Origin of the sequence: Coleofasciculaceae cyanobacterium (assembly GCA_036703275.1) — a bacterium.
Lineage (GTDB): Bacteria > Cyanobacteriota > Cyanobacteriia > Cyanobacteriales > Xenococcaceae > Waterburya.
Genome location: DATNPK010000082.1, coordinates 1 through 57,671 on the forward strand (window position 1 = coordinate 1; position 57,671 = coordinate 57,671).

The 57,671-nt window shown below is 39.6% G+C and carries 48 protein-coding genes and 1 pseudogene (1 of these 49 running past the window's edge); 18 read left to right on the forward strand and 31 right to left on the reverse strand.

The features are described 5' to 3' along the window. The 3 genes from V6C71_15320 to V6C71_15330 all read right to left on the reverse strand — a co-directional run. Positions 1-128 (reverse strand): helix-turn-helix domain-containing protein (locus V6C71_15320; GenBank protein ID HEY9769839.1); only part of this gene is annotated, 128 nt, incomplete at its 3' end. Between the two features lie 523 nt (positions 129-651). Next, on the reverse strand, positions 652-1,953 hold the full coding sequence (locus V6C71_15325) for an AAA-like domain-containing protein (protein ID HEY9769840.1): 1,302 nt from the start codon (positions 1,951-1,953) through the stop codon (positions 652-654). A 185-nt stretch (positions 1,954-2,138) separates the two neighbouring features. After that, positions 2,139-3,197, reverse strand: a complete 1,059-nt coding sequence (locus tag V6C71_15330) for a metallophosphoesterase (protein ID HEY9769841.1) — start codon at positions 3,195-3,197, stop codon at positions 2,139-2,141. Positions 3,198-3,472: 275 nt separating this feature from the next. Here V6C71_15330 and argC point away from each other — a divergent pair, with 275 nt between their 5' ends. The 3 genes from argC (at position 3,473) to V6C71_15345 (ending at position 6,675) form a co-directional block, all read left to right on the forward strand. Then, positions 3,473-4,531 carry an N-acetyl-gamma-glutamyl-phosphate reductase gene (argC, locus tag V6C71_15335; GenBank protein HEY9769842.1) on the forward strand — a complete coding sequence of 353 codons (1,059 nt, stop codon included), beginning with the start codon at positions 3,473-3,475 and terminating at the stop codon, positions 4,529-4,531. A 38-nt stretch (positions 4,532-4,569) separates the two neighbouring features. Further along, the gene (locus tag V6C71_15340; GenBank protein ID HEY9769843.1) at positions 4,570-5,406 is read left to right on the forward strand and encodes an amino acid ABC transporter substrate-binding protein; all 837 of its coding nucleotides are present in this window, start codon (positions 4,570-4,572) and stop codon (positions 5,404-5,406) included. A gap of 75 nt (positions 5,407-5,481) precedes the next feature. After that, positions 5,482-6,675, forward strand: a complete 1,194-nt coding sequence (locus tag V6C71_15345; protein ID HEY9769844.1) for a GDSL-type esterase/lipase family protein — start codon at positions 5,482-5,484, stop codon at positions 6,673-6,675. A gap of 51 nt (positions 6,676-6,726) precedes the next feature. On the opposite strand, the gene bioF is transcribed toward V6C71_15345, so the two are convergent. The 3 genes from bioF to V6C71_15360 form a co-directional block, all read right to left on the reverse strand. Beyond that, complete coding sequence (bioF, locus tag V6C71_15350; GenBank protein ID HEY9769845.1) at positions 6,727-7,866, reverse strand: 8-amino-7-oxononanoate synthase; 1,140 nt, start codon at positions 7,864-7,866, stop codon at positions 6,727-6,729. Positions 7,867-7,968: 102 nt separating this feature from the next. Then, a complete protein-coding gene (locus V6C71_15355) occupies positions 7,969-8,196 on the reverse strand; it encodes a hypothetical protein (GenBank protein HEY9769846.1) in 228 nt (75 codons plus the stop codon). Between the two features lie 206 nt (positions 8,197-8,402). Continuing rightward, complete coding sequence (locus V6C71_15360; GenBank protein ID HEY9769847.1) at positions 8,403-9,941, reverse strand: TM0106 family RecB-like putative nuclease; 1,539 nt, start codon at positions 9,939-9,941, stop codon at positions 8,403-8,405. 171 nt (positions 9,942-10,112) lie between these two features. On the opposite strand from V6C71_15360, the gene V6C71_15365 reads away from it, so the two are divergent. Then, complete coding sequence (locus V6C71_15365) at positions 10,113-11,339, forward strand: aminotransferase class V-fold PLP-dependent enzyme (protein ID HEY9769848.1); 1,227 nt, start codon at positions 10,113-10,115, stop codon at positions 11,337-11,339. Positions 11,340-11,662: 323 nt separating this feature from the next. Here V6C71_15365 and V6C71_15370 read toward each other — a convergent pair whose 3' ends face one another. After that, positions 11,663-12,613, reverse strand: a complete 951-nt coding sequence (locus tag V6C71_15370) for a methyltransferase domain-containing protein (protein HEY9769849.1) — start codon at positions 12,611-12,613, stop codon at positions 11,663-11,665. Positions 12,614-12,622: 9 nt separating this feature from the next. Between V6C71_15370 and V6C71_15375 the strand changes: the two genes are divergently transcribed. Together V6C71_15375 and V6C71_15380 are read left to right on the forward strand one after the other, a co-directional pair. After that, positions 12,623-12,751, forward strand: a complete 129-nt coding sequence (locus V6C71_15375) for a hypothetical protein (protein HEY9769850.1) — start codon at positions 12,623-12,625, stop codon at positions 12,749-12,751. 110 nt (positions 12,752-12,861) lie between these two features. Then, positions 12,862-13,617, forward strand: a complete 756-nt coding sequence (locus tag V6C71_15380) for an SDR family oxidoreductase (GenBank protein HEY9769851.1) — start codon at positions 12,862-12,864, stop codon at positions 13,615-13,617. A 173-nt stretch (positions 13,618-13,790) separates the two neighbouring features. Here V6C71_15380 and V6C71_15385 read toward each other — a convergent pair. The 3 genes and pseudogenes from V6C71_15385 to V6C71_15395 all read right to left on the reverse strand — a co-directional run bounded on the left by V6C71_15385 (position 13,791) and on the right by V6C71_15395 (position 14,865). Next, positions 13,791-14,078: pseudogene (locus V6C71_15385) on the reverse strand (ATP-dependent Clp protease proteolytic subunit). A gap of 139 nt (positions 14,079-14,217) precedes the next feature. After that, positions 14,218-14,322 carry an ATP-dependent Clp protease proteolytic subunit gene (locus V6C71_15390; protein HEY9769852.1) on the reverse strand — a complete coding sequence of 35 codons (105 nt, stop codon included), beginning with the start codon at positions 14,320-14,322 and terminating at the stop codon, positions 14,218-14,220. 204 nt (positions 14,323-14,526) lie between these two features. Next, positions 14,527-14,865 carry an acyltransferase gene (locus V6C71_15395; protein HEY9769853.1) on the reverse strand — a complete coding sequence of 113 codons (339 nt, stop codon included), beginning with the start codon at positions 14,863-14,865 and terminating at the stop codon, positions 14,527-14,529. 240 nt (positions 14,866-15,105) lie between these two features. On the opposite strand from V6C71_15395, the gene der reads away from it, so the two are divergent. Beyond that, the gene (der, locus tag V6C71_15400; GenBank protein HEY9769854.1) at positions 15,106-16,467 is read left to right on the forward strand and encodes a ribosome biogenesis GTPase Der; all 1,362 of its coding nucleotides are present in this window, start codon (positions 15,106-15,108) and stop codon (positions 16,465-16,467) included. A 134-nt stretch (positions 16,468-16,601) separates the two neighbouring features. On the opposite strand, the gene V6C71_15405 is transcribed toward der, so the two are convergent. Next, complete coding sequence (locus tag V6C71_15405) at positions 16,602-16,958, reverse strand: hypothetical protein (GenBank protein ID HEY9769855.1); 357 nt, start codon at positions 16,956-16,958, stop codon at positions 16,602-16,604. A gap of 592 nt (positions 16,959-17,550) precedes the next feature. Here V6C71_15405 and V6C71_15410 point away from each other — a divergent pair. The 3 genes from V6C71_15410 to V6C71_15420 all read left to right on the forward strand — a co-directional run bounded on the left by V6C71_15410 (position 17,551) and on the right by V6C71_15420 (position 20,902). Continuing rightward, positions 17,551-18,459 (forward strand): metal ABC transporter permease, encoded by a 909-nt coding sequence (locus V6C71_15410; protein HEY9769856.1) that lies wholly within the window; start codon positions 17,551-17,553, stop codon positions 18,457-18,459. Positions 18,460-18,696: 237 nt separating this feature from the next. Beyond that, a complete protein-coding gene (locus tag V6C71_15415) occupies positions 18,697-19,722 on the forward strand; it encodes an ABC transporter substrate-binding protein (GenBank protein HEY9769857.1) in 1,026 nt (341 codons plus the stop codon). Then, the gene (locus tag V6C71_15420) at positions 19,709-20,902 is read left to right on the forward strand and encodes a substrate-binding domain-containing protein (GenBank protein ID HEY9769858.1); all 1,194 of its coding nucleotides are present in this window, start codon (positions 19,709-19,711) and stop codon (positions 20,900-20,902) included. The genes V6C71_15415 and V6C71_15420 overlap by 14 nt, the downstream gene beginning before the upstream one ends. A gap of 54 nt (positions 20,903-20,956) precedes the next feature. Here V6C71_15420 and V6C71_15425 read toward each other — a convergent pair whose 3' ends face one another. After that, positions 20,957-21,865 carry an ATP-binding cassette domain-containing protein gene (locus V6C71_15425; GenBank protein HEY9769859.1) on the reverse strand — a complete coding sequence of 303 codons (909 nt, stop codon included), beginning with the start codon at positions 21,863-21,865 and terminating at the stop codon, positions 20,957-20,959. A 177-nt stretch (positions 21,866-22,042) separates the two neighbouring features. Next, on the reverse strand, positions 22,043-22,732 hold the full coding sequence (locus tag V6C71_15430) for a hypothetical protein (GenBank protein ID HEY9769860.1): 690 nt from the start codon (positions 22,730-22,732) through the stop codon (positions 22,043-22,045). Between the two features lie 405 nt (positions 22,733-23,137). Here V6C71_15430 and V6C71_15435 point away from each other — a divergent pair, with 405 nt between their 5' ends. Next, entirely contained in the window at positions 23,138-23,455 is a 318-nt protein-coding gene (locus tag V6C71_15435) for a DUF1825 family protein (protein HEY9769861.1), read from the forward strand. 80 nt (positions 23,456-23,535) lie between these two features. On the opposite strand, the gene V6C71_15440 is transcribed toward V6C71_15435, so the two are convergent. Next, positions 23,536-25,461, reverse strand: coding sequence for a penicillin-binding protein 1A (locus tag V6C71_15440; GenBank protein ID HEY9769862.1), 1,926 nt, complete (start codon positions 25,459-25,461; stop codon positions 23,536-23,538). A gap of 601 nt (positions 25,462-26,062) precedes the next feature. Between V6C71_15440 and V6C71_15445 the strand changes: the two genes are divergently transcribed. Further along, complete coding sequence (locus V6C71_15445) at positions 26,063-26,659, forward strand: ParA family protein (protein HEY9769863.1); 597 nt, start codon at positions 26,063-26,065, stop codon at positions 26,657-26,659. Between the two features lie 50 nt (positions 26,660-26,709). On the opposite strand, the gene V6C71_15450 is transcribed toward V6C71_15445, so the two are convergent. Further along, complete coding sequence (locus tag V6C71_15450; GenBank protein ID HEY9769864.1) at positions 26,710-27,354, reverse strand: class I SAM-dependent methyltransferase; 645 nt, start codon at positions 27,352-27,354, stop codon at positions 26,710-26,712. Positions 27,355-28,039: 685 nt separating this feature from the next. Here V6C71_15450 and V6C71_15455 point away from each other — a divergent pair. Further along, a complete protein-coding gene (locus V6C71_15455) occupies positions 28,040-29,284 on the forward strand; it encodes a pentapeptide repeat-containing protein (GenBank protein HEY9769865.1) in 1,245 nt (414 codons plus the stop codon). 176 nt (positions 29,285-29,460) lie between these two features. Here V6C71_15455 and V6C71_15460 read toward each other — a convergent pair whose 3' ends face one another. The 14 genes from V6C71_15460 to V6C71_15525 form a co-directional block, all read right to left on the reverse strand. Further along, positions 29,461-29,703 (reverse strand): DUF4327 family protein, encoded by a 243-nt coding sequence (locus V6C71_15460; protein ID HEY9769866.1) that lies wholly within the window; start codon positions 29,701-29,703, stop codon positions 29,461-29,463. A 198-nt stretch (positions 29,704-29,901) separates the two neighbouring features. Beyond that, entirely contained in the window at positions 29,902-31,494 is a 1,593-nt protein-coding gene (locus tag V6C71_15465) for a glycoside hydrolase family 3 N-terminal domain-containing protein (GenBank protein HEY9769867.1), read from the reverse strand. 30 nt (positions 31,495-31,524) lie between these two features. Continuing rightward, positions 31,525-31,902: a 30S ribosome-binding factor RbfA gene (gene rbfA / locus V6C71_15470; GenBank protein HEY9769868.1), complete on the reverse strand. Its 378-nt coding sequence runs from the start codon at positions 31,900-31,902 to the stop codon at positions 31,525-31,527. Between the two features lie 134 nt (positions 31,903-32,036). Then, the gene (locus V6C71_15475; GenBank protein ID HEY9769869.1) at positions 32,037-32,972 is read right to left on the reverse strand and encodes a LysR substrate-binding domain-containing protein; all 936 of its coding nucleotides are present in this window, start codon (positions 32,970-32,972) and stop codon (positions 32,037-32,039) included. A gap of 148 nt (positions 32,973-33,120) precedes the next feature. Then, positions 33,121-34,062: a DNA polymerase III subunit delta' gene (locus tag V6C71_15480; GenBank protein HEY9769870.1), complete on the reverse strand. Its 942-nt coding sequence runs from the start codon at positions 34,060-34,062 to the stop codon at positions 33,121-33,123. Between the two features lie 84 nt (positions 34,063-34,146). After that, entirely contained in the window at positions 34,147-34,578 is a 432-nt protein-coding gene (locus tag V6C71_15485) for an FHA domain-containing protein (protein HEY9769871.1), read from the reverse strand. A gap of 224 nt (positions 34,579-34,802) precedes the next feature. After that, on the reverse strand, positions 34,803-35,300 hold the full coding sequence (locus tag V6C71_15490; protein HEY9769872.1) for a DNA recombination-mediator protein A: 498 nt from the start codon (positions 35,298-35,300) through the stop codon (positions 34,803-34,805). 137 nt (positions 35,301-35,437) lie between these two features. Further along, positions 35,438-36,634 carry a DNA double-strand break repair nuclease NurA gene (locus tag V6C71_15495; GenBank protein HEY9769873.1) on the reverse strand — a complete coding sequence of 399 codons (1,197 nt, stop codon included), beginning with the start codon at positions 36,632-36,634 and terminating at the stop codon, positions 35,438-35,440. A gap of 116 nt (positions 36,635-36,750) precedes the next feature. Then, a complete protein-coding gene (locus V6C71_15500) occupies positions 36,751-38,685 on the reverse strand; it encodes a CHAT domain-containing protein (GenBank protein ID HEY9769874.1) in 1,935 nt (644 codons plus the stop codon). Positions 38,686-38,709: 24 nt separating this feature from the next. Beyond that, the gene (locus V6C71_15505; GenBank protein HEY9769875.1) at positions 38,710-39,630 is read right to left on the reverse strand and encodes a hypothetical protein; all 921 of its coding nucleotides are present in this window, start codon (positions 39,628-39,630) and stop codon (positions 38,710-38,712) included. 249 nt (positions 39,631-39,879) lie between these two features. Next, positions 39,880-40,395 carry a COP23 domain-containing protein gene (locus V6C71_15510; GenBank protein ID HEY9769876.1) on the reverse strand — a complete coding sequence of 172 codons (516 nt, stop codon included), beginning with the start codon at positions 40,393-40,395 and terminating at the stop codon, positions 39,880-39,882. A 175-nt stretch (positions 40,396-40,570) separates the two neighbouring features. Further along, positions 40,571-42,079, reverse strand: a complete 1,509-nt coding sequence (locus tag V6C71_15515) for a UbiD family decarboxylase (protein HEY9769877.1) — start codon at positions 42,077-42,079, stop codon at positions 40,571-40,573. Positions 42,080-42,156: 77 nt separating this feature from the next. Next, a complete protein-coding gene (locus V6C71_15520; GenBank protein ID HEY9769878.1) occupies positions 42,157-42,327 on the reverse strand; it encodes a hypothetical protein in 171 nt (56 codons plus the stop codon). Positions 42,328-42,483: 156 nt separating this feature from the next. Continuing rightward, entirely contained in the window at positions 42,484-43,068 is a 585-nt protein-coding gene (locus V6C71_15525; GenBank protein HEY9769879.1) for a DUF99 family protein, read from the reverse strand. Positions 43,069-43,306: 238 nt separating this feature from the next. Here V6C71_15525 and V6C71_15530 point away from each other — a divergent pair, with 238 nt between their 5' ends. After that, entirely contained in the window at positions 43,307-43,498 is a 192-nt protein-coding gene (locus V6C71_15530; protein HEY9769880.1) for a hypothetical protein, read from the forward strand. Between the two features lie 16 nt (positions 43,499-43,514). On the opposite strand, the gene V6C71_15535 is transcribed toward V6C71_15530, so the two are convergent. Next, entirely contained in the window at positions 43,515-51,185 is a 7,671-nt protein-coding gene (locus V6C71_15535; protein ID HEY9769881.1) for an aminotransferase class I/II-fold pyridoxal phosphate-dependent enzyme, read from the reverse strand. A gap of 280 nt (positions 51,186-51,465) precedes the next feature. Continuing rightward, positions 51,466-52,089, reverse strand: a complete 624-nt coding sequence (locus V6C71_15540; GenBank protein HEY9769882.1) for an acyloxyacyl hydrolase — start codon at positions 52,087-52,089, stop codon at positions 51,466-51,468. A gap of 78 nt (positions 52,090-52,167) precedes the next feature. Between V6C71_15540 and V6C71_15545 the strand changes: the two genes are divergently transcribed. The 4 genes from V6C71_15545 to V6C71_15560 all read left to right on the forward strand — a co-directional run. Then, positions 52,168-53,937: a glycosyltransferase family 39 protein gene (locus V6C71_15545; GenBank protein ID HEY9769883.1), complete on the forward strand. Its 1,770-nt coding sequence runs from the start codon at positions 52,168-52,170 to the stop codon at positions 53,935-53,937. A 12-nt stretch (positions 53,938-53,949) separates the two neighbouring features. Further along, positions 53,950-55,182 (forward strand): glycosyltransferase, encoded by a 1,233-nt coding sequence (locus V6C71_15550; GenBank protein ID HEY9769884.1) that lies wholly within the window; start codon positions 53,950-53,952, stop codon positions 55,180-55,182. A 652-nt stretch (positions 55,183-55,834) separates the two neighbouring features. Further along, on the forward strand, positions 55,835-56,962 hold the full coding sequence (locus V6C71_15555) for an RRXRR domain-containing protein (GenBank protein ID HEY9769885.1): 1,128 nt from the start codon (positions 55,835-55,837) through the stop codon (positions 56,960-56,962). A 220-nt stretch (positions 56,963-57,182) separates the two neighbouring features. After that, positions 57,183-57,671, forward strand: partial view of a fatty acyl-AMP ligase gene (locus V6C71_15560; protein HEY9769886.1) — the beginning only. Its footprint extends 1,398 nt past the window's final position; 489 of the gene's 1,887 nt are visible here — the first part of the coding sequence; its start codon is at positions 57,183-57,185; the stop codon falls past the right edge of the window.

The following is a 57,671-nucleotide window of genomic DNA, read 5'->3' on the forward strand; positions in this document are numbered from 1 at the left end:
TACCAACCCTCGGTATAGTGCGCAAGAGCTTTGTTGTAGACCAAACGCACGCAACCCATTGTCCGTCGCAAAAGATTTTCTTGCGCTTGTGTCGGGTAAAAGCGGAACTTGTAAGCACGTTCACTCATGCTTCACATTATACCGCATTTAATGTAAACAACTTAATTAGAGGCGCGCATTCATCTCTTGGCTGTCATCTGGGGTTTCCCCCGAGAGATGCGGGGCAAGCCCAGATGTTTGAACGCCACGTCTCACCACCAAGCCCTACATTCTTGTCGGCGGCTTTTTTGTGTGAATATTCATACAAAAAACGCGCCGAGGGCTATGGTGGGAGTATCCTGCGCGAAAACTGATGATGATGATAGAAGACTTTTGACCTCGACTGCCTGTAGAGAAAACTGTAATTGACGCATCTTGATTTTGCTCCCATTAAGTAAAAGTGATTAAATATTTAGTAGTTGAGCGATCTGCCTGAGATCTTGCTGTATAAAAGTCCCCTAAAGGATATGCCCGTGCATATCGCACAGATAAACACAGATGAACACAGATGAAATATCTAAAGCTAATAGCTAATAGCTTTTATAGCCAATCAAAAGGCTTAACCGAGAAGTCTTACATCACTCCGCTATTTTTACCGCTGACTCGATCGCTTTAAACTTCAAGATGATCGCGAAAATAAAGGCGATATAGTTGGCGGCTAGGAATTACATGACTACCAACGAATTTAATTAAACCTATGCTCTCTAATTTGTAGGCAGCAATGCAGCATATCTGCACGGGAGAATGAGCGGTAATGACTTGGCTAAAAGCCCTGGTTAGTTCGGAAAACTGCCGCAGAATTATCAAGTATCCTTTTAAATGACTACGATAAATACCCGAAGGAGTGGGTGCTTCGGCTAATAGCTGTTCCAAGGTAATATTTTGAGTTGACAGGACATGAAATGCTAACCTAACTAAGTATGGATGACCTCCAATCATTTCCATCAGTAAACTTAAACTTTCCTCTGATATATCCTGCTTAAATTGATATCGATTAGCTAGTTCTTGAACCTGTTCAAAATTAAATTCAGGTAAAATTATCGCTAAGCCCAAATTAAATGGCGATCGATTAATATCTAAAGGAATATAAATCTCGGTGGAGTGAACCACAATCATTCGTAAACGTTGCCAGACTTCTAAATTATTAGCTTCTTCATGCCAAAATTGCACTAGAGGTAAAAATTCTTGAGCTATTTCGGGATATTCAAATAAATGATTAACCTCATCTAGAGCTAAAACCAAGGGTACTTTGAGCTGTTCGAGAATATGCTTTTGTAAATAGTTAGTGCAGCTTATTTTTGTGCCTAAATCTCGATCCCAATATCGATCTAATTCTGATTCGATTCCTAGCTGTAAGGTAATGTTTGCCATTAACCAGCGTAAAAACTTTTCTAGATTGGATAAGACAGAAGCTTCTGCCAGTTGGAAATTTAGCGTTACCGTTTTGTAGCCGTGCGATCTCACTTCAGCTAAAATACGAATCATTAAGGAAGTTTTTCCCCGATTTAGGGGAGATTTTATCGCGATCAACGCTCCTGGACGCAGAATTTCTGCGTAGGCTAAAGCTTCAGTAGGAAGACGTTCGATATAGAAATTTGAGTTGAGGGAAACTTGACCATCGGGTAATTCTGAAGTAGCGCTCAAAAATTTGGTTTTTTTCGACTTTTGCCTTAAAACTGATTTAAAGTTGTTTTTACTTACCTTTTCTTGCCAAGCCAAAGAAAGACTTCGCCATAATCGCGAACCTACGACTCGAATATAGTCCGAATCGTAACCAGAACCCAGAGCAATTTCTTGATATGTTTTGCCCAACCAACATTCTCGTAGTACTAATTCCTGTACTCCGTTTAATCTTTCAGGCTCTAGCGTCCGATCGACAATTTTCAATGCCTGGCTTATTTCTAGATCTGTCATGTTTAATTGTGTGTTTTGTTCAAAACTACTTCTTGATCGCTGAATACATTCATAAAAAGCTATTGCACAGTCTATAGTAATTTAAGATACTCTTTTTTTCATTGCTCCCAAAAATTAGCGAAGAATTTGAAAATCCGAGATAAAAATTACCCAATTATTCGACCGATTAACCAGATATAAACTGTTTAGAGATCGTGTCTCAATATTTTGCCGTAGTCGCTGGGAATTGAAATTGGTAGTTGCGCTAGGGAAATCAGCTCCCAGGTTTCCGCGTTATAGGTTGTATAGGCGATTTGAAATCTAGACAAATCGAGGTCGACAATGGTAATCGTTTTGGTAGCAGGTAGTTCGCTATTAATTAGTTGCCTTGCTCCTTGTCCTAATGCTCCTGCATGGAGCAATTTTAACTTGCCTTTTTTACCTGGATAGTAGGCGTGATGATGTCCGCTGATATAGATATCGACTTGGTTTTGCTCGAGTAGCGATCGCAGCATTTCACCATCAGCTAAATATTCTCCAGGCTGGTTTTTGGTTTTAGCTACGGGATATAGAGGTAAATGTCCCACCACAATTCTCGCTTTTGCTTGCTGTGCTGCTGGACTATTCAACGTTGTTTGTACCCAATCTAGCTGCTTGTCGGAGATATCTTGAGTAGAAGCGTCCCAGACTAACAAGAATACATCATTTTGGTGAAAACTATAAAAAAAAGGAAAATTGGCGCGATCTATGAAATCCAAACTTAATTGATGCTGGTTTCGATTCCAGTATGCCCGAGCTAAATCTCTTTCGCGTTCAAAAATCAAAGCTCGATCTTTGATTGCTCCAGAACCGTCATGATTACCAATGGTAAACCCAAAAGGAATCTGATATTTTCTTAAAGGTGCAGCTACATGAAGCTCGAAAGCTGCCCACATCTGTTCAATCTGCGCTTTGGTCAGAGAAGCCTTTTGTCCCGCGATCATATCTCCGCCACAGAGTACTAAATCGGGCTGCCATTGAGGCATTAAAGCGATCGCCTGTTCTATTTCAGGCTCATATTCGGTTGAACCATATTGGCTATTAAGATCGCTAATCACCACAATCCGAAAGTCTTTGCGGGGTGGCAAATATAAATGCTCTAAACTACTTGCTGTCGTAGATATCTCTTTGCTTGGTTTGACCTTAGCGCGATCGACTGCATAACAGCTAAAACAGAGACTGAAAACTAACCCGATGAGCAATAGCCAAGTAAATCGCCGTTTCATGTTGAAGATTAAAAACTTGAGAACAACCGCTGACAAATAACAAATAACTAATCATTTAAATATAATCATTTAATCGAAATCAACCATCAATTTAGATTACCGCGAGCTGAAATGGTAATCTTTTAAGAGACTATGAATATCGAAACGATTACTTAACAATTAAGATTGAAATCCTACAGCAATTTTTTGTTTAAAATGTCTTAATTGTGCTTAAACTATAGATCTTCAGAGCGAGCATTAAACTAAAGATTAGTCAGAGGCGTAAGATTAAGATCATGAGTGATACATCCCAAAAGCCAATTGGAATTATCGGGGCTTCAGGATACGGAGGAGTCCAATTGGTTAGACTTCTATTAGAACATCCTGCGGTAAGTATTGCTTACTTAGGTGGCGATAGTAGCGCTGGAAAGCAGTATGGTTCTCTCTATCCTCATTTAGCTCATTGCGTCGATCTCAACGTTGAAAAAATTGATTTAGATGAAGTTGCAGCTCGTTGTGAAGTAGTATTTCTGGGACTACCAAACGGTCTTGCTTGCGATCTTGCTCCTACTCTGATTGAAAAAGGCTGTAAAGTACTAGATCTCTCGGCAGACTATCGTTTTCAAGATTTAGACACTTACACTAGCTGGTATAAGAAAGACAGAAAAGATCGTGAAACGGCATCATCTGCCATCTATGGTTTACCAGAGCTATATCGCGAACAAATCAAACAATCTCAGCTAATTGGTTGTCCTGGGTGTTATCCAACCGCTAGTTTATTGGCTCTTGCACCCTTACTCAAGCAGGGTCTAATCGATCCCTCAACCGCCATCATTGACGCTAAATCTGGCACTTCTGGCGGAGGTCGACAAGCCAAAACTAATTTCCTCTTAGCAGAAGCAGATAACTCTCTGGGAGCTTATGGGGTAGCCAGCCATCGCCACACTCCAGAAATTGAGCAAATTTGCACTGCTTTAGCTCGTCAAGAGGTTACAGTGCAGTTTACGCCTCACCTGATTCCCATGGTTAGGGGGATTTTATCAACCGTCTATGCTACTCTGCGCGATCCTGGTTTAGTCAGAGAAGATTTAATTACAATCTACAGCGCTTTTTATCGCTCCTCACCATTTATTAAGATTTTACCCAATGGTATTTATCCTCAGACAAAATGGGCCTGTGGGACTAATCTAGCTTATATTGGCATTCAGGTGGACTCTCGTACAGGCAGAGTGATTGTACTATCGGCGATCGACAACTTAGTTAAAGGTCAAGCTGGTCAAGCGGTACAATGTATGAATTTAATGATGGGTTGGGATGAATCCCTTGGTTTACCAAAGCTAAGTTTTTATCCTTAATAGAAATTTAGTTTCAGATTAAATAGTTAAGAACGGGTATGAAGCATCAATTGGCATCTTTTTTGACTGGCGGTTTATGTTTGCTCACTTGGGCATCTCCTGCCAAGGCTGAAGCTACCTTAAACAAAATTCAGCGCACAGGAGTTTTAAATGTCGCTATCAGGGAAGATGCACCACCTTTTGGTTATTTAGATACCAATGAAAACCTACAGGGATACTGTTTAGACTTTTTTGCTCTTTTAGAAACACAGTTAATTAAAAAGTTAAAGCGAAATACTTTAAGTATTAAGCTATACAAATCTACACCAAGTAATCGCTTTGATTTAGTAGCTAAAAATATAGTCGATCTTGAATGCGGCCCAAATACAATACGCTTTGATATTCCGGAAAACACAAATTTCTCTACCAGTTTTTTTATTACAGGAACACAATTTCTAGTCAAGCAAAATAATCCTCTCGATCTGGAGCAAGATTTGGGGAAAGAAGTCGAACTTGGAGTAATTAACAACACCACTACTGAAAAATTTATTGCCCAACGCTATCCTTCAGCAACCTTACTCAAATATAGTGGCGTAACCGCTAGAATTAGAGGCATACAAGCGGTCGAACAGGGTAAGATTGATGCCATGATTAGTGATGGTATTCTCTTAAGAGGCGAAGCACAGCGGCTAGGACTATCTTCGGTTGAATATTCTCTAATACCAGATGTCCCCTTAACCTGCGATCGCTATGGCATGATTATTCAAAGTAACGATCCCCAATGGGAAGATTTTATTAATTCTGTAATTAATAGTCCTGAAGCGGCAGCTTTATCAAATGCTTGGTTTGGACAGCTATTTAACTATGCTCAACCTGCTCCAGATTTTTGCCGATAGAATTTAAGATTGAGATTCTAGATAGTTTTCTTAACCAAATACCTAAAATTGAGAAGGCGTTAACAGCGGATCTGTATGTTGGAATTACTCGGAATAATCAATCAAGCTAAAATTTACAATCAGGCTCTCATCCCTACAGAATTCGTCTTACCAGCAAAATCGCCACCAAAGCTTAAGGATAATTTGGCTATAGTTGCCTCAAAAATACCTGATTCAAGAACACAACGAATCACCGCCCAACATGAAAACTTTAACTATTCAGGCAGAATTAACTGGCAAGATCCTCAAGCACCAGCCTTTGCTTTTCCTGGAACAGTAGTGGAATTCAAGTTTACTGGCACTAGTTTGAAACTCGAACTAGCAGAGGATAACTGGAATAGCGGAAATTATCTTGATGTTTATCTAGACAATAATCGCGATCCAATTACCATTGAATTAAAACCAGACAATGGACAACCAGTGGTTTATGACATTGCCGAGGGATTGGATAACCAAGTTCATCAGGTAGTGTTGGTTAAACGTACTGACTATGTTATGGGTGAGTTTAACTTTCATGGCATAATCATCGACGGAGAGCTATTACCTGCCGATCCAGATTCAAAGCGTAAAATTGAAGTTTACGGGGATTCTATTTCTTCTGGTGCTGCTGTAGAGTACGAAGTACCAGGGGTTCAAGATCCTCAAGGAAGCAACGATTATCTATCTAACGCCTACTATAGCTATGCCTCAATTTTGGCAAGAGAATCTGATGCAGAACTATCTTTAGTAACTCAATCTGGTGCGCCTTTGATGAACGGGTTTGGATATTGGCATGATGGTACAGGTGCAGAATCTTTTTACGACAAGTTAAAACCGCTAAAAGATGCTCCTGTTTGGGATTTTAGTAATTATACTCCTGACTTGGTAATTATTGCTTTGGGTCAAAATGACTCGGCAACTATTCGGATTGGCAGGGATATGTCTGCCGAAGTTTGGAAAGATCATTATAAAAAGCTCATAGCTAATCTGAGAGCTAAATATCCTAATTCCTATTTTGTCGGAATGTTTCCCAATATGTTTCACGATCGCGCCTGGGATACTTATATAATTGAAGCGATCGCCGAATACCGTAGCGAACACAACGACGAGCGCGTTTTTTCTCTTATTCACGAACAAGTAACCCCAGGACATCCCCGCATCAGCGAACAACAGCAGATGGCAGACACTCTTAAAGAGTTTATTGATACTACTTTGACTGATAATGGTTTTAATTGGGATGTTGCTAATTAATCCTAAAAAAGCTAAAAATTAGAATTTTCTCTGGTATTTGAATAATTGTCTTTAAAGATTCTCGATCAACAAATCCAAATGTTGCTTTTTGTGAGTAGCCATTACAGATAAGCGAATACGGCTAGTGGGTACAGTCGGCGGACGAATTGCCGGGGCAAAGATGCCTGCATCTATAAGCTGTTGGGCTTTATCGAGTGCTGCTTGAGGAGTATTGAGATTAATGCAGAGAATGGGCGACTCCGAAGGCAGCAGTTCTAAATTTGATAGCTGTTGTTTGAGGTAATCGATATTTTGCCATAGTTTTTCTCGTCTCGATACTTCTTGCTTAACTATTTCGATTGCTTTAGTCGCTGCTACGGTATCGGCTGGAGATAATGCCGTGGTGTAAATCCAACTGGCGGCGCGGTTACGTAAAAAATCAATTAGTTCGACGCTACCTGCAACATATCCGCCAAGACTTCCTAAAGCTTTGCTGAGAGTCCCAATTTGAATTAGTTCTTTGCCAGTGCAGTTAAAGTGTTCGACGCAGCCAGCACCAGTGCAACCTATTACTCCCGTAGCGTGTGCCTCATCTACCAAGAGCATACATTCAAATTCTTCGGCGATCGCCACTAATTCAGGTAAGGGGCATAAATCTCCATCCATACTAAAAACGCTATCAGTAGTAATTAAACACCGTCGATACAAGCTGCGGTTTGCGACTAACTTTTCTTTTAAGTCGGCAACATTGTTATGTAAATAATCAATTGCGGTTGCACCACTAAGAATTGCTCCTTTTTTCAGGCTAGAGTGATTGTATCGATCGCCTAAAATTAAATCTTTTTGTCCGACTAAAGCCGATACCGTACCCAAATTAGCCAAATAACCTGAACTAAACACCAAAGCGTCGTCCGTTTGCTTAAGAGAGGCGATCGCATTTTCCAGTTCTTGGTGGATTTTTTTATGTCCACTTAATAACCGCGAACCAGTACTACCAGTACCATAAGCTTGAGTAGCAGCAACAGCCGCCTTAATTAATCGTCGATCGACCGCCAGTCCTAAATAATCGTTACTGGCAAAGTTAATTACTAGCTTACCCGATAATTCTACTACTACTCCTGGTTTCCCAGCGATCGCTTTAACTGAACGATACCAATTGGCACGATGAATCGTGTTTAGTGATTTATTGATCCAACTATATGCATTTGCCACAATACGTTTAGCGTGTGTTGCCTTTATTCATATTATTGCTTCTTAGCTATCTTATCTTTTGGCAAGTTATCCCTCGCTCAAAAACTGTATAGATCGAATAGATCAATCTATACTATGGCGCGAATGAACCGTAGCGACAGCAACTGGTCTACCAATAAATAATAATGCTAATAGAGCCAACAGATGCACTGACCAATGAACCATAACCAAACCCCAAATCAAACAGGTAACCGACATTCCTACAGCCAGCAAAGCAAAAATATCGTTATCGGTACGAAGATAAATAACAATACTGGCTATAGCGGTGACAAGTAGTAAAAGTGGAAACATAAGCTTAATCTAGTTTTGAATTACTTGAAGAATGTTTTGGACAATTTTAATTGGTAATCAATTGCAGAGATAAACTTTACTTATTGATCACATAATAATTCTTTATCTCTACTTTAAATTTAGCGCAAGATCCCCGCCCGAACGCAAAATTTATGAATCTGCTACCAATATTGTTAAAATTCTTTATATAACTTCAAAATAATATTTTATTTTGTCAGAGCAAGCTGTTGATTTCTTTGATATTCTAAAAAGTCTAGAAGCCAATCCTTGAGATAGCGAGTTGCCCGACAGTCATCTTCGTTATAACTTAAGATTAATTCTAGTAAGGCTCGATCCTGAGTGTTTAGCCACTGATCGTACCAGCAAACAGACTGATCCCCACTACCTGTAGTTTCCCGCCAGTAAAAACCAATCCAGTTGGCTAAAGCTTTTAAAGAATAACTTTCAACGGGAAAAACAACTGCTTCGGTTACCCAAGAATGGAGATCGACCAAACGAGATAATACTTCTTTTTTTTCTTCTTTGGAAGTGCCATAAAGGTTGGCTAAACGCTTAATAGTATCAACCTCATATTCCGAATAATGAAAGATAGGTGCATCGGGATATAAAGCTACAAAAGACAAAAACTCCTGCCAGATTTTACCTTCATCTTCTAGGGTTTCCGCTAAGAAGGCGTGAAATTTTTCGGTATTGGTCGAGCGATCTACTAGCAGCACTCCTAATAAATAGTCAGTTTGGCGTTCGGGTTCGGCTTCAATATCAAAATATAGCTCGATCGCCCCACTGGGGATCGGTTGAGTATTAACCAGATCGAAGCTAGATTTAACTAAAGCGCGATCGCTTTGAATGGCAGTAATCTGTTGTTTTAGCTGGCGTGCGATATCATAACCTAAAGTTTCCCTAACATCTGCCTCAGAAATATTAATTAAAGACTCGACGCTATCTATACCTAGCTCTTGTAAATATTCATAACGCTTGGGAGTTATTCCAGGGATTAAAGATAAATGCTGCGTTGACTTTGCTACCTCATGACAATAGCCATACCAGCTACAGAGACTACAGCGCTGACGAGAAATAAAGACTTCTGGTTCTTGATGATTTCCTAACATAACTAAACACTCGGCAACTGTCTGGTGCATTTGAGTCAGCCAGTGAGCTAAATTAATTTGATGTACGTTATGTTCTTTGAGGATTAACGGCGATTGCACTGGATCTTGAGCTTGAATAATACTCAAAATCTGAGCATGAAAAGCAGCAATGAGCTTATATTCTGGTTTAGCTTTACGACCAAACTTAATGTTTACGGGAATATATTCCCAATCACCAAAGCAAGATTGCCCTGGCTGTTTAATAAGTAAACTAGGCGTAGCAGCAAAAGTAATTTCGGATAACCAATTTGGCTGAAGATCTTTAATTTGGTGGGAAAAAAGCTGATAGACTGAAGCTTGCTGCCATTGAGAAATGTTAAGGCTCAAAGTGCCTCTAATAATGCAGTCTGCCCCTTGCTGCATTAAGTCAACAGTTTGCGCTGCGTTAAGCTGCCAGTCGCTACGGGATGCAGATGGTTGTTGTGGCAAGAGCGATCGCGATTGGATAACATTACCAATATGGATTTGATTTTCTCGCTTTAATTTGAGTAAAAAATCCTTCTCTGGATCTTTTTGGTGAAAATTGCCGTATATTTCCAGAAAGGTGCGACGGTTGCAACGTTTATAGTTGAGTAACAGATGGTCAGAGATTAACATTTTGGTGCAGTCAAGCAAGAGAAAAGAATAAATAAAAAAATTAATAAAAATGATAATTTCCTGCTTTTTTGCTGTAAAACAGCTTGATTAACCCAAAGATTATGTCGCTGAATATTTAGTAATAAATGTCGATATACTAACAATGGTTCGCCACAGAGCAAGATATTATTTATGACTAATAGTTTATCTAAAACTAACCTGAAAAAACATCGACAACAATTTCCTGGGTTGGTCAACAAGACTTATTTTAATTTTGGTGGTCAGGGTACAATGCCTGAAGCCGCTTTAGCAGCAATTATCGATACTCATAGATATATTCAAGAGGTAGGGCCTTTTTCTAGTCAGATCAATAGCTGGTTAACCGATCGGGTTAATTTATTACGAGATGCGATCGCCACTGAGTTAGGCACGACTCGAGAAACTCTCACTCTTACAGAAAATGTAACCGCAGGCTGTAATATAGCCCTCTGGGGTATAGATTGGCGACACGAAGTTATATCCGAAGGTGTATCCTTTAGGAGTCCTTTAGGGCGACAGGGCGATCGCATACTAATGACAGACTGCGAACACCCTGGGATTATCGCCACGGTAGAAGAAATCAGCCGACGCTTCGGCGTAGAAGTTAGCATCTGTTCGATTATGGATACTTTAAACGATGGCGATCCTGTAGAAGTTATCCGCAGTAACTTGACCGAAAATACTCGACTGGTAGTTTTAAGTCACTTACTCTGGAACACGGGACAGGTATTACCGTTAACCGAAATTGCTCGGGCTTGTCATAATTATCCCGCCCAGAAGAAGATTAGAGTTATGGTAGATGCGGCCCAGTCTGTCGGTTCGCTCTGCTTAAATCTACCTGAATTAGAAATCGACTACTATGCCTTTACAGGACATAAGTGGCTTTGTGGCCCAGCGGGAGTTGGTGGACTGTATATCAGTGAAGAAGCCTTTAAAGATTTGCATCCTACCTTTATTGGTTGGCGTGGGCTAGAAATGGACGCTCGCGGAAAACCGATCGCCTGGAAACAAGACGGATCGAAGTTTGAGGTGGCAACTTCTGCTTATCCCGAATATGAAGGTTTAAGAAGTGCGATCGCCACCCATCAGCTATGGGGAGATAAAAGCGATCGTTATCAAAGAATTTGTCAATTGAGTGAATATCTTTGGACACAGTTGCAAAATATAGAACAGATTAGCTGCTTGAAGAAGACACCACCCGAAGCAGGATTAGTTTCTTTTCAGGTTTCAGGAATTGAACATAAACAATTGGTTAACACTTTAGAAAAGCAAGGTTTTCTGTTAAGAACAATTGCCGATCCTGACTGCATCCGCGCCTGCGTGCATTATCTAACACTGCCTGAAGAGATTGATAGTCTGATTGCGGCGTTACGCGGTTAAAAATTATTACCTTTAAGCTAACCCGCCATTGACACTAATATTGTGGCCTGTAATCGACTAAGAGCTATATTTCTTTGAGTTATGCTATCGCCAACCCAACCTACAACTTGGATCGAGTTTGTACTTCATTGGCTCAGTTTGCATCATATTTCTAATTTCAAATTTTCTCAAACCTGAGTAACTTCAGCTGGAGATATTTTTGACCAACGGTCCGTGCCGTCTCCGTCGCTTTACAAGGGGCTGTCCTACGCAATCGCGTCACACTAACTACGTGTCGTCGGTGATAGAGTCATTTAGGATAAGCCCCGTGGCGGAGTAATCTGTCACTTTAGACTTACATCGGCTCGTGTAGCACGAAACATCCCAAAGCGACAAAGACCAGCACCAAATGCCAAGCGCATTAATAATAAAGTAGGGACTTCCCGTAAAGATTTAATCAAGCCAGAGAAACCAAACAAAATTAATCCTTTGGGTTTGACTATGCCTTGCCAAATAGAATCGATCCAGGATGGAAGAGTTTCTGGTGTCCAGTCGGCGGTAACTACTTCTCCAGCAACTAATCCTGTCTCGGCTAATAATTCAGAAAAGCCTTCAATACTAGAAAAGGCAGGATGTGACCATTGATCTAATAACTGCTTCATTACTGGTTTTTCCCAAAAGTTGAGGGGCATAGTGCGATCGTCGCGTTGATTCCAATCGGCTACTACTAAGATGCCTCCAGGCTTAAGTACTCGCAATAATTCAAGAGCGAAAACTGCTTTGTCGGGCATATGAGGCCCAGCTTCCACCGACCACACCACATCAAAACTAGCATCGGAGAAAGAAAGAGCCATTGCATCATCTACCTGAAACTTGGCGTTAACTCCTTCGGGGGTCAATTCTTGAGCGCGTTTGACCTGTTGAGGGCTAATAGTCACGCCTGTAACTTGAAAATTGTAGTCTTTTGCCAAAATACGACTGCTTCCGCCAATGCCACAACCGACATCTAATAATGTAGTATCAGCAGGTAAATTCTCCAGACCACCCCAGCGCACCATCTCATGCACGAAGTCATATTTTGCAGCGATAAAGTCTTTAGTTTTTGGTGGTGAGCCATAATGTCCTAGATGGATGTGTTCCCCCCAATAAAATTCTAAAATTCCGTCTTCTGTCCACTCGTCGTAAGAATTAGCAACAGACTCAGCAGACTGATAACTTCGGGCAGTAAGTAAATAGACGGCAATCCCCGCAGTTAAAAGGATTGATAAAAAACAAATGATGTAGAATAGGCTCATTAAAAATGAATGTTTAATATATCTTTACATATTTTTAATATAACAATGTTTGGCGATCGCGAGACGGAAGAACAAATTTCAGCAACTCATTTGGAGTTTTACAAAAAAATGGAGGTTAAAAATATTCTCAAAGGATGAAGCATTAATCACCAATTAGAGAGAAGTCCTTTTGCTAATTATCTATAACAATAAATATGAAAGCTAATTACTTTTAAAATAATCCTTAAGCAAAACAATAGAGAAGCAATATGATATCTAACTCAGATAAAATTTTAGTCACTGGTGCTACTGGTGGAGTGGGACAGTTGGTAGTTGCCAAATTATTAGCTAAAAACCTTGATGTTCGGGCGTTAACCAGAACTAGAGCCAAAGCTGAATCGATGTTCGATAACAAAGTCGAGATTGTCGAAGGAGATATCCGCTATGCCAATACTTTGATTGATGCGACGAAGAATATTGATTATATTATTTGCTGCACTGGGACAACCGCTTTTCCTTCTCTAAAATGGGATTTTGCTAACTTGTTTCAACCCGCCAACAGTCCTGAAGCCGTAGACGGTCAAGGAGTAAAAAATTTAGTCGCTGCTGCACCCCAAGATTTAAAACGATTTGTGTTTATCTCTTCCTGTGGCGTGTTACGTAAAGATGAGCTTCCTTACAATATTCTTAATGCTTTTGGCGTATTGGATGCCAAATTAATGGGAGAAAAAGCCATAATTGCTTCAGGCTTACCCTACACCATTATTCGTCCTGGCAGATTAATTGATGGTCCTTACACTTCCTACGACTTGAATACTTTATTACGTGCTAAAATCGACGGCAAAAAAGCCGTAGAGATACAATCAGGCGATCGCCTTAACGGTGAAACCAGTCGCATTGATGTGGCAAATGTCTGCGTAGAATCTCTGTTTAATGATGCTACAGTTAATCAAGATTTTTCAATTATCAATTCAGGAGATAGACCCAGTAATATTAATTGGTCAGAGCTTTTTTCGCAGTTATAAGTAATTTTGTTCTGTTACTATTTAGCCCTGCCAACCGACAACAAAAACGATGCTCCAAGTAAATCTGCTTTCCTCGATCTTGACCTAGTTATTTTCAGCAATTATCATCATTTATTCTCAAACTAAATAGCGTTTGTAAGATCTATAAAATCAATCAAAAATTTAGTAGTAGATTAACTAGACAGTGACTTGGTAATAATCTCGTCGATTAAACCATAAGCTGTTGCTTCTGTTGCATTTAAGAAAAAATCTTTTTGAGTATCGTGTTCAATCAATTCTTATGAGCGATCGCACTTAGCAGCCAATATTCTGTTAATTGTTTCTTTTTGGTATGAGATTTCTTTAGCTGCTATTTCAATATCCGTCGCTTTTCCTTCAATATTCCCAGAAGGTTGCTGTATTATAATTCGAGCATTAAGCAGCAGTGCATATCTTTTGCCTTTAGTTCCCGATGCAAGCAAGATTGCCCCCTAGATCCAGGAGTGCAACACAGACAGTACAAACATCAGACCGAATTTGTTGGATTGTATCATATATGGCGATCGCCAAAGGCACAGCTTCGCTGATCGCTGCTGTTACTGAACCGCTAAAACTTTTGATCTACAAAAAGATGTTTTGTTGTGAGTCTTCAGCATCTAGAAATAGCAATTGGGCAATAATTTCGTTAGCGGTTGCGTCTGTCAGTTCGCCTCGTAAAAAGATAATTCTCTTGTCTAGTAAGTGGGAATATCAGGTTAAAGACTGGTTCTCTTGCGTCTGATAATGAAATAAGAGATATGTTTGGTTAGGTTACGTTATGACTAACCCAACCTACTGAACTGCTAGTTCTAAGTTAGCCAAAATCCCATCTTCATCTTGGTAATCTAACAGTTTGCCATAACCTTTGTGCAATAACTGCCCAGATACGGTTTAGTAGGCTAATTTAGGAAGTCTTGTTGAAATCACTTTGGCGGGTACTCCTACGGCAACTGAATAAGGTGGTATATCTTTAGTAACTACCGCACCAGAACCAATTACACTATCTCGACCAATTGTAACTCCATCTAATACTCTTACCCCACTGCCTAGCCAGCAATTATCTTCAATCGTAATCCCTTTATAGTTAAATCCTTGTTCAGCAATAATTTTGTTGTGATCGCTAAAATTGTGGTTGTGAGCATATATAGATGTGTGAGAAGCGATTAGACAATTTTTGCCAATGTTCAGTTTGCCATAAGCACTAAGACAGGTATATGGAAAAAAAGCCATTAGTAAGGCACAAGCTAAACCACTCGGAGAGTATTATCAAGTTTCACCTAGTTTGTTTATTTAGCAAGTCACTATCAGCTCGAAAAGTTAAGAAAATCAAGGTCATTGTGAATACGATTTGATTAGTTTAGAGCAAAAATCAATTATTATTGAATTATGTATTAACTTGTGTAAAAGCAAACCTTATCTCTTCATTGTCAATCAAATTTACAGGCGTAATGTGTAGCGTCTTAAGAGAATATGAAATTACCTATTGTTGCTGTTATCGGTAGACCCAATGTTGGGAAATCTACCTTTGTCAATCGTTTAGCTGGAGATCAACAGGCGATCGTTCATGACGAACCAGGAATTACTCGCGATCGCACTTACCGCCCGGCATTTTGGCTAGACCGAGACTTTCAAATTGTCGATACAGGCGGACTTGTCTTTGATGATGATACTGAATTTCTGCCCATGATTCGCCAACAGGCAATGGCAGCTTTGGTAGAGGCTTCGGTAGCGATTTTTGTCGTAGATGGTCAATTGGGCTTGACAGACGGCGATCGCGAAATTGCTGAATGGTTGCGTCGTCAATCTGTTCCCGTTTTGCTAGCCGTAAATAAATGCGAGTCGGTCGAACAAGGTTTGGCGCAAGCTGCGGAGTTTTGGGAGTTGGGCTTAGGTGAACCTTATCCTATTTCAGCAATTCACGGTAGTGGTACGGGGGAACTATTAGATGAACTAGTAACTCATTTACCCCTAGTAGATGAGTCAGTCGAGGATAACGAAATCAAAGTGGCAATTATTGGTCGCCCAAATGTTGGCAAATCCAGCTTGCTTAACGCTTTGACGGGGGAACAACGTTCGATTGTTAGTCCTATTTCGGGAACTACCAGAGATGCGATCGATATGATTGTGCAGCGGGGAGAGCAAATTTATCGTCTGATTGATACTGCGGGGATTCGGCGTAAAAAGAATGTTGACTATGGCGCAGAGTTTTTCAGTATTAACCGTGCTTTTAAAGCAATTCGTCGTTCTGATGTAGTGCTGTTTGTCATCGATGTTTTAGATGGCGTTACCGAACAAGATTTAAAGTTGGCAGGGCGGATTATTGACGAAGGTAGAGCGGTTATCTTAATAATTAATAAATGGGATGCAGTAGAAAAAGACACTGGCACAATCAATGAATATAAAAAAGAAATTATGTCTCGTCTCTATTTTATGGAGTGGGCGCAAATAATTTTTGTCAGTGCTATGACTGGTCAACGGGTCAATAAAATACTCGATCTAGTAGATATCGCAGCAGAAGCTCATCGTCGTCGTGTTACTACCTCCGTCATTAACGAAGTATTAGAAGAAGCTGTTGGCTGGCACTCTCCCCCAACTACTCGCCAGGGAAAACAAGGCAGAATTTATTATGGTACACAGGTAAGTTCTCAACCGCCAACTATTGCCTTATTTGTCAACGATCCTAAGCGTTTTAACGATAATTATCGCCGTTATATCGATCGCCAGTTTCGCGATCAGCTAGGGTTTATAGGTACTCCTGTGCGTCTAGTTTGGCGTGGTAAGAAAATGCGGGAACTAGAACGAGGCGCAAATAAAGCTACCAAGGTTAAATAGAGTTGGGGTAATGCGATCGCCAGCTAGAGAGAAACTTTTCAACTGTTCTTAATGGCGATCGGCTTTGCTGGTATGCGGAGCATAAATGATCGACTCAAAATATTCTAGGCATATTAATTTTAACCTGCTGGCAATCAATCAAAATTTGTATACTTTTTATAGGTTTGATAATCGCGACGTAAATGATGGTTAACATAATTCCATTTAACTCCGCCCAGGCGGATATTTTTTTCCGAAAAATACCAGGTTACACTACAAAGAGCAAATAAACCTACGGCAGAAAGAATGGAAACAAAGCTGTTGTTAGTAACCAATAAAGATTTCGATAGCGATGCTAACAAGGCTATAAATAAAAATCCAGACAAAGAAACAATTAAAAAATTAATCAGATCTTTTTCTGCCTTATCTTTTTGAATAAAAAAACTTGTGTTTTTATCAGCATATAAAGCAAGAATTAATAAACCAATAGCAGCAAAGATAAAAAAAGTCATGGTATTGTACAAAAAAATAAAGAGAGTTATCTTGTCATCTAAAATACGTTTTGCTCGCCAACATTGTTAATTAATGACTTCCTCGATTAGAGCGTTCATATATTTTATATTTTACCGCTTAAAAGCAAAATATCTTCTTATTTAATTAATACGTACGAGCAAATAAATATATGCAATATCGCTTAAATTGATTGCTATTGTAGACTATAATTACCATCAAAGGCTTGTATAGCTGCTCTTTCTAAAACAATCTCACAAAAGCATATCGATTAACTTTTTTAGGTCTTGTTGGCATAATTCTCACAAGCTTTACATCTTTATGTTGATTCTATAAAGCTGTTTAATTGAATTAGCAAGAGAAAGCTCCCTAAATCTAGTTAGCTTATTCTCTGCCTCTTGCTTGATAAAATGTAGAAGTACAACAACCGTTTAGCTATATATCTTTTTATTAAATGTGTCTTCTAACAATATTTCTTTTAGTTAATTGAGAATTTGCTAGACTTTTGATTAACTTCGATTTTCGATATTTTGCTCAATTCGATTAACTTTTCCCGACTGTATTTTTATTGCTTATTCCTTAATTACAAATTAAATGTTAGAAACTATACTCGAACCATTACAGTATTCCTTCATGCAGCGATCGCTGATAGTTGCAGTTACTGTTGGGGCGATTTGCGCGGTAGTAGGTAGTTATTTGATGGTGCAGAGGTTAGCATTACTGGGAGATGCAATTAGTCATTCCGTCTTACCAGGGCTGGCGATCGCTTATTTAGTTGGTGCAAATATCTTTTTAGGTGCGTTTATTGCGGGAATTATCAGCACCGTGTTAATTAATTTGATTAGCACTAGATCGAATATCAAAGAAGATACGGCTATGGGCATCGTATTCTCGGCATTTTTTGCCCTGGGGATTACTCTGATTACCGTAGTGCAAAAAGAGAATAAAATCGATCTAAATCACTTTTTGTTTGGTAATATCTTGGCGGTAAACGGCACAGAGGTAAGGGATACACTAATTATTGCGGGAATTGTGCTGAGCGTAGTTTTGTTGCTGTATAAAGAACTGCTGTTTTATACTTTCGATAAGCTGGGTGCGCAGGCGGTAGGTTTACCTGTGAGTTTATTAGATTTAGGCTTGATGGTCTTGATTGGTTTGACTATTGTTGCCAGCCTCAAAGCTGTGGGAGTGGTTTTAGTATTGTCGTTATTAATTACCCCTGCTGCTAGCGCATATCTTTTAGTAAATCGTCTGCATTTAATTATGCTGCTGGGAATCTTAATTGGCGTGGCATCAAGCATTACGGGAATGTATTTTAGCTATTATTATAATTTGCCTTCGGGACCGGCGATCGTCTTAGTCGCTTCTGGTATTTTTGTTTTGGCGTTGTTGTTTAGTCCCAGTCAGGGTTTATTAACTAACCCTAGTAAGGGTAGTAAGGGTTGGGGTCAATCAGGTTTGATTGGAGAATTGAAAGGTCTATTTAATCAACGAAAGCTATAGTTTTTGCCTGAAAAATTTAAATGGTTTAAAATGAGCTTATTTTGCTTGATGATTGCTATGATTGAGAGTTAATAATAGTTAGTGAACGATACCCCGCCTGAGGCAGTCAAAAATTACCGCAGATAAGAATTTAGTATTGATTAATTAAATATTTAGCCAAACTAGGTTTCTTTTGTACCTAGCATAAGCGTGATTTAAACTAACTTAAGCATTGATAATATGAGAACTTGAATTTAAATGGCAAAGAAGATCTGGTCATTGGCTATTTTATTGTTGGTGAGCTTTGTAATTACAAGCAACTGGCACAGAATACCATCGATCGCTTCTAACAGTTCAGCTCAAAATATAGAGCGTTCAATAGTTATTGGCTATAGTAATTGGGCTGGATGGTGGCCCTGGGCGATCGCCGAATCGGAAGGATTATTTGCCAAACACGGAGTTGAGGTAGAGCTGAGATGGTACGACGACTACACTAAGTCGCTGGAAGACTTAGCTGCGGACTATATAGATGGCAACTGTCAAACCCTCAATGATACGCTCAGTTTTGCGGTAGATGCTGTTAAAGGTGAAGTGGCAGTTTTGGTCAATGACAATTCAGCTGGCAACGACAAAATCATTGCTGAGGCAGGAATTAACGCAATTAAAGATTTAAAAGGCAAGCAGGTAGCGATCGAGGCTGGGGTTGTAAACGACTTTTTATTAACTTTAGCCCTGGAACAAGCAGGAATGTCGCGCGACGATGTAGCAATTATCGATCTGGAGACGGGGGCAGCACCTACTGCATTTGCCGCAGGGCAAGCAGATGCAGTAGGTGCATTTCCCCCTTTTTGGCTGACTGCTTTAAAACGAGACGGGGCAAAAGAAATTATTTCTTCTAAGGCTTTTCCTGGGGCAATTCCCGATCTTTTAGTGGTAACTGAAGAGTTAATCAAAAAGCATCCCCAGCAAGTTCAAGCTTTGATCGATACCTGGTTTGATATTTTAGGCTTTATGTCTAGCCAACCGCGAAAAGCCGACCAGATTATGGCAAATCGAGCTGGGGTTAGCTACGAAGAATTTCAGCTATTTAAGTCAGGAACAAAAATATTTACTATTCAAGAAAATTTAGAAGCATTTAGTCACGGGAATGATATGAAATCTATGTCCTATGCTACCGACAAAATTATCGATTATCTGCAAAATAAGCTTAAAATCGTTGATAAAAAGCCAAATTTTACCAAGATATTTAATGATCGTTTTATAAAAGCCTATGCACTTCAATAATCCAACAGATAAATCTTCTGTTGAACAGAACCAGAAGCATATATGTCCTAAATGTAGTTTTGAAAATCATTCTGCTGCTGTTTATTGCGAAATATGCTTTTATCCCCTAAACGCCTTTAGACCGCCACTCAAAAAATCATCGCCAGCTACTAAAACATCCCAGCCTGAAAAAGTACCAGCCCAACCTTCAAATAGTCTAAAACAAGAACTTAAAAAACCAAGCGTGATTAGCGGTTTGTTTGTCTTAGGTTTGGCGATCGCGCTTTGGAGCAACTATTTTGTCAATCTCCAACCTAGATATTTAGCTTCCAATACCGAAGACCCAATTGCCTTATATGATTCGATGACCCAGGTAAAAGATGTACCTCAAGGGTTGTTTAGCTATGGAGGCGCGCTATATTTTGCTTCTCTAGTGGCTCACGGCATTAATGATGCGATGACTCAAAGCCATCCAGGTTTCGATTTAAGATACACCAAACCAAAAAATCAAGACCAAAGCTATGCTAACGGAATTAGAATGCTGTTGGATGGAGAACTCAGCTTTGCTTTTAATGGTCGGGCTTTAATTGACGCTGAATATTCTCAGGCAAGATTACAGGGTATCAGCCTCCAACAAGTACCATTTGCGATCGATGGCGTGGTTTTTTTTGGCAACAATAATCTTTCGGTTCGTAATTTGAGTTTGGATCGGGTAAAGGATATTTTTACAGGCGAAATTACTAACTGGCAGCAGTTGGGGGGAGCAGACTTACCGATAACTCCAGTACTCTTAACTCCAGAAAATATTGAAATTTTAGGTTTAAAAAATATTGCCAGCGTTCCTCAAGCAACTCAATACGTATCTAATTATACCTTGGCTATACGTAGAGTGATCGCTACTCCTGGCTCGATTTCTTTCGCTTCGGCTTCTTTAGTACAAGGTCAACAAGCGATTAAAGTTTTTGGTTTAGCACCAGAAAATTCAACTGAATACGTCGCCCCGTTTATCTCTGGACAATCTAATCTCGAACTATTTAAAAACGGTAGCTATCCCTTGACACGCCGTTTATTTATCGTAATTCGTCAAGATGGAACTCCCGATCAATTGGCAGGAAAAGCTTATATTCAAATGGTATTGTCCGATCGAGGTCAAAAAATAGTCAAACAATCAGGTTTTGTTCCTCTGTATGGAGAAGAATAGCCGATCTGATTTATCTAGTTGATATTGGTAACCCGTTGCTTAAATCAACAACGACTAAGATGCTTTTCCTGTTTGAAATAGACGACCAATAATTTCTTCAATAGGCGGATCGCTAACGCTTAAGTCTTGGATTTCTAACTGTGCCAGGATATGAGAAATAGTAGGGGTTAATTTTTCTCTGGGAATTAAAAATCGAACTTGTTGACCTTCAATCGATTCAATCTCCCCAAAATTTGCTAGTTCTGCCTCAGATAACGGCTGGGCTAACTCGATCTTTACCTGCCGATAGGGAGCAAAACGATCTAGTAAACCGTTTAGCAAGCCATCGTAAATCAATTGTCCTTGATGAATTAATAAAACGCGATCGCATAAAGCAGTAATATCTGCCATATAGTGACTGGTAAGTAGAATCGTAGCGCCATAGCGTTGATTATATTCTTGCAGAAATTGTCTTACTGCTACTTGAGCATTAACGTCTAGACCTAAGGTTGGCTCATCGAGAAACAGTACTTGAGGATGATGCAGCAACGCAGCTAATAACTCAGCCTTCATTCTCTCTCCCAAAGATAGCTTTCTGACTGGTTGATGTAGCTTATCTGCGACATCAAGCATCTGGGCCAGTTCGGCTAAACGCTGTTTAAAAACTGGATCGGGAATATTATAAACAGCAGCATTGATGCGCAAGGAATCTAAAGCTGGTAAATCCCAAAGTAATTGTTGTTTTTGCCCCATTACTAAACTAGTTTTCCGCAAAAACTGCGGTTGACGGCGAAAAGGAATATAATTTGCTACTCTTACTTCCCCCCCCGAGGGATGAATCAAACCTGTCAGCATTTTGAGGGTAGTAGTTTTTCCTGCACCATTAGCTCCTAAAAAACCAACTATTTCTCCTGGCTGAATCTGAAAAGATACGTTTTGGACAGCCTTAATTTCGCGGTATGTCCGACGAAAAAAGTGGGTCAAAGTACTTTTTAATCCTGGCTTTTTAATAGCAACCGGATAGATTTTGCTTAAGTTCTCGACGGCAATTATAGACACAATAAAAGGATAAAGGATGAGGAAATGATTAAATAGTAGCTAATGTAAACTAAGAGCTAAAAACCAATAAATTCGACCGTAGCTAATCAATAGCGATCGCTTTTAATTACAAGTAGTTAGGCGATAAAGTTCTCCGCCAATGCGGTAAAAGTCAAAGTGAGCATTGGAGTGAAAAAGTTCTGTAGGTAAAAGCTCACTTGGGTTAGTAGATGATAAGTCCCAACCAATGTCTTGTAAAGGAAGGGTTGCTAGCTGGTTATAGCTTTGAGGGTTTAGTTTGAGCTTGTCGGCAATCGCTTTTTTTGATTGATGACAATATTTGGTTAAAGATGACTGCACAGAAACTAATTGACCATTACGCTTAATCGTTAAAATAGCTTCTTCTGGTTCACGAGAAGATTTTGAACTGTTGTGATTGTCAAAAGGTAGGATCACTACGTAGTCAACATTGCCGTTTTCTGCCTGAAAACCCCGATTATCTTCTAAAGGATAGGCAGGAATAAAAATTGAATTATGATTGTTTTGCTTTGCTTCTCCTGAATAAAAATAATCCCGCTCTTTTTGGCAAATATTGATGTAAAAACTAGTAGTTTCAAAAGCATAAACTTCTTGATATGCCGCGCCTATTTGCTGACAAGTATGCCAGTCTGAGGTAGTTATAAAGGTATAGTCTGCATCGGAAGAGGCCCAAACATCAGCGATCGCCAAAAAATGGATAGTTATACTAACAGTACTAGCAACACTAGCAGTAATATACTTAATCTTGTTCTTGTTGACTGATTTTTCGATCATGTGCTAATGAACAGTTACTACTGAAGTTGATGCCAGCTATTCAATTTGACAATTTTATTTGACATCTTAAGTTTCTCGCCTCAAATTAGCAATATGCCTCTGGTTGTAGTTGTCTGACTGACGATTATTTTTAATCTTGGCGATCGCGATTAGAGCCAATAATTAATTATTTTATCGGACAGTCATTTAAAGCTTAATCACAATCCAGACATTTTTGTTCAAATCTGGCTTAGTAAGTTAGTCTCAAGCAGGAGCGAGATAATTAGGAGAATATGCGGTAAACCGTATTTTACTTGGATTTTTGGCTATTCTACAATAAAGAATATAAATCAAAATAATTAATATAACTGATTTTTCGAGATTTAGTCATCTCGTTTATAAATGTAGAGAGGTTGAGTGAACGTTATGGGTTTTTTTGATTCTCAGGTAGTCCAAGAAGAAGCCAAAAAATTATTTGATGATTATCAGTCGCTGATGAAGTTAGGCGGTGAATACGGCAAGTTTGACCGTGAAGGCAAGAAAATGTTTATCGAACAGATGGAACAGTTAATGGATCGTTATCGTATATTTATGAAGCGTTTTGAGCTTTCCGAAGACTTTATGGCGCAGATGACTGTTCAACAGTTAAAAACTCAGCTCAATCAATTTGGCATGACTCCTCAACAGATGTTTGACCAAATGGAATTGACCCTCAAACGGATGAAGTCGGAGATTCAACCATAATCTCGGTTTTTTAGTTGAATTAAATTTGGTGGTTTTGGGCTTTTAAGTCAAGACTTGCTAAAAGCTCTCATATTGGTCAACTAAGGGGGAGAAAACTGAGAAGCCGCAGGAAAATATTTGACTGGCTCATTTTCTAAAGCTTTGAGCATAAAAGAACGCCAAACAGGAGCAGCAAAGTCTCCTCCCGTAATCCCTTTGCCCATACTTTGATAGTTATCGTTACCTACCCAAACCGCCGTTGCTAGCTGAGGTACATAGCCCACAAACCAAACATCTCGCTCAGAAGATGTAGTTCCTGTCTTCCCTGCTGCGGGACGACCGATATTTGCTTTGACTCCAGTTCCTCCAGATTCTAAAACGCCTTTTAACATTGTGTTTAAGCTAGCAGTAGCCCAAGGATCTAAGACTTGTTGAGGGTTAGGAGTATTATCTAGTAAAATATTTCCTTTACTATCAGTAACTTGCAAAATAGCTGTGGTTTTGGATTGCCAACCATTGTTCGCAAAAGTGGCAAAAGCTCCCGCCATTTCTAAAGGAGTAACACCAATTGAACCCAAGGGCAAAGAAATTACTGGCTGCATCGGACTCATTATTCCTAAAGTACGGCAAATTTCGATGACTTTTTCCAATCCGATAGCTTTACCCAGTTTAATCACAGGAATATTACGAGATTGAATTAAGGATTTGGCAAGAGACATTCTACCGCCAAAATCTTGTGGACCGCCATAGTTTTGAGGTCGATAAATTCCTCCAGGGATAGAAAAAGTTATGGGAGAATCATCAACTATAGTACCTGGACTATATTTTCCACTTGCCAAAGCAGCATAGTAGACAAATGGTTTGAAAGAAGAGCCAGGCTGTCTGCGAGACTGAACAGCGCGGTTGAACTGGCTAGATTTATAGTCAACTCCTCCTACCAGTGCTTTGACAAAATGAGTTCGAGGATCTACTGCTGCCAAGGCGACTTGATCTGCTCGTAAACCCCAACCTAGCAGCATCTTGTGATTCTCTTGAACTGATTCTTCAGCCATCTTCTGAAAGTCCATGTCAATTGTCGTTTGGACTCTGATGCCACCCCGCAATATTCTTTCCTTACCAAAACGCTCCTCTAATTCTTGGGTAACGGCTTCGGTAATAAAAGGCGATTTGCTGCTACGCCAGGCAGTAGGTTTTCCGACCAATAAAGGAGCTTTAAGCGCAGCTTGCTCTTCTTCTGGCGTAATCCAGTTGAGAGTCCGCATTCTGGCTAATACCGATGCCTGTCTTGCTTTAGTACTGCTATAGTTCAAAAATGGGCTATATTGCTCTGGTGCTTGAATTAAGCCAGCTAATACCGCAGCTTCGGCAAGATTCAGCTCATTAGCACTTTTGTTGAAGTAGCTTTCAGCAGCAGTTTGAATACCATAGTTGTTGTGACCCCAATAGATATTATTCAGATACATTTCTAAGATTTCATCCTTAGAAAAAACCTGCTCTACTCGAATTGCTAAGATTGCTTCTGCCAGTTTACGGCTAAAGGTACGTTCACTAGTTAGAAAAAGATTTTTAACCAGCTGCATGGTTAAGGTAGAAGCACCCTCAGAAACGCCACGTTCTTGGTAATTGGTTACGGCTGCACGAGCAACACTATAAGGATTTAATCCTTGATGACGATAAAAATTACTGTCTTCGATCGCTATTACGGCTAGCTTTAATTCTGGTGACATTTGCCCTAAAGAAGCAATTTCTCGGTTGGCTTCACCATGCAGACTAGTCATAAGTCTACCTTTGATGTCATAGATATAGTTGGTTTCTGCGGGAATATAATTACGCAAAACCCTAACATCAGGAAGGTTACGAAAACTAAACGCCAAGCCAACTAAACCGCCCGCTGCAACGGCACTAGTGATCATCGTAATACCCAGTACAGTACCTCCGGCAGCTTTTGTCACTCCAGACAAGAATGACATGAAGCTCGCCTGAGTTTTTTGAGATTCTGGTTTCTGCAACATGATTTCAGAAGACACGATGTTTTTATTTCCTCCAGAGAGCATTACTAATAAACTGAGCCAATTGTAGGCTACTGTAATTAGACAAAAAGTCAAGCAGAAATTAAATCATAACTTTATCCTAGTAATTTGCGCTTTATCTAGATTATCTTCGTTTATTTGCCCTAAAAAAAAACCTCGGCTGACTAACCGAGGAATTTAAAATTCAGGAGAAATCTCAATGTTGACTAGCGATCGCAGCTAGTTAAGTCCAGTTTTTCACCTAGATCCATCATTGATTTATTGAAGGACTACTGCACAAAACCTAACCCGTTATAACCAGCTGCTTCTACTAAGACATCATTCACTAGTTCGATCTATCACGACATAATCGTGAACCTAGCAGCCTATAAAATGTATTAGGTGCTAAAACCATTGACTGCTGTTTTTAACAGCAAACTATAGTAATCAAAATAGTAAGTTGTGTTGTTTAAAGACTTAAACAGCCAACATCTTTAATTTATGTAAATTAATGTAACAAAAAAATCATATATTAACAAGGTAGTTCGGATCTACACCGAGCAAGACACGTTGGCAGGTAAACTACTACTACTCCATAAACTATTTCACGCTTGGGCCAATGATTATTGCAATTACCGCTTTAAAAGGAGGGGTGGGCAAAACCACAACCGCAGTCCACTTGGCTGCATATTTCCAGTCTTTAGCACCAACACTATTAATTGATGCAGATAAAAATCGTTCTGCACTAGTTTGGTCAAAAGAGGATAAATTACCCTTTTATGTAGCATCTCAAGCGGGTGCGCCAGGCTTGATTAAGAAATTTACCCATATTATCATTGATACTCAGGCTAGACCAGAACCAGAAGAATTGGAAGATTTGGCTGCTGGTAGCGATATGTTAATTTTGCCGACAACTCCAAATCATTTAGATTTGGACACGACAGTTAAAGCCGTTGAGTTGCTGAGAACTTTGGATGCCAACTACAAAGTTTTGCTGACTAAAGTTGACTCCCGCACTAAAAATGCTAAAGATGCTAAAAAGTTTTTGTCAGACGCACAGCTACCAATATTTGAAGCCGAAATTCCGTTATTAGTCGCTTTTCAACGATCGCCCAGTCATGGTGTTATCGTTAAAGACTATCCCGATCCGCGATCGCATATTGGTTGGAATCAGTATCAGGCTGTAGGTCATGAAATAGTCAAGATAACCTCTTAGTCTTGTCTGCTACTACCATTGTGTGTTGATAATTGGCTTAGAGCCTTTAGCTAGTCAGCCTTGCGAGCAATAACGGCGTAAAAAGGATCGCTTCCGGCTAAACCCAACATCTGTAAAAAGCCAGGTAAAGGAGATTGATGCACTATTACCTCTGGTTTAGTAAAACCATCAACAGACTGGAAGTACTGTTTTACCAGATTTACTCGATCTGTATCTGTTCCATCTCGCCAAGCGGCGATCGCTTTTTGATAGAACATACGGTTAGAAAAGCTAATAATTACTACACCATCAGGTTTGAGTACGCGATAAATTTCTGATAAGACAGCTTCTGGATATTGCAAATATTGGATTGAGACGGCAATTAAAACCGCATCAAAATCAGCATCTTCTAAAGGTAGTTTGGGGTTTTGATTGAGGTTTTGCCAAAAATAATCGTCTAATCTCGGGTTTTTGGCTAATTCTGCTGCATTCATCCCATGCCCTTCAACATGAGCAAACTCTACGTCATCAGGTAAGTGAGATACCCAACTACTCATTAAGTCCAATATACGAGTATTCGGCTGTAGCTGTTCTCGATAAAGATTGGTCAGGCGATCGATGAACCCTTCATCTACATGAGTTACTAATCGCGGAGAATCATAAAAGTTAAGATCGTTAGTATCATCTAATTTAGATCTTTGCTCTGGGCGCAGCATAGGTAATATATTTAATGGTTGTATTTAATCGATTTAAATTCTATCGCTTTTTTAGGGTTTAGAAAATTGCTTTTTACGAGGATTTTGAAGCAATAATTGAGCCTAATTGAGTGTAACCAGCATTTAAAAGCTAAAAGCGAATAGCGAATAGCTAATAGCTAATAGCCCTTCGGGTATCTCCTACGGAGACGCTTCGCGAACAGCATTTGCGACGGACGCGAAGCTAATCCTTTAGGGCATCGTCCAAAGGTGTCCCTGAACGGATACCTCTACGCATATACCATGCACGGGAATCCTTTAGGGAGTCCTTTAGGACTGCTTCAAAAAAACGTAGTCTATTCAACTGAAAACAGCTGTAATTGAGCGAATAATTTAAAGAAAGTGCAGGATATTTATAGATCAATTGCTAGCTTTTCTCTTCTTACCTAACTGCTGGGTTAGATGAGTTGTTATTATGCGATTGGTAATTATTGAAAACTTTATATTTTATCAACAAGTTATATATTAAATTAGCAACAGAAAAGTTTTTTAAGTTTTACAAAATAACTCTTGATTGTGGCAAATAGCAAGGTGTCATACTACTATATGTTACTAATATTTGAAAATAATATCATCGATTAACTTACAGAGCGACTTGGTAATATTGCAATTCTAAAACGGTAGTTGAGTTAGGAATTATTAAAAGATGGCAAATCCCGAACATTTAGCATTAATTGAGCAAGGTGTTAACGCCTGGAATGAATGGTATAAGCAACACCCAAAACTCATTCCCGACTTCTCTCAAGCCAATCTTAGTAATCTTAATTTAAGTGAAATCAATTTAAACCAAGCTAACCTTAAACAAGCTAATCTAGCTAATACAGATCTCAGTAAAGCTTCGTTAGTCAATGCCAATTTAGAAAGAGCGAATCTATTAAGAGCAAATCTGGCAGGTGCTAACTTTAAAGACGCAAACTTAGACTACGTAATTTTTTTTCAAGCCATTATTAATCGCCAAACGGCGCTCGCCAGTAAAAACCTTAAAGTTTACAAAATTGTCAACAATCAAGTTGAAAACAAAAGTTTTTCGGGCATAGATCTGAGCAATTCTAATCTATTTCGTGCCGATCTTAGCGATGCTGATTTAAGCAAGGCTAAGTTAGTTAATGTCAACTTTAATAGTGCTAATTTAAGCAAGGCTTATCTTTATAAAGCAGATTTAAGTAATGCTAATCTCCAAAATGCTGACTTGAGCAACGCCTATTTTAGTCAAGCAAATCTTACTTTTGCCTATCTTGGTGGCGCGCTATGTTATGGAACATATTTTAAAGGTGCAGACTTAAAATTTGCCAATTTGAAAACGGCTGAGTTTAGTGACAAAACTATAATTGATCTCAAATGGTATTCTGTTTGGGAAATAGTTAACCGTGGTGCAGTTAAAAAGAATCTTAGTGGTGCAGATCTAAGTAATGCTAATCTCCAGGGAGTTAACTTTGAAGAAGCAAATTTAACTAATGCTAAGCTAAATCATGCTATTTTAAGCTATAGTAATTTGAATCGTGCCAACTTGACTAATACAGAGCTTGTCGGGGCAAATATCTGCGGGGTAGATTTGAACCAGGCTAATCTTAAAGGGGCTAAACTAAAATCAGTAATTAGCGATCGCCGTACTCAATTAGCAGATGCAGCAAGTGCCAAAACTAGTCTCATCGTAAAAGAAAAACCAATAGCGATTGAAGCAGTAGCTGCAACACCTGCCACCACAACAATATCAAGTAACCAGAGTAATTTAACTAAATCAAGCAAGAATAAGAATAATAATCTGATTATTGGAATATTATTGTTAGGAATTATTGCTTCAATTGCTGCTATTGGATATATATTCTTTAATCAAAATTTAAACTACCCGTGGCCAGAAAAGTTGCAGCTTCGGCAAGAAAAGCTTAAATAATTGATTAGTTATAGCAAAAAAGTGCAGTAAGCCTGTAGTAGTAATAGTAGTAGTAGCTCAATAAAAAAAATATTGGGTTTAGCTACGCCTGCTTTGCAAAGTCTTGGTGCGTAACTAAATCCTGTTAATGATCGCGATAGCTATTTCAAAATTATGCCGAGACGATTAAATTTAAATTAGTCGTTTTCCCAATTATCATCAGAAATTAAATCTCCAATAGGATCTCTTAAAAGATAGTCAAATCTTTCTAATTCGCATTCAACTGTAACCCATTCACGAGCAGGAATATATTTACAAAGAGTATATATGGACTGTTGACGACTAACAACACCTGTTTCAATCAGCTGTCGAGCTTCTTCTTTGAGGGTATCAATAGAATAGCTAGGAGAAACGGAGTAGTATACAGTAGCAGTACTCATGTTTAATCACCGAATAAATAATATTTAATTTAAATCTCTATTTATAAATATAAACCATCTGGCAGATTATTAATAACAAAATATCCTACTTTGCTGTATCCAAAGTTACCAAAGTTATCATAATTCTAGATAAAACTATATCTAAAAATTTAATTATCTAGTTGCTAAATTGCTCAATGCTGCTTAAAAAGCAGAGTTTTAAAATCCAAAATTACTTTGAGACTTAGATGCTAGGGTATTTAAATCATGACAAAACAAAGCGGATAAAGCGATCGCCTGAGCCTGCTCCATTTGACCATAGCTAAACACCCAGGGTAAGTGTGAATCCATAATGCTTTTAAACCATTCCAGTACATAAGGACTGCCATAAATCACTATTCCTACAGCTAGTCGATTTGTCAGGAATTGCTGATATATTTGCTTTGCTTTAGTCGTTAAGCCAGCCTTACCCCGAAAAGGATTACCCCGAATAAATACCTGTAACAAAGTAGGGCGCGAATCTAGCAGGATGTAGTCAAAGGTATTAATATCTACTATTTGTCTTTGGTAATTAAATTGTTGTGGAATAGCAACAGCAGGGGAATTAAGATCTAAATAGGTTGCATTGAGTACATCGTCTACCACGATCAAATTACGTCCGTCTCGATCTTGGTCAGTAATCAATACTGCTTCACTAGTTTGTAACGAATCTTGTAGAATTGCATCAACTGTTAGTCTGGCTTCTGGGTTAGATAATTCTAAAGCCGATTCGGCGGTTAAGACTCGGGTTTTGGCTTGCCAAATACGCGCTAAAGACTGCTGAATACGCTGCTCGGCGATTCGTCCTGATGTTACCGCAGCGTAAATTGACGCGATCGCTACTTCAGGGTTGTCGGGCATCAATAAAATATCGCTTCCCGCTTCAACTGCCATCACTGCTACTTCTTCGGGAGAAGCATATTTAGTTATTCCCCCCATGATTAGAGCGTCGGTAACAACTAATCCCTCAAACCCCAGTTGCTTTCTCAGCCGCTCCGTAACAATATTAGCAGAGAGAGTAGCGGGCTTGTGCCGATCCCAAGCAGGAATTAATAAATGAGCCGTCATAACGCTATCTACGTCCGCAGCGATCGCCTGTTGAAAGGGAGGTAATTCGATCGCTGCTAGTCTAGATTCTGTATGGGGGATAGAAGGTAAATCCAAATGAGAGTCCGTCGCGGTGTCTCCGTGACCAGGAAAATGCTTGGCTGTGGTTAAAATAGGATAAGATTTAGCACCATTAATAAACGCCGTAGTAAGAGCAGCAACAACTTCAGGGCGATCGCCAAAAGCTCGGATATTGATTACAGGATTATCAGGATTATTATTGACATCAACTACAGGAGCAAGCAGCCAGTTAATTCCTACTGCTAAAGCTTCTTGAGCCGTTATTTTACCAATTTGAGTAGCATACTGTTGCGCCCGACTCCGATTCTGCTGATAAATAGCACTCAAGGCCATTGGCGGAGGAAACCAAGTCCCTCCAGGAAACCGCTGTCCAATACCTTCTTCAACATCGGCGGCGATTAATAGAGGAATCTTTGCCCAATTCTGTAGCTGTTGCGATCGCGCCTGCAATTCAATGCTGCTTCCTCCCAAAAGAATCACTCCACCAAGGTTAAATTCTGTGAGCCACTTTTTGAGTTGAGCATTATTGGCTTCCCAAGCAGGATAACGAATTTGATGATCGAACAGATAACCAGAAGCTCGAACAACAATCATTTGAGCGATCTGCTCTTGGAGAGATAAACTTTGCCAATCTCTAATTCCCAATTTTCAATTCCCAAGCTATAGATCTGCGTCCTATTCTACTGTCTCTGGTTTATCTTGCCGCTCCTGACTAATTTTACTCAGCAGGTTCAACATATTGTCTCCTCTTTCTAATGAATCCTCCAAAAATTTTACTGTGGGAATTCTTCTGAGCTGCATACGACTACCCAATTCCTTACGCACAAAATTTGCCGAAGACTCTAATCCCTCCATAGTCTCTGCTCTAGCTTCTTCCGTACCATAAATGCTGACAAAGATTTTAGCGTGCTGTAAATCCCCTGAAACATCAACATCAGTAACGCTAACCATTCCAGCACCGACGCGATCGTCTTTGATTTCGCTGAGTAACATCTGGCTGACTTCTCGCTTAATTAAGGCAGCTACGCGAGCCACACGACGACTATTAGCCACAATTTTTACCTCATCATAATAACTTTGGAGATGCAATTAAACTGTCTGACAATTACACCACCCTAAATTGTAGCTAAACCTTACCTAGTTAGAAACTAGTAGTTTTTTAAGTTTTTAATCTCCTCATAAGGCTTTTATTTGGCTAGTTGTGCCAGGATGCTTGACTGCGGGAAAGTCATTTTTGGGCTTTCTGACAATAAATAATCTAAGAATGTTTCCGCAATTACCGACAATTTTTTCCCCGCTAAATGAGACACAAACCAACGACGTCTAATTGGAAAGTGTTGAAAATCTAAAATTGTTAATTCTCCTGATATTCCCTCAGAAATTAGACAATGTTCCGACAACACTGATATTCCTAATCCACCAGAAATAGCCTGTTTAATTGCTTCGTTGCTGCCCAACTCTAGCTTTACTTTGACCGCAATATTATTCTGAGCAAATAATTGGGCAATAGCTTCTCTCGTCCCCGATCCCTGTTCCCTCATAATAAAAGGCTGATCGTTCAACTCTTTTAAATTAATATTTTTCTTCGAGGCTAGAGGATGATCTTTTTTAGCTACTACTACCAGGGGATTATTTAAAAAGGGTCTGCTGGTTAAATCTATATCTTGATGCGGATTACTAACCACATACAGATCGTCTTTATTCATTTGCATTCGCTCTTGAATTTCTTGATGGTTAATCACTTTAAGCGCAACATCAATCCCTGGATAATTCTGGCAAAAAGAACCAAGTAGTCTGGGAACAAAATATTTGGCAGTGGTAATGACAGCTAAGTTTAACTGTCCCTGCTTGGTTCCTTTGAGATCGGCTATCTTGATTTCAAAATTATTTAGGTTTTCAAAAATCTCCTGGCAAGTGCTCAGCAATTCTTGCCCTGCATCGGTTAAATATAGACTTTTACCAATTTGTTCAAATAGAGGGAGTCCAACCGATTTGGTTAACTGTTTAACTTGACTGGAAACAGTTGGTTGAGTAATTAGTAACTCTTCGGCGGCGCGAGTAAAGCTGCTATTGCGCGCTACTGTCTCAAATACCTTTAATTGATGTAGAGTTGCTGGAATCAAAAGTTGACACTCCTGAATTTACTTAGTAATTATCTTGTTATTTATCATATACAAAAATCAATGTATTTTGATTAAATCATAATTTAAAGTTTATAGATGCTAGAAAATTCCACTGGCTAAATCAGCGGATTTACCATAGCCGTATCGATTATTGGCTGAGATTTAGTAGCGCATACTCCCAAACTAAACGAGGCTGGACATAACTAAGTAGGCATTGTCGAGTTTTTTCCCAGATTGCCATCAACTGAATCTGTTGATTTTGTCGCCAATAATAATATTGCAGATAATCTACCAACCATAGTTGAGTTTGCCCATCTAACTGAGTAGAAACAGTTTGAGCTAAATTGAGAGCTTCTAAAGCCGTCTTAGGCGATCGCTTTAACTGTTGCAGTAGATCATTAGGAATTGCCTGTAGTTGGTGCCAAGCTGCGATCGCTTTTCCTGGACTGCCTTGAGCGATCGCAATTAGTTCAGGATGTTCTAGAATTGCTTGGTAACCTTTAAGTTCTAATACTGTTGTTAAATGGGTTTGAGATAGGCAACAAAACTGGATGCGTTGACAGCGAGACACTAAAGTAGTCAACAGAGAATCTGTATCTGGAGCAATCAAAACCAGGGTAGAGTTTTCAGGCTCTTCGAGAGTTTTTAATAGAGCATTGGCTGGTGCTTCTGCCATAGTTTGAGCATCTTCTACTACCACAACTTGTCTGCTAGCCTCTAATGCAGGACGATTCAGAAACTGAGTAATATAACGAATTTGTTCAATGCGAATTTTGGGTGGGGTTTTGTATTGCAAACCTTGTTCGGCAGCTTGCTCAGCGGTGTATAGTTCGCCTTTACTAAGATAAGTGGGTTTAACCCAAAGCAAGTCTGGATGATTGCTCTGTATTCTTTTGAGCGCAAGTTTTTGCTTTTGCACCGACAAATTAGTAGTTAACAAAAGCTGTGCAAAATTACTGGCGGCAATTGTACGCCCAATACCTGGTGAGCCACAAAATAAATAAGCTGGTGCAATCCTGTTTAGCTTAACAGCCCGTAAGAGCAATTCAACTGCCTTTTCCTGACCTAGTAAACCTTGGAAAGCATTCATCTTCAAATTTTGCTGATTTAAATAATCTAAATGCAATAAGGTTGCAGCGTGCCTAGCAACTCTTTGGAAAAATGGCTTTAATTATCATTCTCCATCATCATCAATCATCGCCGGATCGATTAAGGTGATGTCGAAAGGATCGTCTGGGGGAATAGTAGGAAAGATATCGTATTCTCGATATTCATAAACTGCTTCTACCTGAGGTCCAAAAACAACTTTATCGCCGTTTTTGAGGTCGTGAAATCTCACCTTCTTGCTATTAATCAATAACCCATTGACGCTGGTTTTTCCTTCCGAATTGCCGTCAATAATCCGATAATAGTTGCTATCTTCTTCCTCTCTCTTAATTAAGGTGGCATGATGACGAGATACAAACTGAGATTGCAGTACGATATCGCACTGTCCACCTCTCCCCAAAGAATAAGTTGCATTTTGAAGACGAATCTCTCGATGGCCTTTGCCATCAGTAACAATTAAAACGTGTTCTTCACGGTGTTTTACAGGTTTTGCAGTCATGAGCCAAGTACGGAGTCACCGATTTATTGTAACTAGCTTTGCTTATTTAATTAATCGCAGCGATAAATCATCATAACCAACAGATTAATTTAGACGGTTTTCTATCTTAATGCCAGCCTAACCCATAAAGTTGGCATGATTAATCTAGTGGCGATTAAAATAACTTTATGGTCAATTGTCTTGGCAAGTTTACCTATATCTAAATCTTCAATTTGCGTGGCTGTCTAGTCAAAATAAAATAACGTAACGATTTTTCTCTGTTCTTCTGCTTCCTGACAAGTCTTTAATAAAGTATTGCTGTCGTGAAAAGCAAAGCAAATTAACTGCTGACAACGAGAAATAATTTCACTATTGCACATAGCACTAGCCTGACCTAATGATAAATGATCGTTCTGAGAATTTTCAATTAGGTGAACGACCTTCTCTAGCTGCTTTTTAGATTCTCTGGGCTGGCGAGATAAGCTTTGAGGCAAAATTACGGTCAATAAATTTGATTCAGCGCGCATTGCACCTTTAATAGCTGCCGAATTAGTTCCAATAGCCCCAGAAGTAACTAATCGATTTCCTCCCAAGACCAAAGCATAGCTCATCATTTCTATTAACTGCTGGTGCATTAGTGGTACATGGCGAGAACCTAATAACGCGATTCGCTTAGAACCAGTTTGTTGTAAGGCTGCTAGCTCTTGGGTTAATGTATCAAGGCTTACGTCACTTGTGGTTATTGTGTCTAGTGGTTGTTGGCTCAATGAATAAATATTTCGTGTCTAGTCTTAACGCCAGTAATTGTAACAAATGATTGTCGGCTAAAGCGATAGCCTGTGGTAAAACTTTATTTTCCAGCTCGAAGCTTAAAATAAGACTAGGCAATACTGCCTCTTTTTCGGGCTTCTTTATAAGATGTACCGACGTTGCGTAAACCCGCTTTGATTAGCTGTTGTTCTAATAAGCCAAAAAAGCGAGCGCGATCGCCTCCTCTAACTACCGCCTGATTATGAGCTTCAGCTAATGCTACGGGATAACCATAACCTTTTTGTACTTGAGCCAGCACAATACTTAAAGACTGCTCAAACAAAGCCTGGTCTTCTACTACCCAAGCAGGAACTTCGATTCGAGCGATTTCTGCACCGACATTGACATAGCAGAAGTGAACTCTTTGGGCATCTTCGTAAAGATCTAAAATACGCAGATTGCTACGATATAAGGGGCTTCTTTGTCCTGGTTGCAGCTGATTTGCCCAAAAGGTTGAGTCGCGTAAAGAGTCAATTTTCTGACAGGGATATTTATCCAACAGATCGCTACAGTGAACAACACAGTTAGGATGCTCATGCTCACAGGTATGCAAACGCAAAAAGTTTAATCCTTCGGTACTTCGAGAAGCACTGACGTAGCCCATCATCGGAATATTTGTTTCTCTCAGGCGTTCACAAGAAGCCAGAATTGGCGGAAGAATTTTATCTCTTGCTTCTACGGGCAAACCATCTAAAAACCAGTAAATTAGCGAGCCATCAACCAAAGCCAAGTTAGGTACGTCATGATGTTCTCCTGGAGGTAATACCCAGTTACAGGCCATTTCTGCCAACATCTCAGCTTCCGAGACAGTGCGTCGATAACCCATCCATTCTTCTAAACGAATGCCCCATTGCCGAGATATATACAAATCTTCAGTCTTGTAAAAAACTTCGGGCAGGCTATCCAACAAAGGGTGCAGACTCTGTCCATAGTGGATCATAATCTGACCGATATTAATCAAATAGCAGTAGGCAATTTCATGATGAGAAGGAGAAATTTGTGAACCATCCGTAGCAAAAACGCTGTGGCTATAGGGGGCTGGTTCAATATCAAAACACCGATCCAAGGGTTCAATGGGGGTAGCAGCGGCAAAGATCAGGCGATCGCGAAAATCAGTTTGATTTTGAATCAATTCTGCCTGTCTATTCGATGCTTGTAACTGTAATTCCTGAGCATATTCCAGTCTTTTGCCAGAAGCGATCGCCTCCTTGTGCATATGTTGGCTGATACCAGGAATTTGTCCCGCAATTTTGGCCAGATCTAACATGATTGTTAATGATTGATGGATAACAGCAGATCGCTAAATCTAAACCCATAGTAAGCCGAGCCACAGGCAAAAGTCGATTCAATGATCATATTTTTGTATTTACATACAAAGCAAATTTAATTCCAGTTTCCAATCAAGGTAAATGATGACCAAAAGTAAGGATGATCGAGAGTTAGAGTTCCATCAGGAAAATCATCTGGAAGAGCTAAACCTTGGCCATTGGATAATTGAACTTGCCGATTATCTACTTTCACATTACCGCGCAGCATCTCTAATTGAGTTTGACGTAATGCTTCGGCTTTGATTAGAGTAGTTCCCAGCTGATCGTAAAACTCTCCCATTAAAGCTAAAGTTCCTAAATCACTAACATACCAAAGACTTGCCAAAGCAGATTTCACGCCTGCCTGTACCGCCAAGCCAGCAAAACCTAATTCGGCTTCTTCATCCCCTAAAGCAGTTTCACAAGCACTCAGTACCAACAACTCTATAGGACTAGCATTAGTATTCCAACCAAGCTCATCAGACAGTTCTTGTAGTTGAGGTATTTTTAGCTGGTCATCGTAAAACTGAATGTATGAATCGCTCATGTCGCCAGCGTCAAACTTTGCATGAGTGCCTAAGTGAATGATCGAAAAGGGTGTTGGGCGACTATTTTGAGCCACAAAGTTAGGAATAGTAAATTGCTCGTTAAGAAATAATTCTCCCTGACGAGGATTACTAATGATGGTTTTTAATTCAATGGGCATAGTCGGCAAAGCTGGTTGTTCGCTAAATTCCGATGCTCCCATAGCCAGAATAGAACTCTGCTCTGGATTTACATAACGAGTATCTGTTAAACCAAAACTAGGAACTATTCCCATGGCGTACTTTTCAATCAAGAATTGCTCTCCATCGTGAAGTGCTGCTATAGGTAATAAACGCAAACCTGAATCCATGGAAAAAACTAAAACATCAATATTATTAGCTTCTAATTCTGCCTCTATTGGTTCAATAATAACTTTGTACAGTTTTTGAGCAGATGACATATAGTTAGTTTGATTTAACTTTCTAATATCACTAATTTCTTGCCGAAATTGAGTTGCGGTTGCCACCAAATCTTGGCGAGATGTATCTTCAACAGTCTTACGGATGGTTAATTTGGGTTGAGGTGAATTGACGCTATTTAGGTTGGACGATGCCACCAGAGAGTTTTTAGCACTAGCCTGACTTTGGTCAGGTAAAACTACAAATGACTCTAACTGATTGGATTGAAGAGATATATTGATAAATGCCGGTTTTTTACCTGTCTGTTCGGCTAATTCGCCTAGCCTACGCGAAATTTGCTTAACTGAAGGTACTGTTCCATACAGCTGTAACCCAGAAGAAGAGATTAACTGAGTCAATTGAAATTCCTCTTGCATCATTATTGCCAGTTCGCTTCCAGCATCCTGAAATTGAGCTTCATAAGCAACGCGGTCTAACTGTCCGAAGTCTGACTCGGAACTTTCTTCAACTTCTTCATCTTCAGATGGCTCGTCTTCTGCTTCTGCTTCTGCTTCTGCTTCAGTTTCTTCGGTAGGTTCTTCTTGAACGATCTCGTCTTCTGCTTCTAAGGAAGCTCCGACATTTTTTGTTGGGTTTTCGACTAATTTTTCAACAATCTCATTTGTCTCAGCTACATCATTTAAATCTTGTGTATTTTGAGCCTCTGTACCTGTTACAGCGTCGGCTTCAACAGGTAATTCTTCCCCATTTAAAGTTGCTGGTTCAGAATTGGAACTATCAGGAGGGGTCACTGAGTCCCCCGCCAGATTTTCTCCTATATTAGCGTCAGGGTCAATTTCTAACGTCGTATCTTCGCTAGAAACACCGCTTTCTTCTACGGGTACTTCTTCGGTAAGAGTATTGTCATCGTCGGTAGTTCCCTCTGCTGGGGGTTCAGATATCATTGAATCGGGACTGGGAAGAGTAACATCGGACATATTGCCTGACTGGGCTCGAACTGATTCTGTGGCCAGTAGCATCCAAGTCAATACTAAAAATATTTTGATTGATAATAGAGGTAATCTCATGTTTTTATTATGCTAAAGTCGATTTTAAAATGAAAAAGTATATCCAAAGCCAAAAACAAATCTAGTTCCATCTCCAGCCGAACCAGTTACATCCGTGATAGCAGGAACGATTACAAGCGGTAGCTTTTTGAATAGAACAATAGGAACACCGAGGGTTAAATCTTGACCAGTCCATTCTGCTACTAAACCAACAGGTTGAATAACTTTAATCGCTAAGCTACCAAAAACTCCTATGGTTTCGTTGCCATCGTCAATATCGGACTCGGAACGAAATTGTCCACCCCCTGCACCCAAAGTTGTATATATTTCGCTGAATGGTTTAGTTCTATCTTGACGCAGCGGAAATCTTTTGGTGACGACACCATATACGGAAGAGCCTCCATCAGTGTTGCCCCAAGTAGTCAATCCTTGAACGCCAAGCGCGATCGCAAAGTTTTCTGGTAAACGACGATGTAGCTTAAGATTGATTGCCCCATCATCGAATGGCGCACTCAAGTCAACTAAACTGATTCCTATTTGTGCGCCAACGCTTTTTTGCGGATTTCCTAGACCAAAACCCAAACCAATTACACCATCAGAATCATCCTGAAAGCGCACGCGCTCTTGCAACCCCAATCCAATCCCGGCATTGCCCCAAAATGCTCCATACGCTGATGGATTAATAATAGTAATGCTTGGGGATGCTTGGTAGGGTTCTTGAGGCAAGGGAATTAGCAACGGTATTCGTTTGGGTTCAAATTGTTCTCCTGCTGAAGGTTGACGGCGTAAAGAAGGACTACCATTTTCTGAAGTTTCAGCCGCAACGCTGTAAGCAGATCGATCATTGTTAAATGGTCGAGACTGAAACTGAAATTCCGATTTGGTAACCGTGACTTTTTTGACTGGTCTAGTATTTAATGAAGAAAAATGTTTGGAACTACCAGCTTGAGCATCATTAGCCTTCAAAATGATTACAGTACTTAGCAGAACAGTTTTAAGGCAATATAAGAGGGACTTTGACTTTCTTTTCAACGGCATTTAAGCACTATATTTTTTAAAATATTTCTTAATGTTTAATTGATGATCGACTGTTTAGCTGTTTGGCAATTTAGATTAATTACCCAAAATATTAAAAATTTTAATTCAACCAAAATGCCTGTCAGTCAATAGTGGTCGAATTAAGTTCGCCAAGCTAGCATATTGTTTGAAGCGGTCTTACCAAGGCCACCAAAGAGTTTGATAGGGTTCGTCATCAAAGCTATAGATGCCTCTAACCTGCAAAGCTTTACATTCTATTGGTTTTTTATTGTCCAAAACACATCCAGCATCATAATTTGGGTTGACGCTAAAAAGCTTTTGGCTGGTTTGAGCAAGGCAGTCTTGAGCCTCTCGATCGACCAGGCAGACTACATTCTCTTTTTCGCTGATTTCCGCCTTGAGATATTTTGCCTGTTCTTGCTGGTAAGAAGCCTGTAGTTTGACAGCGGTTTGTTGACAAACTTTTTCTCCCGATTGTTCTGGGAGCAAGTATTCGGAATGCCAACTCATCAAAGGTTTTAGATTTACTTGTCCTGGAGTATAGGCAAACATGGTTGGCACATCACCTTGCGTAGCACAGACAAATACTGATTCAGACGATTTTTGAGCTGCATTTTCTTTAGCATGAAGTGGAACTGCGGTTAGTGCGATCGCACAACTAATAAAAGCAGTAGACAAATATTTTTTATTCATTCAGTGCTACCAGGTATTAAGATTTTAAAGCTAGATTTATTTGCTTTCAGTATATTTAACTATATTCAAATCGCTAATTGTTATTATTTCACTAAATATATTGTCACAAGCGTAAATTTTTGATAAAGACTGGCAATTTAGAGTAATTTTTTAATTAGCTTTTAGCTTAAAATAACTATTTCATGTCGTAGCCAAACAAATTAGCATTTACCTCCACTAAATCAATATCTCCCAGACCGTATTCTTGCCAGCGTCTGGTGACCATTGCCGCTACATCATCATCAGATTCTAAAGGTTCGCCCCACTCATGGTTGATTTCAGGAGGGATTTTAGTAGTTGCATCGATACCCATACGTCCACCAAGTCCAATTTTTTCACTGGCAAAATCAAGAGTATCAAAAGGTGTATCAGGCAGAATAAAAACATCGCGAGAGGGATCTACCTTGGAACTAATCGCCCAAACTACCTGACGAGGATCGCGGATATTAATGTTTTTGTCTACCACAATGACAAACTTAGTGTAAGTAAATTGGGGTAAGGCACTCCAGAAAGCTAAGGCTGCTCTCCTCGCTTGTCCAGGATAGGCTTTATCAATCGAAATAATTGCTGCTTTGTAGCTTAAAGCCTCCATCGGTAAAAAGAAATCAACAATTTCCGAAACTTGCTGGCGCAGGATTGGAGTATAAATTCGATTAAGAGCGATCGCCATCATTGCCTCTTCTTTGGGCGGACGACCACTAAAAGTAGTTAAATAAATTGGGTCTTGACGATGGGTAAGACAATGAAAACGGACTAGAGGAGAATCTTCAACACCGCCATAGTAACCCATGTGATCGCCAAAAGGCCCATCAGGTAGCATTTCGCCAGGGGTAATTGTTCCTTCTAGGACAAATTCTGAATCGGCGGGTACTTCTAAATCGATGGTTTTGCACTTAGCTAGTTTTACGCCACTACCACCATACAGCCCGGCAAACAGCCATTCTGAAAGATCTACAGGAATCGGGGTTGCTGCTGCCATAATAATCATCGGATCGACTCCTAAAGCGATCGCAATTTCTAGTTTTTTGCCTGCTTCTGCTGCTTTACGCAGATGTCTAGCGCCACCCCGAACCGACAGCCAGTGAACGGTCATCGTATTTTTGGACTGTAGTTGGAGACGATATACGCCAACATTAGGTGTACCTGTCTCAACGTCTTTAGTGATGACCAACCCCAAAGTAATAATCTTACCTGCATCTCCCGAATAGGGACGGATCATCGGTATTTTGTTTAGATCTACATCCTCTCCTTCAATTACTATCTGCTGGCAGGGCGGAAAGAAGTCTCTGCCTGGTTTGGCTTTGAGAACATCAAATAGTACCTTGCCAAAATCTACTGCCTGCTTAATTTTTTTTGGGGGTTTAGGCTGCTGTAACATAGCCAGTTTCGACCCCAAAGTTTCTAGCTCTTCTGGAGTTTCCATGTTCATTGACCAGCAAATACGCTCTACCGTTCCCATAAGGTTTACCGCTACGGGAAAAGGCGATCCTTTGACGTTTTCAAACAGTAATCCAGGCCCTCCTGCCTGTAACATACGATTAGAAATTTCGGCAATTTCTAACTCAGGATCGACTAACGCTGAGATGCGCTTAAGCTGTCCTCTTGATGCCAAGATTTTAATAAAACCCCGTAGATCTCTAGCCATGTTAAGAAATATAAAGCTATAAGTATATATGTTTAGTCTAGAAGAGTTGAGGAAAAATCTACAATCTCTTTGAAGAGTTAGAGAGAGTTAGAAGTCAAATCTTGATTCATGGCATCAATAATGTGGTGTAAAGCTTCAATAAAAACTCGTTCCGATTTTGAATTTAAAGCATTATGTAGATAGGCTTTTCCTCCTTGAGGCTGACACAAAAATTGAATTACTTGTTTTTTTCTGCTTTTGGTATTCATGAAAATAATCGATCTAGTAACTGCGATTTAAATTGAAGTTATGGTGAATAATCTATCTTGATTGCGGTATATTTTCGGCAAACCGAATGATATAAAAGTTAAATCAAGGCTTACTGCTTATAATAACCGTTTAAAGTGAGCTTTTTTTAACGATAGTTAAGCCTGAGAACTGCTTTCGCCATTAATCACCGCAGCACCTACGAGATGGGCTAATCTTAATGCTTCTGGAACTTTACCACGATCTGTTAGTTGTGCTAAAGCCTGGGCAATAATTTCTGGTTGCTCACCGCATACTTGAAAATAAAACGGCGGATAAGCATAAATTTCTCCTGCTTTTTGCAAAATTATCAATCTCTGCTGGAAATTGGGCAAACGAGACATGGCTTGCTTCATCTTGTTTAGGTTAGGCAATTTTCTCATCACTGCTACACAGGGAAGCTGTAATCTTTGAGCTAACAAAGGTAAATTGACTAAATTAAAACCGCCAAAGCCAATACCATCTAACAAAACCAAGTGTAGCTGAGGCAAGAATTTCTTATCGATCAGGAGTTGGCAAATAACGTCTGTTGCATCTTGACCATCTGCTTCTACTGCTCCCCATACCATACCTTCAAAACGAGTATCGGCACAAATAATGCCTGCTACATTTACTTTAGCTATCTGATGACGAACAAACGGCGCATCATCAAACCCGATCGCTCTAATTTGTCGTTTTTGCCGCATTAGAGCCGCTAATTCCATGCTCTACATTTTTATTTAAGTTGATTTAATAATTTTAAAAACAATTAAAAACAATTAATTTAATTATTTATAAATTTATAATTCATTGATAAGTAAATTTGCTGGGTTAATCAAAGCTAGTTATTATCTTTAAATCAAACCAAGTTAAATTTAGGCGCTCGCTGGTAAAACATTAACTAAATTTCTAGCTGAAGACGGATAAATTCATCGTCTGCCGTTCGCTACTGTAATCAGTAGTGTGGTAGAAAATAAAAGTGAAGAGATGTATCGTTATTTAGAATTAAGCCAATTTTTCATAGTTAGCGTGTCCGTGGGAATTATTATTATCCTGCTATTTAGTTGGGAAAAGCCTGAGGTTAATAATCAAAGTGTTAGCCTACAAGAAAGCATTATATTTGGCGATCTTATACCGTCACAAAGTAATCCTTAAAAGTAGTAAAAATAGACTAATTATCAGTATCCCGCTGCATTAGTCGTTCTAAAGTGTTCATCGTCAATTGAATTTGGGCTTCAGTATGCAGACAGGTAATAAAAAAGCGCAGTCGAGCAGCATCGTAAGGAACTGAAGGATATACCATCGGGTTGACATTAATTCCTGACTGATTTAAAAGTTGAGCTAAACATACTGCTTTATGCGGCTCGCCGACAATAATTGGAATTACGGGAGAATCGGCACTATAGCCAGTGTTAAAACCTTTATTTTTAGCGAGATTGAGGCAAAATTTAGCTCTACTTTGCAGTGCGATCGCTCTTTCTGGTTCAGATTTGAGCAATTTAATTGCAGCCAACGCAGCAGCGGTATTAGCAGGAGACATACCCACACTAAAAACAAACCCTGGGGCAGTATATTTTAAATACTCAATCAATTCACGGCAGCCAGCAATATAGCCACCACAACTGGCGAAAGATTTACTGAGTGTTCCCATCCACAGATCGACATCTGTCGATTTTAGCTCGAAGTGTTCTCTAATTCCCCCACCAGATAAGCCTAAGACACCGATGGAATGAGCTTCATCTACCAGTAGAAAGGTTTGATAATGCTGCTTCAATGCCACAATTTTGGTTAAAGGAGCAAGATCGCCATCAGTACTATAAATACCCTCGATCGCAATTAATACTTTTTGATATTTGCTTCTTTCTCGTTCTAAAATAGCTTCTAAAGCCTGACAATCGTTGTGGGGAAAATCAATAACTGTTGCCCCTGAAAGGTTACAGCCTTCTTTAATACTATTGTGACTTAGGGAATCGCAGATAATTAAATCCCGATTGCCAAAAAGATGCCCGATAGTACTAACGTTAGTAGCATGACCACCAACATAAACAATGGCATCATCTGTACCAATAAGATTGGCTATTTCTCTTTCTAATTCTAAATGGATTGGACGCTCACCTGATAGTACCCGACTGGCAGAGACTGAAGTTCCGTATTGAGCGATCGCTTTTTGAGTAGCTGCAATCACTTCAGGATCTCCAGACATTCCTAAATAGTTGTAGCTGGAGTAATTAATTAAGATACGATTATCAGTTTGAATCGTATCTTGGGCAATACCCTGATGCAGACTAAAGAAAGGATTACCCAATTTTTCGACTCGTGCTAAATCTTTTTGGAGATTGATATATTCGGGAGTTAGTTTGAATTGGCTATATTCTGGCTCGATCTCGAACTGGCTGGTTTTTATCGGTACAACTGCTGGTTTTTCCTGAAGGTTGTTTTTAGATGCAAAACTTGCAGGGTTATGAGGAAACATGGGTTCATCTTGTAAGCCTTGTCGCGCCTCTAGTATTTCCTCTATTTGCTGCACGGATATCTCTTTAGCTTGCTTTGGCTCTATTTTCAGCAAAACATTCTCAGAAGATAATTCTTGGGCAATGTAATTGGTTAACAGTTCCACATTGGGATAATCGAATGCAGCCGTTAAAGATATGGCATTACCCAGGCTAGCCTGTAGATGGTTTTTGAACTCTACCGCCATCAATGAATCCATACCGAGATCGGCAAATTTTTCTTGGGTATCGATATCTTCTAGATCGCTAAAGCCTAATACTTTGGCAATCTGCTCGCGAATATGTTCCTGTAAAACATGGTGCTGTTGGCTTTCTGGGGTTTGCGCTAATAGTTGCAAAAAGTCAGAAGCTAAAGTTGGTTCGATTTCCGTTTGGGGCTGTAATCTGGCAAAAAAAGGATTGGCTGGCTGTTGGCGTAAGAAAGTTGCCCAATCTACGGGGAAAATAATCGTTTGATCCGCCTGTTGCTGCAATAATTGTTTTAGTACCTGTAGTCCTTGTTGGGGTGCGATCGCACTTAATCCTTGTTGCCTTAGTCTTTGCTGTTGCTGGAAACTTAAACGGCTAGCCATACCAACTTCATCCCAAATACTCCAGTTGATGCTCAACCCTGGTAAGCCTAAATTACGGCGATAGCTCATCAAGTTATCCATAAAGGCATTAGCTGCCCCGTAGTTACTTTGCCCCGCTGCACCGAATACAGAAGCGATCGAAGAGAAACAGACAAACCAATCTAGAGGCAGTTTGGCGCTGGCTTGATGTAAATTCCAAGCACCCGTTATTTTTGGCTGCAATACTTTTTGGAAACGCTCCCAAGATAAGGTTTTTAGTAACCCATCATCGAGTATTCCCGCTGTGTGAATTACTCCCTTGATGGGAGATGGAGAGGTAGCAAAAATTTGTTTTACAGCACGATCGTCGGTGATATCAACCTGGATGAAATTAACTGTAACGCCTTGCTGTTCTAATTTGTTTATTTGCTGTTGAGCAGATGCTGAAGGCTCTTTTCTGCCTAGAAGAATTAAATTATTTGCCCCTTCTTCTACTAACCACTTAGCTACCAGTAAACCCAATGCACCCAAACCACCTGTAATTAAATAGCTGCCGTCAGCTTTGATTACCTGATTACTGGCAGGTAATGAGATCACAACCTTACCAATATGTTTGGCTTGTGCCATATATCTAAAGGCATCATCAGCTTCGGTAATCGGAAAAACCTTATGGGGTAAAGGCTGTAGTTGGCGATCGCTAAACTGCTGCTGTAATTGGGCAAACAAAGAAGCAATTAACTCGGGATCTTGGTTAGAAACTTCTAATAAATCAAAAGGAAAATAACGAATATCTGCTCTTTTGGCTGCTACTTGCGCTCGATCCCAAATGCCCACCTTCCCAATTTCGATAAACCTTCCCCGGGGTGCCAGAATAGCTAAATTCTGCGGAATAAAATCACCGTTGAGGCTATTGAGAATCAAATCTACACCCTCGCCATTGGTTAGCTGCATTACTTGTTCAGCAAAGTCGAGGTTGCGGGAATTCATTACATATTTAACTCCCGATGCCTTAAGAAAATCCCACTTACCTAACGAAGCAGTAGCATATACTTCAGCACCTATTTGCTGCGCTAACTGCACCGCAGCTTGTCCTACTCCACCAGCAGCAGCATGAATGAGAATTTTATCCCCTGACTTAATTTTAGCTAGATAATGTAGTCCGTAATAAGCGGTTAAAAAGGTTGTCGGAATCGTCGCAGCTTCGGCATAGTTGAGGTGTTCTGGTTTGGCGATCGCAAATTGAGCATTCACCGTTACATGGCTACTTAAGCTACCTACAGCTTGTGCTGCAATCACCTCATCCCCTACTTGAAAATTAATTACGCCTTCTCCTACGGCTACCACAACTCCTGCACATTCACCACCAAAGGGTACTTCAGTTGAGTCGGCAAATCCCATTGCTTGCAGATATTCTTGCAACACGCCTAAAGCATTTAAGACATCACGGAAGTTTACCCCACTAGCGGCTACTTCAATCTCAATTTCTCCAGGTTGAGGAAAGCGACGCTGTAAAGGTGCAAGAGTAAGATTGTCTAATGTGCCGTAGTTAGATAGTTGCAGTCGGTAGGGATTATTTAAGGTGTTGTCTTTAGGAGTCAGTCTAGCTACATATCTTTGATTATCGTGATACGCAACCTGAGTTTCTTCACCGGTAGATAGTAATTCTGGTAATAGCTGCTTGAAAACACGATCGCTATTTAGATTATCGAAATCGATTAAGCTACAGCTTAAACTAGGATATTCATGCGCGATCGCTTTAACCAATCCCCATATCCCTGATAAATTATTTACTTTATATTGAGCTTGCTTGGTAACAACTGCTAGTTGAGTAAGGTTGAGATTTGCTGCTGCCAAAGACTGCATGAGATAGAAGATACTGGCGCAGTCTCGATCGTTAACAACGCCTGGTTCACTTTGATTGCAGAAATAAACAATTCTTAAATTAGCAGCGCGATCGTAATCTATAGTTTGCCATAACTGCTGAAAATCTTCGGGTCGATCGGGGTTAATCGTATATTGCGTATTTAATTTTGATGCAGTGAAGCGATCGCCTTTAGCCAGCAAGATACCCGATAATTGTGAGGTTATTTTTAGAGATAGCTCGTTTTCTTGAGCAAATACCAGCCAAACATCGTTATTTTGAACCTGAAAGCGCTTTTTATTATCTAAATCCTGATTTTCCCAGTCAACTTCATATAAAGAATGAGTGAGACTATTTTCGACTGCTGGAAGATCGATTAATTTCCGTAGAGATTGAAGCGAGAGATACTGCAAAGACAAGCCCTTTATTTGGGCAACTAAATCACCAGAATCATCGATTAAAACCAAATTTGCGGTTAAAACGCGATCGCTTTGGGTAGACTTAATAGTTACATGAGTCCAAACCCGCATACAGCCTGGTTTAACTAGAGTCAAAGTTTCCATACCAACAGGTAGATAAACTCCTGAGTGAGATTCTGTTACCGTACCAATTAGCTGTAAACAAGCATCCAGTAATGCGGGGTGAAGTTGATAATTATCGGCGCGATCGACAAGATTATCTGGTAGCTGAATATATCCTAGAGCTTCTCTTTCTCCCTGCCATATTTGCTTGATTCCCTGAAAGCTAATGCCGTAATTAAGCCCTTGTTTACTTAGTGTTTGATAATAATCGGCAATATCTGAATATGGTTGCAGTGAAGACTGTAATTGAGCTAAGTCTAGATTATTTCTCAAGCGATCGCATCTTTTAACTTCAACTTCGCTATGTAAAATAAATTTATCACCACCAGAAGCACAGCTAAAAATTTGTACTCGATAAACTGAATTCGATCCAGGAGATAACACCGTCTGAAGTTGAGTAGTATCTCCTAAGATCAAAGGCTGTTTAATTAAAAACTGTTCGAGTCGTAAGTTGCAATCTGGGTAAATATATCGCCCTGCTGCCAGTGCCATTTCTAAGTAAGCCGTTGCTGGAAATACTATTGCTGATTCCAATCGATGATCTGGCAAATATTCAGGGCTATTAGCCTCAATTTGTCCCTGAAAACGGATTTCTGAAGTTGCAGCTAGGGTTAAGGGATTGCCCAGTAAAGGATGTAATGGCTGTTGGTTTAAATTAGCTTCAGTCCAAAATTTGGCTCGATCCCACCAGTATCGTTGACGCTGAAAAGGATAAGTAGGCAGTTTGACACCTTGAGAATTACAATTGCGATTAAATGCTTGCCAGTCGATTTTGATTCCCTGGTGGTATAGTTGAGCAACACTATTTAAAATTACTTGCCAATCATCTTGTTGATGAGCCAGACTAGTCAGCAACAGGGGAGAATAATTTATTTCAGTGGCTAAGATTGTTTTGCCGATGTTAGCCAGAATTGGCTTTGCCCCAACCTCCAAAAAAATATCAATTCCCTGCTGGAGTAAAAACTGGAAGCTGTCAGCAAATTTAACTGGCTGAATAATATGCTCTACCCAATAGTTAGGATTAGTAATATCTAGTCCTGCTAATTGTGCCGTGACGTTAGAAACTAGAGAAATCTGGGGTGCAGTATAAGCTATTTCTGCTGCTATTTGACTAAAGTCTTCCAGCATAGGCTTCATTAACGGAGAATGAAAAGCATGAGAAACATCCAACGGAGTGCTGCTAATATCTATCTGAGCTAATTTAGCTTTAATTACTTTTAGAGTCTGACTGTTTCCTGCAATAACGATATTGCGATCGCTGTTAATGGCAGCAATATTTACTTCTTGGTTATAGTTAGCAATCAACTCAGCAACTTCTACCTGACTACTAAAGATAGCTAGCATTCCCCCCGATGAAGGTAATTCCTCCATCAGCAGGCCTCGATGCGCAACCAGCTTTAAACCATCTGCCAAACTAAAAACTCCTGCAATACAGGCTGCAACATATTCTCCAATACTATGCCCCGCAACATAATCGGGTTTAATACCCCAAGCAAGCCACAATTGAGCCAGGGCGTATTCCAATGCAAAGATAGCGGGCTGGGTATATATTGTGCGGTTAATTTCCAGTTGTCGATCGCTGTCGCAATTAGAATTAGATTGGGTAAAAATTATTTCCAATAAAGGTCGATCTAAATAATATTCCAGAATAGCTGCACAGCGGTTTAATGCCTCCCGAAAAACAGGCTGGGTATTGTAGAGTTGTTGACCCATGCCGACATACTGCGAACCTTGTCCTGTAAACAGCCAACAAATCTTCTTCGGCTGAGAATTAACAGTACTTACTTTCAATCCTGTTATCTCCTTGCCAGAGGTAAAAGCCGCCAGTTGCTTGTGTAACTGCTGAGTCGATTTACTGATACAGCTAAGGCGATAATTAAAGTGACTTCGTTGTCTTTGAGTCGCTACACAAATTTCTGCTAAAGATTTATCTGTATCTTGAAGCAAAACTTGATAACTTTGGACCAACTCCTGTAGTGCAGATTTACTCTTAGCCGAAATAGTCAGAAAATGTAGCGGAAGTAATTCTTGTTCTATCTCCCCATCTCCCCGTCGCCCCGTCGCCCCGTCTGCCATGACAACATGAGCATTCGTCCCGCCGAAGCCAAAGGAATTAACCCCAGTAATTACAGGTTTGTCTTGTTGCCAAGGAGTCAACTCTGTCACAACTTTTAGGTTTAAATCTTCAAAGGCGATCGCCCGATTAGGCGTATTAAAATGCAGGCTGGGGGGAATCTGCTTGTGTTTAAGTGCTAGTGCTACCTTGATAATCCCCGCAATACCTGCTGCGGTTTCGGTATGACCAATATTGGTTTTGACTGAACCAATTAAGCATTTTCCTGATTGACGATTTTTACCTAAAACTGCCCCTAAAGCATTGGTTTCAATCGGATCGCCCACTTTTGTTCCCGTACCATGCGCCTCAATGTAATCTACCTGCGCTGGATCGATACCGACGCGATCGTAAGCTTCTCGTAATACAGCCTCTTGAGCCTGGGGATTTGGTGCAGCCAATCCTTTGCTTAGACCATCCTGGTTGACCGCACTACTGAGAATTACACCATAAATATCATCACCCTCTGCTTGAGCCTGAGAGAGAGGCTTTAATAAGATTAAACCTGCTCCTTCTCCCCTGACATAACCGTCAGCACTGGCATCAAAGCTTTTACAACGCCCCTCACTGGACATAAAGCCACCCTTGCTAAAACCCACCATAATCGTCGGCAGCAGCAGCATATTTACTCCACCAGCTAAAGCTAAGTCAGATTCTCCTGTCCAAATACTCTGACAGGCCAAATGAACCGCGACTAAAGATGAAGAACAAGCCGTATCTACTGCCAAACTTGGGCCTTTAAAATCAAAGCTATAGGAAATACGATTAGCTGCAATACAGTTTCCTGTTCCCGTTGTGGCGTAAGGTTCGCTTACAGGCTGTTGCCACATCATAATCGAGTAATCGTGTGTCCCAATACCAATAAAGACCCCTGTCTTGCTACCCTTTAAATCTTCGGGGATTTGACCAGCATCTTCTAAAGTTTCCCAGGCAACTTCTAACAATAGACGTTGTTGTGGATCCATTGTTACCGCTTCTTTGGGAGCGATGCCGAAAAACTGGGGATCGAAGCGATCTATATCTTCAAGAAAACCACCCCAGCGAGTATTAGCTTTACCTGGTTTGCTTTGGTCTGGATCGTAATAAGAGTCTACATCCCATCTAGATGCGGGAACTTCGGATATTCCATCTCTGCCATCTCGAATCATTGACCAAAAAGCTTCAGGGTTGTTCGCGCCTGGAAAACGACAGCCTATACCAATAATGGCGATGGGTTCTAATTGCATGGTTGACGGTGGATCGGTGGGAAACTAATGAACTGTGGTGTAGATTAGCATATATATAAACCGTTGTAGATTAGCTAAGTTTAATTTACGCAGGTTTAGGTAATATATTTTTGGCGTTAGTGAATCAAGGTAGCATTTAAAATCTAGTCAGATTTGAATTTAATTCAAAAAGCTAACAGCTAATAGCTAATAGCTATATGCCCATATGCCCGTGCATGACTCTATCACGGACGACGCGAAGCGGTATCCTTTACCGTTATTGGACGGCGGTAAAGCATGATTAACGAGGAAACTGTACCCCGACATACCCCATGATGCTGTCTCTACCAGGATTTGCCCCAAATAGATCTGCATGGGAAATATGATGCCAGCGCAACCCCAACATTAGCCTTCGGTTATTTTTAAGCTTGATACTTGTACCAGCACCAGCTTGAGGCGTAAAGTTAAAGCTTGCTCCTGTACTGGGGACATCACTTGTTGTACCCATTACCCCCGCACCACCGTCAACATAAAGCGACCAGTTGGACTTACGCACAAAGTGCCAGCGCATCAAAAGAGCTAAGTTTAGCCCCAAAGCATCATCATCTGGTTGACTAAAATAAATGGTGTTTAATTCTAAATTAATACTATGACCATTGAACAGAAATTTGGATAATCCTGCACCTACTAAAGCAAAGCGTTGCGGAAAAGACTCATTCCTGTCTAGGGTAGTGGCTGCTGCACCCTGGATGTACCAGTGTTTTTGACCTTTAGTCCCAAAGGTAGGCTCAGATTGTGACTGCGGAATGCGTTTAGCCTGGAGTTGTTTAATTGGAGTTGAATGCGCGGGAGAGGGCGATCGCAAGAGTAACAACATCCCTACAAAAAACGTTATGCCATGATAGATGTTATTTTTATTGCTCAAAATAGTATTATGCTTAATCAAAATTAATAATATTCATTGACCACAAACCACAGTTTAGCTTAACTTTATCAACGATAAATGTCTTATAAAAAATACCTACAGGCATTCGATCTAACTTCAGTTATTTTACTGATAACTGTACTCTTGCTGGGAATCTTTTTTCGCTTTGCTAATCTGGATTATAAGGTTTTTTGGGTAGATGAAGTTTCTACTGCCGTTCGAGTTTCTGGCTATACTATTCCCGAAGTTACTGATGATTTAATTCAACAAGGTATTGTCGATCGCCGTATTTTATCCTCATATCAAACTGTAAATTCAGCTAAATCTTGGCAAGATAGTTTTAATGCTTTAATCCAAAGCCCAGAACACGCACCACTTTATTTTGTCTTGACCAGACTATGGATGCAGTGGTGGGGAAACTCCATAGTGGCGATCAGAAGCCTGTCAGCTTGGTTGAGTTTATTAGTTTTTCCCTGTCTATATTGGCTATGCAAAGAATTATTCGATCAACCGTTAGTTAGCCAGCTAGCGATAATGTTCATGAGTGTATCGCCTTTTTACGCCGCTTATGCTCAAGAAGCACGTCCTTATAGTTTATGGACAGTGACAATTTTATTAATCAGCGTCAGTTTTTTGAGAGCAATTAGGCTAAATAATAAACTATCTTGGTTGTTCTATAGTTTTTGCTTGACTATTAGTTTTTATACTTCTTTATTTTCTATCTATATTGCCTTTTTCCAGGGTATTTATCTGTTATTGGTTCACCGACAAAGAAAGTTGAAGATCATCAAGAGTTATGTGATATCCTCGATTATTGCTTTACTATTTTTTTCGCCTTGGATATTAGTAATTTTCAATAATTTTAACTTACTCAAAAAAAATACGAGCTGGATGAGAGGTAATTTTAACCTAGCTGATATTATCGCTGTTTTCATTGGCACAAATTTACTAGTTTTTGGCGATTTACCAATTTCTCAAAACTCTAATCCAGTTCAAACGGCAGTAGTTTTAATTATTGTGGTTCTTGGTTTATTAGCTAGTCTTAAATTGCATCGGCGCTGGAAACAAAGACTCGTCAAGCTTGCTTTGCTACTAACTGCATCAAGTAGCATCTTATTATTATCTCAATATATATATCTGGACTGGATAACTATAATTGGCGCATTAGTTGCCTTATGTATTTTAAGTCTATCCGTTTATTCTTTATACTACTTGATAGCTCATACTAATCGCGATCGCTGGCTATTTATTCTGAGCTTAATGCTTTCTCTCCCAGTACCTCTAGTATTAACCGATATTATTAATCAGGGACAAAGTTCAACTGCCCCGAGATATTTAATTCCCTTACAGTTGGGAATCTTAATTGCCGTGACATATACTTTGGCTAATAAATTGGCAACGATTGATGTTAAGTCGGTAAATCAACAAAAATTCTGGCGGTTAATTGTAATTGCTTTTATCAGCTTGGGTATTTATTCCTGCATACGCAATCTAAGCTTGTCGCCATTTTATCAAAAAGGAAGAAATATTAATAATCCTGCGATCGCAAAAATAATTAATCAAAGTAATTCTGCTTTAGTAACTACAGAATATAATGGTGCGATGGATGCTGTATCTTTGGCTTATTCTTTGATAGAAAAAGTTAAATACAAAATTATTACTCCTGAAGAAAAATTAAATCAGTATTTTAATCAATTCGATGATATATATGTTCTCAAACCTTCTCTAGAGTTAAAAGAAAAACTAGAAAATAATCAAACAATTAATTTTAATCAGGTATATAAATCCCATGTATTTAGTGCTGATGAATTTCCTCTAGATCTTTATATAGTCGAGCTAGCTACTTAAGTAGGTAAATTCATGAAAATAGCAATAATTTGTTCTAGCTTTTTTCCAGTAATTGATGGAGTAACGATCGCGGTATATAAAAGGCTGGAACAGCTTAGTATTTTAGGACATCAAGTAATAGTATTTTGTCCAGACTATAAACCGATTAAATATATTTATCTAGATTATCAAAAATATACAGGTAAAATATTTTCTGGCGTAGAAATAATTAGCTTACCTAGTAGTAAAGCGATCGCCTTAGATTTTGAGCGAGATGTAACTATTAATTCTTATCAAATTGTGATTAAAGAATTAGCCAAATTCAAACCTGACATTATTCATGTTGATGAAGCTGAAAGATTAGGTGTTTGCTTGCTAAAACTACCAGGAGTTAAGTACGCCAGACAAAATAATATCCCTTGTGTGGCATGGTTTCATACCAACTATATTGATTATTTTGATGACTATTTTGATTTGCCTTTAGAATTTAATAAATTAATTAAAAAGATATTAAGCTTCATCTTTGCCAAAATTTATAATTCTTATGACTTAACTTTAGTATCGAGTCCAAATACCGCTCAAAAGATTAAAAATATCGCGGTTAAAAATATATATTTTGCTGAACTATTAGGCTGCGATATAAGCCAATTTAATCAGATCAAAAGAACTAGCAATTTTTTTACCGAACAATATAATTTACCTCATCTAGACAATAAAATAAAACTAATCTTTATCGGACGTTTAACTCCAGACAAAGGTTGGAATTTTGCAGGCGAATCATTAGCCGAACTACCACGAGAAATATTAGATAAAATAGCAATTATCATTGCTGGAGATGGAACACTTAAAAATCAAATAGAACAGACTTTAAAACAGATAACGTCCAACATCTATTTACTAGGTAGAATTGCGCCCGAAACTGTACCCGAACTACTAACCAATGGCAATATATTTATTACCAATTCCGAAAAAGAAACCAGGGGACTAACAGTTATAGAAGCTGCCGCTGCGGGAATACCTGCGATCGCGCCCCGCGCTGGAGGGGTTGTTGATACTATTAAAGATGGCTCAACTGGCTTTTTATATCAACCTCAAAACAAAGCAGATTTTTTAAATAAACTGACTCTATTAATTTCTGATGATAACTTACGACAGTCAATGGGAGCAAAAGCTCAACAAATAGCTCAACAATGGAATTGGAAGCAAACTGTTAAAAATTTAGTCGAGATTTGGAAAAAAGAAATAATTAAAAATAAGTCTAACTAATTTATTATCTGGAGTTCTCTGCAAGCTAGAGTAAACTAGTTTAATTATTATATTCACGATAGTTAGAAAAAGCTATTAGCCCTAAAGGATTAGCCCTAAAGGATTAGCCCTAAAGGATTAGCTCCTTACGTCGCGTCCTCCTTACGTCGCGTCCCGTTAGCTGTTAGCTATTAATAGACGTGTCTTAATCTTTACTTCGAGTGCTTAATCAAAAATATAAACATAGCTGGTAAGCCAGTCAATCATTCCTTGATGCAGTCCTAAACGAAGACAGCCCTAAAGGGTACCGCTTCGCATAAAGTCAGGAGTCAGGAGTCAGGAGTTAAGACTTTAGGGCATATCCTTTAGGAGACTTTTATATAGCGAGATCTCAGACGAAGCAGTATAACTTATACAATTAATATCTAAACCTTCTTTGAACCATTTCGTCAACTACCCGACTCTGACCGCAAGGAGCGGTACAGATCGGGCTTGAGAATCCCAGTTCCCAACTAAGAGTTGCACTACAGCACTAGCCTAATCCTGATACGCACTGCCAATCACTTCCCTCGATTGGTTTATCTGCAAGACTACTGGGAGTAGTCGCTTTAGGAGAGGACATTTTGGATTAGGTGCTGGAAGGGACACACAACTTATACAGGGTTATACCTAAATGAAAAAACAACCAACTACACGAGTACCAGTTTTATCACCATCAGGTGAACCGCTTATGCCGACAACCTCAGCACGAGCAAGAAAATGGATAGCTGCGGGTAAAGCAGAGTCCGTATGGAACGATCTTAAAGTATTCTGCGTACAGTTACTACAAGAGCCATCTGGGGCTGAAACTCAAAAAATTGTAGCTGCTATAGATCCAGGTAAATTTTGGTCGGGCTGTGCCTGTATTTCACAAAAAGCCGTACTGTTTACTGCTAACTTGATTTTACCGTTCAAACGGGTAGTAGCCAGGAAACAAGCACAAAAAATATTGCGTCGAGCCAGACGAGGAAGACGTATTAATCGCAATTTACCCTTTGAGCTTCGCGCTCATCGCCAAAAAAGATTTAATAATCGTAGAGGAAATAAATTACCTCCAAGTATACGCGCCTCAAGACAGCTTGAACTCAGAATTATTAAAGAACTAACTCGAATTTTTCCTGTTTCTGAGATTGTTTATGAATATCTCAAGGTAGATGTAGACCTAACTTCTGGTAGAAAAAAAGCCCTTTCTGGTAAAGGCTTTAGCGTTGTAATGGTCGGACAAAAATATATGCTGCAATGGTTGTCTGAGGTTGCGCCTACCTACAAATTAGAAGGTTGGCAGACTTCAATTATTCGCAAGCAGTTAGGACTTCCAAAAAATAAAGATAAAAGCTCTCAAAATGTTTCAGCACACGGCAATGATGCTATTGCCTTGGCTGCTAGTAGATTTATGAAATACAAAGCTTTTCATACTTCCAATTCTCGTGGACATCATTGGGTTGGCTCAATTCAATTAACTAATGCGCCGTTCAAAATAATATCTCATCCTCAACTGTATAGAAGACAACTGCACTTTGAGAATCCAAACAAAGGTGGAATAAGAAGGCGCAAGGGCGGAACTGTTACCCCGTTTGGATTTAGAAGTGGCGATTTGGTTCAAGCTACTAAAGGAAAAGTAACGATAAAAGGTTATATCGGTGGCTATTCAGAAGTAAATAAGGTTGTTGCTATCTACGACCACAACTGGAAAAGGTATGGGCAGTTTCGAGTTTCAAAAACAAATTTATTAAAAAGGAGCAATGGACTATGTGTCGCATAACCTCGTCGGCTCTCCTCCCGACCCTCATCGCTACATCCTTGGCGATAGAAGGCGGGACTCCGAGCCGAAGAACAGTTGAAACAGTAAGGCAAAATTGTCGATCGCTCAAAAAAATAATTATCTCGCTTAATTGTTACAGCTATGATTTGCAAATACTTCTGAATTAAATTATGTATTGCTATTATGGTTTAATTTGCATTGGGTAAACAGCAGCCATAATATGTCTAGTCAGTTAGAGTCTAACATTGTTGAAATATTGCAGTGCCGAGCTAGATCGCAAAGTGAGGATACAGCTTATATTTTCCTTAAAGATGGTGAAAATAAGGAAATCAGGCTGACGTATCAAGAATTAGATCGTCAGGCAAAAGCGATCGCATTTCAATTACAGCAATTAGTTGCGCCTGGCTCTAGAGCTCTACTGGTATACCCTTATAATGGCGGGTTAGAGTTTATTACTGCCTTTTTTGGCTGTTTGTATGCTGGAGTCGTAGCTGTACCCTGTCATCCACCAAAAAACCGCCTGACTACGGTAGAGGTGCAAACTCGCATAGCATCTGCGGGTGCAGAAGTTATCCTGACTGAATCTAGTTTGTTGGGCAAATTAAAAACCCAGCTATTTAAGTGGGGAAATGCTGCGCTACATTGCTTAAACACCGACAAGATAGATCAAACTCAGGTTAATAATTGGACTGCGCCAAATATAACTTCA

Bases quoted from the DNA above. Each gene is read 5' to 3' on its own strand.
- V6C71_15325 (HEY9769840.1), bottom strand. From the start codon at position 1,953: ATGACAGATCTAGAAATAAGCCAGGCATTGAAAATTGTCGATCGGACG.
- V6C71_15330 (HEY9769841.1), bottom strand. From the start codon at position 3,197: ATGAAACGGCGATTTACTTGGCTATTGCTCATCGGGTTAGTTTTCAGT.
- argC (HEY9769842.1), top strand. From the start codon at position 3,473: ATGAGTGATACATCCCAAAAGCCAATTGGAATTATCGGGGCTTCAGGA.
- V6C71_15340 (HEY9769843.1), top strand. From the start codon at position 4,570: ATGAAGCATCAATTGGCATCTTTTTTGACTGGCGGTTTATGTTTGCTC.
- V6C71_15345 (HEY9769844.1), top strand. From the start codon at position 5,482: ATGTTGGAATTACTCGGAATAATCAATCAAGCTAAAATTTACAATCAG.
- V6C71_15355 (HEY9769846.1), bottom strand. From the start codon at position 8,196: ATGTTTCCACTTTTACTACTTGTCACCGCTATAGCCAGTATTGTTATT.
- V6C71_15360 (HEY9769847.1), bottom strand. From the start codon at position 9,941: ATGTTAATCTCTGACCATCTGTTACTCAACTATAAACGTTGCAACCGT.
- V6C71_15365 (HEY9769848.1), top strand. From the start codon at position 10,113: ATGACTAATAGTTTATCTAAAACTAACCTGAAAAAACATCGACAACAA.
- V6C71_15370 (HEY9769849.1), bottom strand. From the start codon at position 12,613: ATGAGCCTATTCTACATCATTTGTTTTTTATCAATCCTTTTAACTGCG.
- V6C71_15375 (HEY9769850.1), top strand. From the start codon at position 12,623: ATGTTTAATATATCTTTACATATTTTTAATATAACAATGTTTGGCGAT.
- V6C71_15380 (HEY9769851.1), top strand. From the start codon at position 12,862: ATGATATCTAACTCAGATAAAATTTTAGTCACTGGTGCTACTGGTGGA.
- V6C71_15395 (HEY9769853.1), bottom strand. From the start codon at position 14,865: ATGGCTTTTTTTCCATATACCTGTCTTAGTGCTTATGGCAAACTGAAC.
- der (HEY9769854.1), top strand. From the start codon at position 15,106: ATGAAATTACCTATTGTTGCTGTTATCGGTAGACCCAATGTTGGGAAA.
- V6C71_15405 (HEY9769855.1), bottom strand. From the start codon at position 16,958: ATGACTTTTTTTATCTTTGCTGCTATTGGTTTATTAATTCTTGCTTTA.
- V6C71_15410 (HEY9769856.1), top strand. From the start codon at position 17,551: ATGTTAGAAACTATACTCGAACCATTACAGTATTCCTTCATGCAGCGA.
- V6C71_15415 (HEY9769857.1), top strand. From the start codon at position 18,697: ATGGCAAAGAAGATCTGGTCATTGGCTATTTTATTGTTGGTGAGCTTT.
- V6C71_15420 (HEY9769858.1), top strand. From the start codon at position 19,709: ATGCACTTCAATAATCCAACAGATAAATCTTCTGTTGAACAGAACCAG.
- V6C71_15430 (HEY9769860.1), bottom strand. From the start codon at position 22,732: ATGATCGAAAAATCAGTCAACAAGAACAAGATTAAGTATATTACTGCT.
- V6C71_15435 (HEY9769861.1), top strand. From the start codon at position 23,138: ATGGGTTTTTTTGATTCTCAGGTAGTCCAAGAAGAAGCCAAAAAATTA.
- V6C71_15445 (HEY9769863.1), top strand. From the start codon at position 26,063: ATGATTATTGCAATTACCGCTTTAAAAGGAGGGGTGGGCAAAACCACA.
- V6C71_15450 (HEY9769864.1), bottom strand. From the start codon at position 27,354: ATGCTGCGCCCAGAGCAAAGATCTAAATTAGATGATACTAACGATCTT.
- V6C71_15455 (HEY9769865.1), top strand. From the start codon at position 28,040: ATGGCAAATCCCGAACATTTAGCATTAATTGAGCAAGGTGTTAACGCC.
- V6C71_15460 (HEY9769866.1), bottom strand. From the start codon at position 29,703: ATGAGTACTGCTACTGTATACTACTCCGTTTCTCCTAGCTATTCTATT.
- V6C71_15480 (HEY9769870.1), bottom strand. From the start codon at position 34,062: ATGAATGCTTTCCAAGGTTTACTAGGTCAGGAAAAGGCAGTTGAATTG.
- V6C71_15485 (HEY9769871.1), bottom strand. From the start codon at position 34,578: ATGACTGCAAAACCTGTAAAACACCGTGAAGAACACGTTTTAATTGTT.
- V6C71_15495 (HEY9769873.1), bottom strand. From the start codon at position 36,634: ATGTTAGATCTGGCCAAAATTGCGGGACAAATTCCTGGTATCAGCCAA.
- V6C71_15500 (HEY9769874.1), bottom strand. From the start codon at position 38,685: ATGAGATTACCTCTATTATCAATCAAAATATTTTTAGTATTGACTTGG.
- V6C71_15510 (HEY9769876.1), bottom strand. From the start codon at position 40,395: ATGAATAAAAAATATTTGTCTACTGCTTTTATTAGTTGTGCGATCGCA.
- V6C71_15515 (HEY9769877.1), bottom strand. From the start codon at position 42,079: ATGGCTAGAGATCTACGGGGTTTTATTAAAATCTTGGCATCAAGAGGA.
- V6C71_15520 (HEY9769878.1), bottom strand. From the start codon at position 42,327: ATGAATACCAAAAGCAGAAAAAAACAAGTAATTCAATTTTTGTGTCAG.
- V6C71_15525 (HEY9769879.1), bottom strand. From the start codon at position 43,068: ATGGAATTAGCGGCTCTAATGCGGCAAAAACGACAAATTAGAGCGATC.
- V6C71_15535 (HEY9769881.1), bottom strand. From the start codon at position 51,185: ATGCAATTAGAACCCATCGCCATTATTGGTATAGGCTGTCGTTTTCCA.
- V6C71_15545 (HEY9769883.1), top strand. From the start codon at position 52,168: ATGTCTTATAAAAAATACCTACAGGCATTCGATCTAACTTCAGTTATT.
- V6C71_15550 (HEY9769884.1), top strand. From the start codon at position 53,950: ATGAAAATAGCAATAATTTGTTCTAGCTTTTTTCCAGTAATTGATGGA.
- V6C71_15555 (HEY9769885.1), top strand. From the start codon at position 55,835: ATGAAAAAACAACCAACTACACGAGTACCAGTTTTATCACCATCAGGT.